The 57,671-nt window shown below is 33.9% G+C and carries 50 protein-coding genes, 1 tRNA gene, 1 pseudogene and 1 riboswitch (1 of these 53 running past the window's edge); of the genes and pseudogenes, 20 read left to right on the top strand and 32 right to left on the bottom strand.

The window, feature by feature from the left end:
* The 6 genes from ACQKCJ_RS11800 to ruvC form a co-directional block, all read right to left on the bottom strand.
* Nucleotides 1-283 carry the 5' portion of an MmcQ/YjbR family DNA-binding protein gene (locus ACQKCJ_RS11800; protein WP_271336315.1) on the bottom strand. 89 nt of this gene lie to the left of the window's left edge, so 283 of the gene's 372 nt are visible here — the first part of the coding sequence; its start codon is at nt 281-283; its stop codon lies beyond the left edge, outside the window.
* 8 nt (nt 284-291) lie between these two features.
* On the bottom strand, nt 292-642 hold the full coding sequence (locus tag ACQKCJ_RS11795) for a DUF4260 domain-containing protein (protein WP_271336362.1): 351 nt from the start codon (nt 640-642) through the stop codon (nt 292-294).
* Nucleotides 642-1,040, bottom strand: a complete 399-nt coding sequence (locus ACQKCJ_RS11790; protein ID WP_271336316.1) for a GNAT family N-acetyltransferase — start codon at nt 1,038-1,040, stop codon at nt 642-644. The genes ACQKCJ_RS11795 and ACQKCJ_RS11790 overlap by 1 nt, the downstream gene beginning before the upstream one ends.
* Nucleotides 1,041-1,140: 100 nt before the next feature.
* A complete protein-coding gene (locus tag ACQKCJ_RS11785) occupies nt 1,141-1,941 on the bottom strand; it encodes a cyclase family protein (protein ID WP_427402083.1) in 801 nt (266 codons plus the stop codon).
* 84 nt (nt 1,942-2,025) lie between these two features.
* Nucleotides 2,026-3,162, bottom strand: coding sequence for a radical SAM family heme chaperone HemW (gene hemW, locus ACQKCJ_RS11780; protein ID WP_271336318.1), 1,137 nt, complete (start codon nt 3,160-3,162; stop codon nt 2,026-2,028).
* A gap of 92 nt (nt 3,163-3,254) precedes the next feature.
* Nucleotides 3,255-3,809 carry a crossover junction endodeoxyribonuclease RuvC gene (ruvC, locus tag ACQKCJ_RS11775; protein WP_271336319.1) on the bottom strand — a complete coding sequence of 185 codons (555 nt, stop codon included), beginning with the start codon at nt 3,807-3,809 and terminating at the stop codon, nt 3,255-3,257.
* A gap of 114 nt (nt 3,810-3,923) precedes the next feature.
* On the opposite strand from ruvC, the gene ACQKCJ_RS11770 reads away from it, so the two are divergent.
* Nucleotides 3,924-4,871 (top strand): lysylphosphatidylglycerol synthase domain-containing protein, encoded by a 948-nt coding sequence (locus ACQKCJ_RS11770; RefSeq protein ID WP_271336363.1) that lies wholly within the window; start codon nt 3,924-3,926, stop codon nt 4,869-4,871.
* A gap of 14 nt (nt 4,872-4,885) precedes the next feature.
* Here ACQKCJ_RS11770 and ACQKCJ_RS11765 read toward each other — a convergent pair whose 3' ends face one another.
* Both ACQKCJ_RS11765 and ACQKCJ_RS11760 read right to left on the bottom strand, forming a co-directional pair.
* A complete protein-coding gene (locus ACQKCJ_RS11765) occupies nt 4,886-5,365 on the bottom strand; it encodes a hypothetical protein (protein WP_271336320.1) in 480 nt (159 codons plus the stop codon).
* Between the two features lie 46 nt (nt 5,366-5,411).
* Complete coding sequence (locus ACQKCJ_RS11760) at nt 5,412-5,795, bottom strand: hypothetical protein (protein ID WP_271336321.1); 384 nt, start codon at nt 5,793-5,795, stop codon at nt 5,412-5,414.
* A gap of 48 nt (nt 5,796-5,843) precedes the next feature.
* On the opposite strand from ACQKCJ_RS11760, the gene ACQKCJ_RS11755 reads away from it, so the two are divergent.
* Together ACQKCJ_RS11755 and ACQKCJ_RS11750 are read left to right on the top strand one after the other, a co-directional pair.
* Nucleotides 5,844-6,344, top strand: a complete 501-nt coding sequence (locus ACQKCJ_RS11755; protein ID WP_271336322.1) for a DUF456 domain-containing protein — start codon at nt 5,844-5,846, stop codon at nt 6,342-6,344.
* Between the two features lie 262 nt (nt 6,345-6,606).
* Nucleotides 6,607-7,203 (top strand): DUF937 domain-containing protein, encoded by a 597-nt coding sequence (locus ACQKCJ_RS11750; protein WP_271336323.1) that lies wholly within the window; start codon nt 6,607-6,609, stop codon nt 7,201-7,203.
* A 74-nt stretch (nt 7,204-7,277) separates the two neighbouring features.
* Here ACQKCJ_RS11750 and ACQKCJ_RS11745 read toward each other — a convergent pair whose 3' ends face one another.
* From ACQKCJ_RS11745 to ACQKCJ_RS11715, 7 genes are all read right to left on the bottom strand, one after another.
* Entirely contained in the window at nt 7,278-8,186 is a 909-nt protein-coding gene (locus tag ACQKCJ_RS11745; RefSeq protein WP_271336324.1) for a pseudouridine synthase, read from the bottom strand.
* 333 nt (nt 8,187-8,519) lie between these two features.
* The gene (locus tag ACQKCJ_RS11740; protein WP_271336325.1) at nt 8,520-9,476 is read right to left on the bottom strand and encodes a geranylgeranylglycerol-phosphate geranylgeranyltransferase; all 957 of its coding nucleotides are present in this window, start codon (nt 9,474-9,476) and stop codon (nt 8,520-8,522) included.
* A gap of 66 nt (nt 9,477-9,542) precedes the next feature.
* A complete protein-coding gene (locus tag ACQKCJ_RS11735) occupies nt 9,543-10,133 on the bottom strand; it encodes a DUF502 domain-containing protein (protein ID WP_271336326.1) in 591 nt (196 codons plus the stop codon).
* 75 nt (nt 10,134-10,208) lie between these two features.
* Complete coding sequence (locus ACQKCJ_RS11730; RefSeq protein ID WP_271336327.1) at nt 10,209-11,147, bottom strand: mevalonate kinase family protein; 939 nt, start codon at nt 11,145-11,147, stop codon at nt 10,209-10,211.
* Between the two features lie 2 nt (nt 11,148-11,149).
* On the bottom strand, nt 11,150-11,455 hold the full coding sequence (locus tag ACQKCJ_RS11725) for a type II toxin-antitoxin system RelE/ParE family toxin (protein ID WP_427402082.1): 306 nt from the start codon (nt 11,453-11,455) through the stop codon (nt 11,150-11,152).
* Complete coding sequence (locus tag ACQKCJ_RS11720; protein ID WP_271336328.1) at nt 11,455-11,673, bottom strand: hypothetical protein; 219 nt, start codon at nt 11,671-11,673, stop codon at nt 11,455-11,457. The genes ACQKCJ_RS11725 and ACQKCJ_RS11720 overlap by 1 nt, the downstream gene beginning before the upstream one ends.
* Nucleotides 11,674-11,703: 30 nt before the next feature.
* Nucleotides 11,704-12,792: a diphosphomevalonate/mevalonate 3,5-bisphosphate decarboxylase family protein gene (locus ACQKCJ_RS11715; protein WP_427402081.1), complete on the bottom strand. Its 1,089-nt coding sequence runs from the start codon at nt 12,790-12,792 to the stop codon at nt 11,704-11,706.
* A gap of 147 nt (nt 12,793-12,939) precedes the next feature.
* Here ACQKCJ_RS11715 and ACQKCJ_RS11710 point away from each other — a divergent pair, with 147 nt between their 5' ends.
* Together ACQKCJ_RS11710 and ACQKCJ_RS11705 are read left to right on the top strand one after the other, a co-directional pair.
* On the top strand, nt 12,940-13,416 hold the full coding sequence (locus tag ACQKCJ_RS11710; protein ID WP_271336330.1) for a TspO/MBR family protein: 477 nt from the start codon (nt 12,940-12,942) through the stop codon (nt 13,414-13,416).
* Nucleotides 13,417-13,472: 56 nt separating this feature from the next.
* On the top strand, nt 13,473-14,465 hold the full coding sequence (locus ACQKCJ_RS11705; RefSeq protein ID WP_271336331.1) for a tetratricopeptide repeat protein: 993 nt from the start codon (nt 13,473-13,475) through the stop codon (nt 14,463-14,465).
* A gap of 12 nt (nt 14,466-14,477) precedes the next feature.
* Here the strand turns inward: ACQKCJ_RS11705 and ACQKCJ_RS11700 are convergent, their stop codons facing one another.
* The 11 genes from ACQKCJ_RS11700 to ACQKCJ_RS11650 all read right to left on the bottom strand — a co-directional run bounded on the left by ACQKCJ_RS11700 (nt 14,478) and on the right by ACQKCJ_RS11650 (nt 30,364).
* Nucleotides 14,478-15,221 (bottom strand): hypothetical protein, encoded by a 744-nt coding sequence (locus ACQKCJ_RS11700; protein ID WP_271336332.1) that lies wholly within the window; start codon nt 15,219-15,221, stop codon nt 14,478-14,480.
* Nucleotides 15,222-15,368: 147 nt separating this feature from the next.
* Nucleotides 15,369-16,016: an HAD family hydrolase gene (locus tag ACQKCJ_RS11695; RefSeq protein ID WP_271336333.1), complete on the bottom strand. Its 648-nt coding sequence runs from the start codon at nt 16,014-16,016 to the stop codon at nt 15,369-15,371.
* A 4-nt stretch (nt 16,017-16,020) separates the two neighbouring features.
* Entirely contained in the window at nt 16,021-17,229 is a 1,209-nt protein-coding gene (locus ACQKCJ_RS11690; RefSeq protein ID WP_271336334.1) for an NAD(P)/FAD-dependent oxidoreductase, read from the bottom strand.
* A 141-nt stretch (nt 17,230-17,370) separates the two neighbouring features.
* Complete coding sequence (locus tag ACQKCJ_RS11685) at nt 17,371-18,048, bottom strand: glycerophosphodiester phosphodiesterase (RefSeq protein WP_271336335.1); 678 nt, start codon at nt 18,046-18,048, stop codon at nt 17,371-17,373.
* A gap of 221 nt (nt 18,049-18,269) precedes the next feature.
* Nucleotides 18,270-19,859, bottom strand: a complete 1,590-nt coding sequence (locus ACQKCJ_RS11680; protein WP_271336336.1) for an alpha-amylase family glycosyl hydrolase — start codon at nt 19,857-19,859, stop codon at nt 18,270-18,272.
* A gap of 522 nt (nt 19,860-20,381) precedes the next feature.
* Complete coding sequence (locus ACQKCJ_RS11675; protein ID WP_427402080.1) at nt 20,382-22,256, bottom strand: glycoside hydrolase family 13 protein; 1,875 nt, start codon at nt 22,254-22,256, stop codon at nt 20,382-20,384.
* 151 nt (nt 22,257-22,407) lie between these two features.
* A complete protein-coding gene (locus ACQKCJ_RS11670) occupies nt 22,408-24,522 on the bottom strand; it encodes a glycoside hydrolase family 97 protein (RefSeq protein WP_427402079.1) in 2,115 nt (704 codons plus the stop codon).
* Nucleotides 24,523-24,549: 27 nt separating this feature from the next.
* A complete protein-coding gene (locus tag ACQKCJ_RS11665) occupies nt 24,550-26,853 on the bottom strand; it encodes a glycoside hydrolase family 65 protein (protein ID WP_427402078.1) in 2,304 nt (767 codons plus the stop codon).
* 272 nt (nt 26,854-27,125) lie between these two features.
* The gene (gene pgmB, locus ACQKCJ_RS11660) at nt 27,126-27,779 is read right to left on the bottom strand and encodes a beta-phosphoglucomutase (protein WP_427402077.1); all 654 of its coding nucleotides are present in this window, start codon (nt 27,777-27,779) and stop codon (nt 27,126-27,128) included.
* A gap of 18 nt (nt 27,780-27,797) precedes the next feature.
* Nucleotides 27,798-29,153 (bottom strand): MFS transporter, encoded by a 1,356-nt coding sequence (locus ACQKCJ_RS11655; protein WP_271336341.1) that lies wholly within the window; start codon nt 29,151-29,153, stop codon nt 27,798-27,800.
* A gap of 179 nt (nt 29,154-29,332) precedes the next feature.
* A complete protein-coding gene (locus ACQKCJ_RS11650) occupies nt 29,333-30,364 on the bottom strand; it encodes a LacI family DNA-binding transcriptional regulator (protein WP_271336342.1) in 1,032 nt (343 codons plus the stop codon).
* Between the two features lie 235 nt (nt 30,365-30,599).
* On the opposite strand from ACQKCJ_RS11650, the gene ACQKCJ_RS11645 reads away from it, so the two are divergent.
* From ACQKCJ_RS11645 to ACQKCJ_RS11635, 3 genes are read left to right on the top strand one after another with little or no spacing between them, the layout of a single operon-like run.
* On the top strand, nt 30,600-33,575 hold the full coding sequence (locus ACQKCJ_RS11645; protein ID WP_271336343.1) for a SusC/RagA family TonB-linked outer membrane protein: 2,976 nt from the start codon (nt 30,600-30,602) through the stop codon (nt 33,573-33,575).
* 35 nt (nt 33,576-33,610) lie between these two features.
* Entirely contained in the window at nt 33,611-35,215 is a 1,605-nt protein-coding gene (locus tag ACQKCJ_RS11640; protein ID WP_271336344.1) for a RagB/SusD family nutrient uptake outer membrane protein, read from the top strand.
* A 20-nt stretch (nt 35,216-35,235) separates the two neighbouring features.
* Complete coding sequence (locus ACQKCJ_RS11635; RefSeq protein WP_271336345.1) at nt 35,236-36,324, top strand: SusE domain-containing protein; 1,089 nt, start codon at nt 35,236-35,238, stop codon at nt 36,322-36,324.
* Nucleotides 36,325-36,503: 179 nt separating this feature from the next.
* Here the strand turns inward: ACQKCJ_RS11635 and ACQKCJ_RS11630 are convergent, their stop codons facing one another.
* Nucleotides 36,504-36,731, bottom strand: a complete 228-nt coding sequence (locus tag ACQKCJ_RS11630) for a DUF6814 family protein (protein ID WP_072954970.1) — start codon at nt 36,729-36,731, stop codon at nt 36,504-36,506.
* 10 nt (nt 36,732-36,741) lie between these two features.
* Entirely contained in the window at nt 36,742-38,238 is a 1,497-nt protein-coding gene (locus ACQKCJ_RS11625; RefSeq protein WP_271336346.1) for an MFS transporter, read from the bottom strand.
* A gap of 244 nt (nt 38,239-38,482) precedes the next feature.
* Nucleotides 38,483-38,674, top strand: a riboswitch (cobalamin riboswitch).
* Between the two features lie 320 nt (nt 38,675-38,994).
* On the opposite strand from ACQKCJ_RS11625, the gene ACQKCJ_RS11620 reads away from it, so the two are divergent.
* Nucleotides 38,995-40,314, top strand: coding sequence for a DUF5074 domain-containing protein (locus ACQKCJ_RS11620; RefSeq protein WP_271336347.1), 1,320 nt, complete (start codon nt 38,995-38,997; stop codon nt 40,312-40,314).
* 237 nt (nt 40,315-40,551) lie between these two features.
* On the opposite strand, the gene ACQKCJ_RS11615 is transcribed toward ACQKCJ_RS11620, so the two are convergent.
* Nucleotides 40,552-40,624: transfer RNA gene (locus ACQKCJ_RS11615), tRNA-Phe, on the bottom strand.
* A gap of 99 nt (nt 40,625-40,723) precedes the next feature.
* Here ACQKCJ_RS11615 and ACQKCJ_RS11610 point away from each other — a divergent pair.
* The 6 genes from ACQKCJ_RS11610 to ACQKCJ_RS11585 all read left to right on the top strand — a co-directional run bounded on the left by ACQKCJ_RS11610 (nt 40,724) and on the right by ACQKCJ_RS11585 (nt 46,963).
* Complete coding sequence (locus ACQKCJ_RS11610) at nt 40,724-41,458, top strand: type III pantothenate kinase (RefSeq protein ID WP_271336348.1); 735 nt, start codon at nt 40,724-40,726, stop codon at nt 41,456-41,458.
* Nucleotides 41,451-42,683, top strand: a complete 1,233-nt coding sequence (locus ACQKCJ_RS11605; RefSeq protein WP_271336349.1) for a hypothetical protein — start codon at nt 41,451-41,453, stop codon at nt 42,681-42,683. The genes ACQKCJ_RS11610 and ACQKCJ_RS11605 overlap by 8 nt, the downstream gene beginning before the upstream one ends.
* A gap of 51 nt (nt 42,684-42,734) precedes the next feature.
* Entirely contained in the window at nt 42,735-43,292 is a 558-nt protein-coding gene (gene lptC / locus ACQKCJ_RS11600) for an LPS export ABC transporter periplasmic protein LptC (protein ID WP_271336350.1), read from the top strand.
* 2 nt (nt 43,293-43,294) lie between these two features.
* A complete protein-coding gene (locus ACQKCJ_RS11595; RefSeq protein WP_427402076.1) occupies nt 43,295-43,489 on the top strand; it encodes a hypothetical protein in 195 nt (64 codons plus the stop codon).
* Nucleotides 43,490-43,492: 3 nt separating this feature from the next.
* Entirely contained in the window at nt 43,493-44,755 is a 1,263-nt protein-coding gene (locus ACQKCJ_RS11590) for a hemolysin family protein (protein WP_271336352.1), read from the top strand.
* A 108-nt stretch (nt 44,756-44,863) separates the two neighbouring features.
* Nucleotides 44,864-46,963 (top strand): peptidylprolyl isomerase, encoded by a 2,100-nt coding sequence (locus ACQKCJ_RS11585; protein ID WP_271336353.1) that lies wholly within the window; start codon nt 44,864-44,866, stop codon nt 46,961-46,963.
* A 133-nt stretch (nt 46,964-47,096) separates the two neighbouring features.
* On the opposite strand, the gene ACQKCJ_RS11580 is transcribed toward ACQKCJ_RS11585, so the two are convergent.
* Nucleotides 47,097-48,014, bottom strand: a complete 918-nt coding sequence (locus ACQKCJ_RS11580) for a GYDIA family GHMP kinase (RefSeq protein ID WP_271336354.1) — start codon at nt 48,012-48,014, stop codon at nt 47,097-47,099.
* Between the two features lie 118 nt (nt 48,015-48,132).
* Complete coding sequence (locus ACQKCJ_RS11575; protein WP_271336355.1) at nt 48,133-49,446, bottom strand: hydroxymethylglutaryl-CoA reductase, degradative; 1,314 nt, start codon at nt 49,444-49,446, stop codon at nt 48,133-48,135.
* Between the two features lie 182 nt (nt 49,447-49,628).
* Between ACQKCJ_RS11575 and ACQKCJ_RS11570 the strand changes: the two genes are divergently transcribed.
* From ACQKCJ_RS11570 to ACQKCJ_RS11550, 5 genes are all read left to right on the top strand, one after another.
* A complete protein-coding gene (locus ACQKCJ_RS11570) occupies nt 49,629-51,800 on the top strand; it encodes a S9 family peptidase (protein ID WP_427402075.1) in 2,172 nt (723 codons plus the stop codon).
* 36 nt (nt 51,801-51,836) lie between these two features.
* The gene (locus tag ACQKCJ_RS11565; protein ID WP_271336357.1) at nt 51,837-53,513 is read left to right on the top strand and encodes a peptide MFS transporter; all 1,677 of its coding nucleotides are present in this window, start codon (nt 51,837-51,839) and stop codon (nt 53,511-53,513) included.
* A gap of 78 nt (nt 53,514-53,591) precedes the next feature.
* Entirely contained in the window at nt 53,592-55,250 is a 1,659-nt protein-coding gene (locus tag ACQKCJ_RS11560; RefSeq protein ID WP_271336358.1) for a peptide MFS transporter, read from the top strand.
* 14 nt (nt 55,251-55,264) lie between these two features.
* Entirely contained in the window at nt 55,265-56,749 is a 1,485-nt protein-coding gene (locus ACQKCJ_RS11555; RefSeq protein WP_427402074.1) for a peptide MFS transporter, read from the top strand.
* Between the two features lie 53 nt (nt 56,750-56,802).
* Complete coding sequence (locus ACQKCJ_RS11550; protein WP_271336360.1) at nt 56,803-57,270, top strand: thioredoxin family protein; 468 nt, start codon at nt 56,803-56,805, stop codon at nt 57,268-57,270.
* A 241-nt stretch (nt 57,271-57,511) separates the two neighbouring features.
* On the opposite strand, the pseudogene ACQKCJ_RS11545 reads toward ACQKCJ_RS11550, so the two are convergent.
* A pseudogene (locus tag ACQKCJ_RS11545) lies at nt 57,512-57,671 on the bottom strand (IS5/IS1182 family transposase); the annotation flags it as partial.

The following is a 57,671-nucleotide window of genomic DNA, read 5'->3' as shown; positions in this document are numbered from 1 at the left end:
CTAAAGTATTTGATAAATTCCCGTTTAAGGCAATCGTGTTCCAGTGTACTTTGCTCATATGAAATCCGGGTTTTATCTCGTCATATTCCGCTCTTAATTCCTGAGCGCGTTCCGGATCGCACTTTAAATTGACTGATGGTTCGCTTTTCTCCCACTGAGATAAGGAAGATAATGCAAATATTTTTCCGCCAACTTTAAAAACCAAAGTATTTTCGTCAAAAGGAAAATGCTCGCTCGCGCCTTTCTTCGAAAGACAATATTCGTAAAATGTTTCTAGATTCATATCATTTCTTATTTGCCAATTTCACCTAAATGAGTGTATTTAAAACCTTTTTCATATTTCAATCCGTAACCAAAAATCCGATCCATTGCCGAATGCGAAAATAAAATAATCCCGGCTAACTGAATCGTTTCAATACTTAAATAGTATCCTGTAGCATAAACTAAAAGTGCAATTCCTTTATGATGAAATACGTTGTAAAAAAATGCTCCGCTTTTGTTGCCGAAGAGGTAGCCAAGCATTGATAAATCCGGGGTTAAAATTAAAACTAAAAACCACCACCATTCAAAATTTAAACGATTGAATAAAAAAATCCCAAGAATAAATAAACTTAATTCTTCGAGTTTAATAACTGTTTTCATCATAGTTTTTTCTCCATTAATTTTTCAGGATGTTCCAGAGCAGTAAAACCAAATTTACGATATAAAAAATGAGCATCAGTTGTGGCTAATCTCCAAATTTGAATATTTTTAAGAACTGGTTCGTTCATCATATTTTCGATCAAAATAGATGAATATCCTTTTCCGCGATGTTCTTTGGTAATAAAAACATCCATTACATATCCAAAAACGACATAGTCTGTAATGACTCTGGCAAAGCCAATTTGTTTACCATTTAAGTAAATTCCAAAACAAACTGAAGCATCAATAGTAGTTTGAACTTCTTCAATAGTTCTTCCTGCGGCCCAATAAATATTCTTCAAAAAGTTTTGAATGAACGGAACGTCAAGTTTAGTTTTATCTTTAGATACTGTAATCATAGTTGTTTTTTTTGCCACGAATTTCACTAATTTTCATGAATCATTTTTTTTTGCAAGCATGTAAAAAATTAGTACAAATTAGTGAAATTCGTGGCAAACTTTAAATCTTATATAAAATAGGTTTTGACGGGCTTGCGTCATTTTCAAACGATGCGATTTGAAGATTTAGAATATAATCTCCATCTTCGATTTCATCAGAAACATAAATCATTTCGGTAATTGTCGCATTTAATCTGGCATCAGCGTTTAAGTTTAAAGTGTCTTTTACATTCCAGAATGCTTTGTGTGCCAGTAATTTTCCTTCGTCATGTTCTTTGTCTACACTTGGCAAATCGATTAATAAATGCTGAATTTCGCTTTCGCGGATAAAAATCGCTGCTTCTTCAGATAAATAAGGAGGATTTGTATTCGAATATTTTCTTGACTTTTTGTCTTTTTGATTGGGAAGCGTTCTGATAATAATAGCTTCAGGTTTTGCCAGACTGAGCGAAGTCGAAGCATTTGTCACACTGAGCGGAGTCGAAGTATGCATTTCTTTTTCAACTTGACTTTTAGTAATCACCAAATCATCTCCAATCTTTTCCGGTTCAACCGTAATCAATTTTGCAAAAAAGAAAAATTGTATCAACGTTTGATTAATACTATAGAAATCAGTCGTAATATGCCCTAAACATTCCGTGTGCGTTCCATGCCCGTGCGGATTAAAGAAAATATTATTGAAATTCGTCGATGATTTTCCTTCAGAAATTTTACCAATCCAATCTCCAAAAACTACGGGTTCAATAACTGGTTTTTCAATATACCAGGCAATCGGGTTTTCGTCTGTATTCGTTAACGGAATCGAAATATCAATGGGTTTTGATAAGTCTATTTGATATTTGTTGTCAATAAGTGCTAGCATAATGAAACGCGGATTTTACGGATATTCTAACGCGGATTTTTACAATCAGCGTTGCTTGCATCCGTTTTATCAGCGTCCTATTTTTTAGTATTCCAAATTTAAGTAAAACAGATCACTTGCAATTCCATCCGTTAAAAATTTTCCTTTTGCGGTTGGTTTTAAGATGTTATTTTCGATAAAAAGCAATTCGTCATCTAAGAATTTCTGACTTTGTTTTTTTAGATAATTCAGATAATCCAAACCAAATTCGGTTTCGATTCTATCTAAAGAAACGCCCCAAATTGTTCTTAAACCCGTCATAATATATTCGTTATAACGATCAGAAATGGTTAGTATTTCAGATTCTATAGGAAGTTCATCGTTCTGAATTGATTTTATATAAAGAGAATTATTGGCAATATTCCAACCTCTTTTCTCACCATCATAACTATGTGCTGAAGGACCAATTCCTATATATTTTTTGCCCAGCCAATATGCGGAATTGTTTTTAGAGAAATATCCCTCTTTCCCGAAATTCGATAATTCGTAGTGAATAAAGCCATTTTTCTCAAGCGTTTCAACCAGAATCATAAAGTGATTCGATGCCACTTCGTCTTGAGGTTCGGCAATTTTTCCAGTATCGATTAGTTTTCTTAAAGCTGTTTTGGGTTCAACTGTCAAAGCATAACTTGAAATATGTGGAATACCAAAACTTAAAGCAGTCTCAATATTTTTTCTCCACATTTCATCTGTCAATCCGGGGATTCCGTAAATTAAATCGAGCGAAATATTATCGAAATATTTAGTTGCTTCGGTTAAACAATTTATGGCTTCCGCCGAGTTATGGGCGCGATTCATCATCTTTAAATCTTCTTCATAAAAAGACTGAATTCCTATACTTAAACGGTTTATATGGCTTTTTGATAATTCGAAAATTCGTTCTGTAGATAAATCATCCGGATTAGCTTCAAGTGTGATTTCCGGATTTTCGACAACATTATAATTTTTGTAAACTTCAGAAATTAGAAAGTTAATTTCGTCATTACTCAGAACAGAAGGTGTTCCTCCTCCAAAATAGATTGTTTCTATAATTTCACCTTTAAATTCATTTTTGCGCAGGACAATTTCTTTGGCTAAAGCCAAAACCATGTCATCTTTCTTCTTCATAGAAGTCGAAAAATGAAAATCGCAATAATGACAAGCCTGCTTGCAAAAAGGAATATGAATGTAGATTCCGCTCATTTTTTTTAATTAGATAATTAGAAAATGAGTCAATTAGAAAATTAAATATCCACAATACAAGAATTATCTAATTTTCTAATTGACACATTTTCTCATTTCCTCACTTTATCTTCGTTTTGTTTTACAAAAGCATCCCAGCCCGTATAACTTTTGCCGGCAACGATTTTGCCTGAATTAAAGAAATGACAAACCGCCGCTGCCAAACCATCAGTTGAATCCAGGTTTTTGGGTAATTCTTTTAAGCCTAGAAGCTGTTGCAGCATTTTGGCTACTTGTTCTTTACTGGCATTTCCGTTTCCGGTAATCGCCATCTTTATCTTTTTAGGTTCGTATTCTGTAATCGGAATATCTCTCGAAAGTCCCGCTGCCATTGCAACACCTTGCGCGCGACCTAACTTTAGCATCGATTGTACGTTTTTACCAAAGAAAGGGGCTTCAATTGCGATTTCGTCAGGATTGTGCGTTTCGATTAACTCGATAGTACGCTCAAAAATAATCTTTAGTTTTTGGTAATGATTGTCGTATTTGGAAAGTTGCAATTCGTTCAATTGCAAAAATTCCATTTTTTTATTAATGACTTTTATCAATCCAAAACCCATAATAGTGGTTCCGGGGTCAATACCTAATATGATGCGTTCTTTTATCAAGGGGTTTTTTGTTTCAAGTTTAAGGTTTCAAGTTTGAAAGTTGTTGAAAAAATGAGTGAAATTCATTTTCTCATTTTCAAATTGCCACATTTCCAAATTGATTACTTTTGCAGCATGATCTCAATTCCTCACAAAGCTAAACAATTCCTAGTTCTTCTGGTCAAACTTTTAATTGTAGGTGGCGCATTTTATTTTATTTATAATCAGTTGGCGAATAACGATAAACTCGATTGGCAAAAGTTTATCACGTTATTTCGTAAAAATCAATCTGTTTTAGGAATTGGGTTTATATTGCTTCTGAGTGTTTTGAATCGCTATTTTGAGATTTTGAAATGGCAGAATTTAGCCAAAGTCATTCAGGAAATTTCATTGGCAGAAGCCACAAAGCAAGTTTTGGCGGCACTTACAGCAGGAATTTTTACTCCAAACGGAGTAGGGGAATATGCCGGAAAAGCATTGTATTACCCGAAAACTGAAACGAAACAAGTAGTTTTTCTGAACTTGATTTGCAACGGAATTCAGATGGTTCTGACTGTTGTTTTTGGAATTTTCGGATTGCTATATTTCAATGCAAAATATGAGGTCATTACCACTCAGACGGTTGCCATTTTATTTGGAGGTTTTGTGTTGGTTTTTGTGATTTTGTTTTCGTTGAAGAAAATAAAAATCAAAGGATATTCCATTGAGAAGTTATTACATAAGATCAATGAAATTCCAAAACCAATTCATCGTAAAAATATTCTTTTTGGAATTTTGCGTTATTTAGTTTTCTCTCATCAATACTATTTTTTGTTTTTAGCTTTTGATGTTGATCTGCCTTATTTTACACTGATTGCCACAATTGCAGTAGTTTACTTTTTAGCCTCATCATTGCCTACTTTTCAGTTTTTGGATTTTGCTGTAAAAGGAAGTGTTGCCATATACTACTTTGGAATTTTAGGCGTAAACGAATGGATTGTCGTTTTTATTAGTACTTTGATGTGGTTTCTTAATGTAGTTTTGCCTGTGTTTATAGGAACATATTACGTCTTGAATTTTAAAACAAAAGCAGCAGAATTATAAAATAGTATTTATTTCTAGTCTTTAGCTTTAAGAATAACGGGTAAAATAAATTGAGTTTTTACCGGAAGTCCACGTTTTAATGCCGGATTTATTTTTGGAAAATCAACAAGACGGGCATGTAAAATGCTGTCTATTTTGATTGTGTCATAAGCTACTGAATCTTTAGGAAATTGTGGTTCGAATTTCATGGTAGAGTTCGGGAAAACGGTAACTTTTACTTCTATCGTGTCAAGTTGGGGATATAGGATTGAAAGTGTATCAATGTCTAATTTTTGCTGAATGAGTTGCGCCATAACTTCAAAAAAACATTGTTGACGTTGTTTCTTATCAGTGATTTTGTCGCAATTAGTGACTGATGGATATTCGTCGACTTCTTTCCAGTTGATTGATTTTAATTCTTTTTGAAGTAACTCTTTTTCAGACGGAACCTTCTTCTCAAAATATTGACAAGAATTGATAGATAAGAGAACTAAAAAAAGGAAAAACTGCTTCAAGATTTTGATGTTGAATTGAATGAACTAATTAGGTGCAAAAATACGATTATTTTTTTTGAGATGCTTTGTATTGAAGATAATCTTCGTAGCTTTCTGAAAGCCATTGTTCTTTGTTTTGCGCTGCAACTTCTTTTTGTTCAGGATATAAGGATGATAAGCGATCTGAGAAAGCAGCAATTTGAACAGTATAGTTGTAAAAATCTTTTTTAGTTAAAACAACATCCGGATCATTTTTGCGACTAAAGTATTCAAAGAAAAGTTTGTCAAAATCTTTCATAGAAAAATTTAAAACTTTTTTCTTATTACTTTTATAAATACTATCCTGAATTAATTGATCTTCGACAGAAAGCTTTTTGTTTTGTGCATATGTAGTATTATTGATCAAAATAATCAATAAAGTAAATAATGCTATTTGCAAAAGTTTACGCATTGGCTGGCTTTACTAAGGATCTTTAGATACAAAATTACAAAAAAATATATGGATTTACTATTGTTGTTACTCGGTTTTATATGTATGATTGTTGGTGTTTTTGGTAGTTTCTTACCTGTTCTTCCGGGTTTATCCAGTTGTTGGGTAGGTTTATTATTGTTGTATATGACAAAAGCGGTTGAAAATAATTATTGGGTTTTAGGGATTACACTTTTGATTACGATAGTCATTACGATTCTGGATTATGTAATTCCTGCAAAAGGAACCAGGAAATTTGGAGGAAGTTCTTATGGAATTTGGGGAACTAATATCGGTTTGATCGTTGGTATTTTGGCCCCTATACCTTTTGGAGTTATTATTGGTCCGTTTGTTGGCGCCTTTGTTGGAGAATTAATTTATGATTCTAAAAATCATCAGCGTGCACTAAAAGCTGCAACAGGATCACTACTAGGGTTTCTTGCCTCCAGCTTTATCAACTTTATGTTTTGTATTATTTTTCTAGGTATATTTCTGCACACGACATGGGAATATCGAACATTATTGTTTTAATTATGTAATACAGATTAAGCTTTTTTCTTATTTTTTTATTTTTGTATAAAATATTTTTTTACTTTGGTTTGATAACGAAAGCGTTATGTTTATTGGCTGAGAACGTTTTTTTTGTTAAATAATTGTTTGCAGAAGCCTTTACTTTTTAACTTATTTTTTGGAAATGTTAAAATATTTTATATTTTTATCCTGATAAACGATAAAAAGCCTCACTTTATCGGTTATTTTTAATGGATTTAAATAATTTTTAAACACTTTAAGTATGACCCCAAACCTACAAATTGAACTTAGACGTTTTATTTCTTCTAATGTTGTTTCAAAATTGAACAAGTTTTATTTTGAAAATGATGCACTTTTAATCAAGGGAATTGATGTTTCGATAGGTACAGTTTTAATGGGTTTGTACAATAGGGCCGAGGAATCGGGTTTTTGCAAAGAAGTTGTTTCGCAAATACAGGAAGGCTCTACATTTTATCAGGAAGTTGATTTTACATCCGGTCGGATTTTATCGGTAGATGATTGTTATCGGATAGAAGGAAACGCTTTACTGAAAGAAATCTTTACCAATAAAAAGGGTAGGATTTCTGAAATGATCTCTAACGAAGTCGGGATCAAAAGCGAGACCGCCAGAGAGATTCTAAACTTTTCAGCGTTATTAGTTGCTTCTTACCTTAAAAATAATGTCCAAATTTTAGATAGTTTAAAATTGCTACTGGACGATCAAAAAAGAGATATTTTAAATAGCATTCCTCCCGGAATCAAAATTATCCTTGGATTTTCATGTTACGAATCAGTTGAAGAAAAAAACCAATCTATCGGCAGATCTATTTTTACACTTTTTGGTCATAACTTTTTTTAACTTCTGAAAAATAAAAAATCCCGTCTTACAAATGTAAAACAGGATTTATATTTAGATCGATTTTGATTCGTTTATTAAACGTTTTTCAAATTGATAACTTCTTGGTCAGTCAAAAAACGCCAGTTACCTCTAGGTAAATTCTTTTTTGTTAAACCTGCAAATGATACACGGTCAATACGTAAAACATCATAATCAAAGTGTTCGAAAATTGCACGAACTACTTTTACATTCGATGAGCGTAATTTAAGGCCTACTTCGCTTTTTGCTTCTTTCTCTATGTAGCTTACTTCTTCAACAAACACACGGTGTCCTTCAAGAACTAAACCTTTGCTGATTTTTTCTAAATCCTCAAATTTCAAGTTTTTATCTAACGAAACCTGATAGATTTTTGATGATTTCTGACTCGGTAAAGTAAATTTACGAATCATATCCGTATCATTAGTAAACAACAACAAACCAGTAGTGTTCTTGTCCATTCTACCAATCGGAGCAATTTTTGAAGTTGTAGAACCACGAACAAGTTCTAATACATTACGAAATTCCTGACCTTCGTCAAGAGCTGTCGTAAAGTTTTTAGGTTTGTTCAATAAGATGTATTCTTTCTTTTCAGGAGTCAAAACAACACCATCAAAATTAATAACATCATTCAATTTTACTAAATAACCCATTTCAGTTACCGGAATACCGTTTACTTTAACGTTTCCAGACTGAATGTATATATCAGCATCACGACGTGAACAAACTCCAGAATTAGAGATGTATTTGTTCAAACGAATTTCGTCTGCAGCTTTTTGTCTTTTTGGAGCCTGATTCTGTTTTTTGATTTTTTCAGCCTTTTCTTCTTCGGCAGCCTTAACAGCAGGTTTCACTTTTTTTGGCCCTTGCGCGCGCTTCGCCATAGGAGGTTTTGGCTTGTTAGAGCTTGGTCTAGAACTATTTGGCCTAGAACCACCTCTTTTATTATTGCCTTCCTTATTGTTCATAAATTCTGTAATTTGTGCAAAGATAGTTTATTCTTGCTAAATAATCCTAAGTTCATTGTCCTTAGATTAATAGCCTTTTATTTTTGGTGTTACTGGAGCCGTACAATTGGCTTTTTTCAGGCAGGTTTCCCGCTTTCGGCTTTATCTTGTTTCATCCCGAAGTTTCAGGACTACAATGATATCGCCTCTATTGGGGCTAGGTTCAAACAATTGGCTTCTTTTATACATTTTGAAAAGAAGTTTTAGCCCAAAGTTTTGCAAAGTTAATGCAGAGATCACAAAACATTAAAATAAAGAAATCTGTGTAATATGCCTAATATGTGGGCTGTTTTCTTAAGACTTTAAAAGCAGATTCTTCCCGTGCCACAAAATACTCGGATTGATCAAAACGATACAGCAAACTCCCGAGACAATTAAAAATTTAAGTACATTATGAAGTAATAAATATTGTTCTTTAGAGTTCGATTTCCATAAATAAATCAGGAAAAATAGTAAAACAGCAAAACAGACATAAAAGTAGATGTCCATATAACCTACATCATAAATGTTGATTAAAACATAAACAGGAACCACTGTTAGTATTGTCAAAGTGGTAATAATTTGCTTAGAAACTGTTTCGTTATAAATGATGGGAATTGTTCTGTAATTATTAGCTAAGTCACCTTTTAGATTCTCTAAATCTTTGATCATCTCCCGAATGAGCAATAGCAAAAACAAGAAAACGGCATGTGCTGAAATTACCATAAAATGGCTCATATGGTCTTCGATTTCTTCGAACGAAACCTTATTGTAGAAATACAGCAAAATTGCGAAAAAAGGTAAAACGGCCAGGAAAGCTGCGGTAAGATTTCCAATAATCGGGTATTTTTTTATTTTGTGAGAGTAAAACCAAATCAGGAAAATATAAGCCGAAAAGAACAAGAATGCACGCCAGGAAACAATCAAAGCCATTAAAGCGGCAATAAAATTTAGCGTAAAATAAACCAAAAGTTTTGTTTTCTGACTTACCAATCTGTCCAACATCGATTTGTTGGGTCTGTTGATTAAGTCTTTTTGGCTGTCATAAAAATTATTAATAATATATCCTGATGCAATAGTAATTGCAGAAGCAAAAACGATTAAAAATAAGTTGAAATCAAGTAAAATGTCAAGGGCTCTTTTCTCTGGAGCTAATATAAAAATAGCAGATAAATATTGTGCCAAAACAATAATAGGAATGTTGTAACCTCTCACTACTGAGAACAAGCTAACAATTTTCATTACTAAAAGTTTATGCTGTCTGCTTAACATTTTTTAAAGTTCGTTTGGGATTTTAATTTAAGGGCTTGTTTTAAAACTTGAATTTGGCTGCGAATGCTAAAGTTTGTTTTTTAGTAACGCGGCTGAACCAAAACCTAATTTCCGAATGCAAGCTAAGGCTTCTTTTTGAGAAATGTCAACTTCTTTGATGTCTTTTTTTTCTACAAAACAAACAGAGCCACTCCATGGGTTTGGTGCAGCCGGAACAAAGACTGAAAAGTTGTTTTCGTTTATTTGCTCTATCAAAAAAGCAAATTGTAATCCTGCATCTGTTGGAACAAGAACGACTTTTAAATTTTCGTTAGATTCTAAACCCATAATATTTTCATTCGTTTTCTTGATGAAAGAATAGCCGGGAACGAAGCTTAATATTCCGTTTTCTAATCTTTGAACGAGTTTTTTTGCATAATCTGTTCTGGCAATTAAACCAGCAGTAATACAAATAATAAATATGATTATTATGGCTGTAATTTCCTCAATAGCCAATCCTAAAATTTTTACTTTAGGGAAATGACTTATGATTGGTAATGTGATTTTCTGGATAATATGATATCCTTTTTCCAGAATGACCAGTAATAAAACCAAGGGGGCTAAAAACAGAATTCCACCTAAAAAAGTTGTTTTGATAATCTTTAAAATACTCTTCATATTAAATAACTTTTAGGGTGATAAATTCTACGAAAGCGTATTCAATAGGCTGGAATTATTTAAAGAAGTTTAAATTTAGAATTGGTAAACAACTTCTAATTTATAATCTTTTAAAGATACTTTAGCACGTTCTAAATCCTCAGTAAATCCAAGAATGTAACCACCTCCGCCAGAACCACAAAGTTTTAAATAATAATCATTTGTATCGATTCCGTTTTGCCAGATTCCGTGAAATTGTTCCGGGATCATTGGCTTAAAGTTGTTTAAAACGACTTTTGATAGTTTTTTAGTATTCGTAAACAATGATTTCATGTCGCCATGTAAAAAGTTTTCTACGCAAGCATCAGTATATTTTACGAATTGATTTTTAAGCATCGCACGGAAACCTTTATCTTTTAGGTTTTCCATAAAAATGTTCACCATTGGAGCAGTTTCACCTACGATTCCTGAATCTAATAAAAAGACAGCACCTTTTCCGTCAAAACTTTGAGTCGGAATACCGGTTGCTTCAATATTGTCTTTAGAGTTAATTAAAATCGGGATACTCAAATAACTGTTTAGAGGATCTAAACCAGAACTTTTTCCATGGAAAAAACTTTCCATTTGAGAAAAAATATTTTTTAGCTGTAACAGTTTTTCACGAGTTAAATTCTCTAAAACCGTTATTTTGTGTGTAGCATATTTGTCATAAATAGCAGCAACAAGGGCACCACTACTACCCACTCCGTATCCTTGTGGGATACTAGAATCGAAATACATTCCGGTTTCGACATCATTTTTTAAACTTGCCAAATCAAAAGTCACCAATTCAGGTTGTTCTGTTTGTAAAGTTTCAAGGTAAGATGCAAAACGTTGTAAACTTGCATTTGATGCAATTGCTTCTGCCGAAGGATCTTCGGTTCTTTTCAATGCACCATTGTAAAAATTATAAGGAATAGAAAGTCCTTTAGAGTCGCGGATGATTCCGTATTCTCCAAAGAGTAATATTTTTGAGTAAAATAATGGTCCTTTCATGTTTATTGTATGTCTTTCTTTATTTTATTTGGGTCTTGTCGTGTGTCAAAAATGGTATGAATTTTAATTTCATTAGAACCAAAACTATACAAGAGACTTGATTGCTTTGTTACAACACATTTTTGATATTTTTTACTTACTGATGATTTAGGGAAAATTTCAGGATTCATACTTATTATTGAAATTGCTTTTTGAAATTTCACTAAAAATATTTCTTTCGATTTCTTAGACCATCTTGCTTCAATAAAATTTAAAACATCATCTAAATTTCTCTCAGCTGTTTTTGAAATATTTACTTTAAGATTCACTACCTGTATTTTTTCATCACATCTTCAAAGCTTTTAAATTCTCCTCTTTCAAATTCTAATTCACTTTGAGCAACATCTTCTTTTTGAATATCAGTCAAATCATCCCACCAATCTTTTTTCTCTTTTCGTAGCAATTTTGCAACAGCCATAATGATTGAAGGATCATTAGTCTCTTTCAACATATTTATCGCTTCGAGTTTTTCTAATTGAATGTCCATAATCAAAATTTTAACTAAAGATACGCAAAATTATAATGCAATTGCACCATCTCCAATTTGGTCGCAAATGTACTGACGATTCTGACAAAATACAACTAATTCGTCCTGAATAAATTGAAGTACTTTATCACTAACATTTTTAGGGTATAAAACGTGAACATTTGCTCCGGCATCAAGCGTAAAACAAACCGGAATTTGTGTCTCATTTCTGAATTTCCAGATTGCATTTATAATCTGCAAAGTATTTGGTTTCATCAAGATAAAATAGGGCATTGAAGTCATCATCATAGCATGCAAAGTCAAAGCTTCGCTTTCGACCACTTTGATAAATTCATCTAAATTTCCATTTTCAAAAATAGCAATCAATTGATCCAGATTTTCATGCGCCTGAGCAAAACGTCTTTCGGCATACGGATGATTGTGCATTAAATCATGTCCAACAGTACTTGAAACTTGTTTTTCGCCTTTGTCAACCAATAAAATAGTATCCTGATAATTCTTGAAATTCTCATGAATAGTATACGGGAATTCAACTCCATATAAATCTGAACTTCCTTCTATGTTTTTTTGATCTCCCCAAGCCACTACACTTCCTTTTACACTTCGGCAAGCGCTTCCAGAACCTAAACGGGCTAAAAACGAAGCTTTTTGATAGAAATAATCCTCTGCCATTTCTGGATTTAGTACTTTTTCTAAACTCATAAAATTCATTGCCAAAGCTGCCATTCCGGATGCGGAAGAAGCAATTCCGGAACTGTGTGGAAACGTATTTTGGGTATCAATCGTAAAATGATAGTCTTTCAAAAAAGGCAAATAGATTTCGATTCTTTCTAGAAACTTCTGAATTTTTGGCTTGAAATCTTCTTTTGGCTTTCCTTCAAAAAGTAAATCAAAAGAAAAATTATTATTTGCCGAAACATCTTTTTTCTCAAAACGCAATTTCGTGATCGTTTTACAATTGTTAAGCGTAAAACTAACCGATGGATTTGCCGGAATTTGATTGTCTTTTTTCCCCCAATATTTTACTAACGCAATATTGCTGGGTGCGCTCCATTCAAAGTTTCCGTTTTCGATAGTCGAAGTATATTTTTTAGGAATAAAATCAGTTGCTGTAAACATGAATTATAAAATTTTGGCAAAGATAGTTTTTAAATATTTTTACCATATAAGTTATATAAGAAAATGTAAGCAAATCTAAAATGAACTTATATTACTTATATGGTTTAACCTTTCTTTTTAACTATTTTTGGATAAAAATTGAATAGAATGAACAAGATAGTCAAAATCGTCATAGCACTTTTTATTTGTTTAATGGTAGGGTATTCTGCGAGTACTGTAACGAGACCAAGCGTAGAATCTTGGTATCCAACGCTTATAAAACCAATTTTTAACCCGCCTAACTGGATTTTTATGCCGGTTTGGACAATGCTTTATATTTTAATGGCAGTGGCGGCAGGATTGGTTTGGGATAAAATAAAGGAACAAAACCAGGAAGTAAAAGTGGCATTAGGATTCTTTTTAATTCAATTGACATTGAATGCTATTTGGTCGTATATCTTTTTCGGCTTAAAAAACCCGATGTTGGCTTTGATCGAGATTGCACTTTTATGGTTAATGATTTATGAAACGTATTTAAAGTTTACCAAAATCAACAAAACCGCAGGTTATTTATTAATTCCTTATATGGCTTGGGTTGCTTTTGCAGGTATTTTGAATGCCAGTATTTGGTGGTTGAATAAATAGAGTTTTAGGTTTTTTTTGGTTTCAGGTTTCAAGTTTAATCGATACGTTATTATTTTATGAATAAATTCAAGGCTTTCGTTATTGTATTGATTTTAGTATCATTTAAGACTTTTGCTTGTTTGAATGGTGATACTAAAGAACTAAAAAATGGAGTTATAGTTTATGCAGATTATGAAGGACTTGTTCCTCACGGGCACAGTTTTTTTATAGAGAATTTCACAAAATTAATTTCGGAACTTGATCGTTTGTATGAAAAAACGAATAATATAGATTATTTGTCTGATAAAGGATATGTTTTAATCGTTCAAAAAAAGTACGAAGAGGCATTAAAATTATATTTGACTATTGAGCAAATTAAACCCAATCGATATTCTACCGCATCGAATATTGGTACTCTTTATGAGTTAATTGGAGAAAATGAAAAGGCTTATAAATGGATCAAAAAATCAATTCAGATTAATTCGGAATCTCATAGTGGCTCAGAATGGTTGCACTTGAGGATATTAGAAGCGAAGATTAAAAAAATAAAAAATGTTTCAGGAGAGTTTTTAATCAACACCAATTTTGGGGACAGCGTTGTTCCTCAGACAAAATTATCAAAAAAAGAGTTAGCGACATTGAGCAAAGCCGTTTATTATCAGGTAAACGAGCGTATGTCATTTATAAAACCAAAAGACGAAATTATCTCGGTTTTGCTTTTTGAATTGGGAAATATGGTAAGGATTATAGGTGAAAAAGAAAATGCTGTACGAATATATAATCTGTCAAAACAATACGGATTTCAAGATGAGTTAATCAATAGTAGATTAATTTTTTATCATCAAAATGTATTTAAATTCTATGAGAAGGAAAATATTAAATTGTATAATTTGATTGATAAGATAAAAAAAAGTAAACAGGGGGTTGATATTGAACAAGTCAATCAAATGAATACTGCTTTAATAATTTTGTCTATAACTGTTGCAGTCTTATTGATATCCTTGATATTTCTTTATTTTAAATGCAAGAAGTTAAAGGACTATATCATTTTACATGATTTTACTAAATAGATTTTTAACTTTTTATTTTTCTGTTTTTACCTTTTTGAACGCTTCATTTTTAGTATATAAAAAGTCCATTGTAGTTAACACGTTATTGTTTTCCATAAGGTTTTTAGATCTTGGATCGGCGTCGCAGAAATCTAGAAAAAGTTCAACTTCTTCAGGAGGTAATTTTAATTCTTTGGTAAAAAAAGTAGAAGGAATTGATGCTGCGACAAGTTTTCTGAAAACCGTTTCGGATGTTTTCTTTTCCAGTTCTTCTTTTTTATTATTTTTAAATAGATTAAAAACTCCTTTTCCCATTCGGCCAAAATCCATACCATTTGGAATTGTTCCGTCATAAACACCAGTATATTTCTGCAAAGATTGGTTGTCTTTTGCAAACTTTGTTGCGTCCATATCTTGTTGAGAAACTTTAAAAGGGGTGAGTTTCATATTGGTTATTACAACTTCTTTTAATTCTTCGGCTTTGATAACCATATTGATGGTAATATTGCTTTTGTCAATATTTTCCCTGGATATTTTTAATCTTGAAAAATAGTAATCTTGAGCAAAAAACAACAAGCTATCTTTTTCTCTAACCAAAATAGAAAAGTCTCCCATATAATCTGTTGTTGTGCTGGTTTTCGCTGTTTTATTGATAACCTCTACTTTTTTAAGTGGGTAGTTGTTAGATAATACTTTTCCGTGAAGTAATTTTTCTGTTTGGGAAATTGAAAACTGGTAGGTTAACAAAGAAATTGTGGTAAGCAGTTGTATTTTCATTTAATGGTATTTAGCTGAGCGTAAAATTATTAGAATTGTCTTAACGAAAACTTAGCGAATGTGTAAATTCTTGTTAATTCGAATTTTTGTAGTTTCAGTCACAGTCGCAGTTTCAGACTGTGACTTAAACTGCGACTGATTACTTTTTTACAATATTTCGATTAAATCCAAAGGTGTGTTCAATACCACTTTGGCGCCAGTTGCTATCAACTCGTCTTTTGTTCTATATCCCCAGGAAACACCCACAGCAAACATATTGGCATTAATTGCGGTTTGCATATCAATATCAGAATCTCCTACAAAGAGTATTTCTTCTGTTTTCAGGTTCCATTTTTTACTGATTTCTAAAGCTTCAAACGGATTTGGTTTTTTAAGTGCTTCTGTACTTAAACCAATGGCAGCGTCAAAATAATCAGGGAATATTTCTGCCGCTATTTTTTTGGTAAGTTCATCGGCTTTGTTGGAAAAGACAGCTAGTTTGATGTTTCTTGAGACTAACTGATCTAATAATTCGACAATGCCTTCGTACGGTTTTGTTTTTAAGGTGCAAATTTCACGATATTTTGTAATCATGCAATCAAAGCATGTTTCAATTTGTTCCTCAGAATTTTTTGATGTCGGTAAAGCTTTACTGACCAAATTCCGTAAACCACTGCCTATAAAATATTGATAAGTGTCGTAAGTATGAGTAGGGTAGTTTAGACTTGTAAGTACGGTATTCATAGCATCTGAAATGTCTTCTAATGAATTGACTAACGTTCCGTCTAAATCAAAAATAATTCCTTTAAATTTCATTGTATTAAATATTGTTTGCCAAAATAAACCCGCTTGTCCAGGCATTCTGAAAATTAAAACCTCCTGTTATGGCATCGATATTGACGATTTCACCAGCAAAATAAAGGTTCTGATGCAATTTGCTTTCCATGGTTTTGAAGTTGATTTCTTTTAAATCGATTCCGCCGGCGGTTACAAATTCTTCTTTAAAAGTACTTTTTCCGTTGACCTGAAATGTTGCTTTTGTAAGTTGAGCAGCTAAGTTTTGCAATTGAGTTTTAGATAAATCTGCCCATTTCGTTTCGGCTTCAATTCCGGATGCCAGAACTAAACTTTCCCATAAACGATTCGGGAAATCGAAAGGAGATTTTTTAGAAACGGCTTTTTTAGCGTGTTCCTGTTTTAAGTCTTTCAGGATTTTTTCAGCATCTTCGGTATCGACATCGTTTAGCCAATTGACATAAATGGTAAACTGATAATTTTTATCAAATAAAGTTCTTGCGCCCCAAGCTGAAAGTTTTAAAATAGCAGGGCCGCTCATTCCCCAATGTGTTATTAATAGAGGTCCTGTTGATTCGAGTTTGGTATCTTTTACGTTTACGGTAACTTGTGCCGCAACGCCGGGTAATTCTTTTATACGGGAATCTTTTATGTTGAAAGTAAATAGGGAAGGAACAGGACTTACAATTGCGTGTCCTTGTGTTTGCAGCATTTCCCAAATTTTAGGATTACTTCCTGTAGCCAGAACTAATTTTTCGGTAGCATAGTTTTCATCCTGAGTATCAATTTTCCAATGATTATCAGCCTTAAAAATCGATTGTACGCTTTGTCCCGTCAATACTTTTATGCCTAATTTTCCGGTTGCTTCAAGGAAACAATCAATAATGGTTTGTGAGGAGTTAGAGACCGGAAACATTCTTCCGTCATCTTCAATTTTCAATTCAACACCATGTTTTTCGAACCATTCGATCGTATCTCCTGAACAAAATTGGTGGAAAGGCCCGCGAAGCTCTTTTTCGCCACGCGGATAAAATTTGACCAATTCATTTGGTTCAAAACACGCGTGTGTTACGTTGCATCTTCCGCCACCGGAAACACGAACTTTAGAAAGAACTTCTTTTCCTCTTTCTAAAATGGCAATTTTCAGTTTCGGATTTTTCTCTGCAATATTAATCGCTGTAAAAAAACCTGCAGCGCCTCCGCCAACAATGATTATATCGAAATTTTTGATCATATTTATTTAGGTTGCCACGAATTACACGAATTGGCACGAATTTTAAATTTTGGTTTGTATTTTTTTGCCACAGATTACACAGATTAAAAGGATTTTTAAAATCTGTGTAAATCCTTTAATCTGTGGCTAAAATTTTAAACTTTATAGTTTATCCGGAAAATCACTGATAATTCCGTCTACGTTGTAACTTTTTATTTTTTTAATGTCCTTTTCGTCGTCTACTGTCCAGGGGAAAACGAGAAACCCTTTTTCTTGTATCAGTTTTACTTTTTCAGAACTCAATAACTGAAAATCGGGATTAATGGCGAATGCTTTTATCAATTCGGCGAAAGCCAGAGCTTTGTCCAGATCTTCTTCTGTTAAAACTCCAATGAGAATATTTGAATTTAGATTTGATGTTTCTTGCAGTAAATCCCACTCGAAACTTGAAACGATGAAATCTTTATAATTCCAGTTTTTCTCTGCAATATATTCTTCAATTAATGCAACAACTTTACCCGCAGTTCCTAAACCTTTTAGTTCGATATTAATGAGGCATTTTTTGTCTACCAAATCAAAAACTTCTTTTAAAGTTGGTATTTGATATTTGCCATCAATCAAAAACGTCTTTAATTCAGCTAAAGAAAAAGCATTTACAAAACCTTTGCCGTTGGTCGTTCTGTCGATTGTTTCGTCGTGAATGACTATAATATGTCCATCAGAACTAAGGTGAACATCTAGTTCGATTCCGTCAGCATTTAAGTCTAATGCTTTTTGAAAAGACTTTAGCGTATTCTCAGGTTCGTATCCTTTTGCACCGCGATGCGCTATTTTTAGCATGTATGGAGAGTTTAACCGCAAAGGTCGCAAAGTTTTACGCAAAGTGCGTTAAGGATTGGATAAAAAGTTAGCCACAGATTATAGGATTAAAAATGATTTTGTTTCACGCAGATTTTAAAATGATTTTAGCAAATCCGAGCTGATAATCTTTATAATTTAAATCTGCTTAAATCTTTTAAAATCTGCGTGAAACAATTTTGGGACTTTGTAACTGCTTTATATTATCTGAGTTCCAATAAAACAAGTCCAAATTCAGAATGTACAAAAGCTTTTCCGTCCTGAACTTCTATTTCTTGTCCTGAAAAAGAATCTTTTAGTTTGGTTCCATCCTTAAAAATAGAATCAACAGGAAGTTCTTTAACACCAATTCCTAAATCTAAACCTATTACAACTTGGTCCGTATAATTACCATTAGTATAGCTTCTAGAAAATATATACGGTTTTGCCGAAATCATATTATGTATTCCTGCGCCAATTGCTGGATGATTTCTACGAAATTGCCCAAGTTTTTGCCAATGCCAAAGTATTTTTTGTGTTTCTTCGTTCGACTGAATATCTTCCCAATTCATTAAAGATCGTAACGTAGCATCGCCTTCTGTACCTTCGATAACTAGGGAACGACCTGATTCATCACCATAATATACCTGAGAGATTCCGGGAGAAAGCAATAATTTAGTTCCTGATTCATATGTTCGGTTGCGATGTGCATCAAAAGGATCAGGATCATCGTGCGAGGATACGTAATTAAGAACACTGTAACCTTTTAATTCATTATGAAGTTTCTCAGAATATTTAGAGAATATAACTTCATAATCGTTTTGTGTATCTCGTTTAAATTCAAAATTGATCATACAATTAAAACCATGTTGGAAATAATTTACTTTTCGATCTCCAAAATCATAGTCCTGTCCATTGCTTATCTCATAACCGTATACTTCGGCAATGGTATAGAAAGGGTTTTGGTCTAATATTTCTGAGGGATGGTTTTTTTTCCAGGTTTCAAAAGCATAGTCACATTGTTTTCTAAAATCGATCCAGACAATTTCTTCTGTATGTTTTACAGTATCTGCCCTGTAACCGTCAATCCCGAATTCGAGAATATAATCGGTTAACCATTTTATGATGTAATATTTTGGACTTCTGGGATAATTGGTCCTTTTGAAAAACTCCTCTAATGAAGCAATTTCTTTATCATAACGACCTTCGTTTTTCCATTTTTCGAGTAGAAAAGTTGGCAATTCCACATTCTGAGTGCTTTCGGTTCGTACATCCGGCAGATTATCTACCAAAGTGCACATTGTAGTATTTGCGAATGATTTATAGTCACAAACGACTCCTGTTCTTACCCAGTCTTCTGGCCAGATAGGATCTTCAGGAGTTACGGGACCGGTATGATTGATAACGCCGTCAAGCATAATTCTGATACCTTTTGCATGCGCTTTTTTGACCAGATTAGCTAAATCTTCTCTGGTCCCAAAATTTGGATCTAATGCTGTCCAGTCTCTTGCCCAATAGCCATGATAACCATAACTAAGTCCGGTTCCTTCGTCGACACCACCGTGAATTTGTTCTACAATCGGTGTAAGCCAGATGACATTTATGCCTAATTTATCGAAATAACCTTCGTCAATTTTTTTAATAATTCCGATGATATCTCCGCCTTCAAAGCCACGTAATTTTCCCGGAGTTTGGGTTCGGTTGAAGTTTAAATCGTTAGAAGTATCTCCGTTATAAAAGCGATCGGTAAGTAAAAAATAAATAGTTGCTCCTTCCCAAACGAAAGGTGTTTTTGAAGTATTGTCGTTATTCATTGAAATTGATTTTGAACATTATTGTAGAGACGCACAATAGTGTATTTCTAAATAAAGAATATTAAAGATAAATAAAGGAAAATGGAGTTCCTTGTTTATTTTAAATTTAACAGAGATTTATAAAAAAAAATCCGCTAGGAATTCACGAATTTCTATTCTTCATAAGAGATTAAATATAATTCGTGAATTCGTAGCGGAAACTTTGTCTTAAATTTTAAACACATAGAGACATAGATTTTATTCCTTTTGAAGAGGTGAAAATAAATGATAAATCATTTACACATACCTATGGCATAAAAAAAATCCGCCACGTATTTACGAATTATTGTTTAATAAAATTCGTGAATTCGTAGCGGAAACTTTGTCTTAAATTTCAAACACATAGAGACATAGATTTTATTCCTTATAAAAAGATTAAAAATAAATGACTAGTCATTTACACATAGCTATGTTTGTTAATGCAAGTGAAACGCCTTTTACTGCACTAAGAAAAGCTATGTTTCTATGTGTTTTATAAAAAAATTATTCCAATTCTAAAACAATTGCCGATTTTGGCTCTAAAGTAATTTCAGAAGCCAGATCGAATGTTTTACCGGTTAGGATATCTTTTCCTGATTTAAAGTTTTTGATGTTTTCTTTAAAACGATTTGTTTTGATGGTTTGTGCTGTAGCATTGTTATTAAAAACCACCATTACCGTTTTAGCATCGGTATATCTGAAATAAACATAAGTGTTGTTTTCCGGAATGTAATGTGTCATTTTTCCAAAATGAACTGCTTCATTCGATTTTCTCCAGTTGAATAATTTTGATGTAAAATCGAAGTATTTAGCTTGTTCCGGAGTTCTTCCTGCTGCAGTTAGAGCGTTGTTTTTATCGCCAGCCCATCCGCCAGGAAAATCTTGTCTTATATCAGCGTCGCCTTTGCTTTTGTCTCCGCCCATTCCAATTTCTGAACCATAATACAATTGTGGGATTCCACGAACGGTTGCCAATAAAGTCATTGCCAGTTTGTATTTTGGAAAATCGTATTTAAACTTATCATTCATACGATCTGTGTCGTGATTTTCGGCAAAAACCAAAATATTATTCGTGTTTGGATACAAATAATCCATTGCAAAATTATTGTAGAATTTAATCAGTCCATTGTCCCAGCTTGGTTCGTCTTCGTTGAAAGCAGAGGTAACCTGACTTTGAAGCGTAAAATCCATTACACTTGGTAAATTCGAATTATAGTTTTCGATTGCACCAATTTTACTGTCTTTTTGCCAATAGGCTAAATTCGCCTGATTGTGCATCCAGATTTCTCCAACAATATTGAAGTTTGGATATTCATTAGTAATTGCTTTTGCCCAATTTGCCATTGCAGCAGGATCAGAATAATTATAAGTATCTACCCTGAATCCATCAAGATCTGCATATTCAATCCACCAGATGGCATTTTGAGTTAAGTATTTTGCTACTAGAGGATTTCTTAAGTTAAGATCCGGCATAGAAGGAACAAACCATCCATCGATACAAATTTCCTGATCTATTTTTGAAGCATGAATATCTGTAATTACTTCACGACGGTGATGTGTTTGTGTAAAGGTTTCAAACTGATTAAACCATGTTTTTGTTGGCATGTCTTTGATCATCCAGTGTGTGATTCCCCAGTGGTTGGTCACATAATCCATAACCAGTTTCATGTCTTTTTTATGCATTTCGGCAGCAAGACGCACGTAGTCTTCATTGGTTCCGTAACGAGGATCTATTTTGTAAACATCAGATTGGCCGTAAGTATGATACGAATGTTGTTTGTCATTGTCTTCTAATAAAGGCGTGTTCCAAATTGTGGTTGCACCCAATGAAGAAATATAATCTAAGTTTTTGATAATTCCTTCGATATCTCCACCGTGACGACCGCTTGGGTCCTGACGATTTCCTTTTTCTGTTAAAGCTGCATTGCTGTCATTTTTAGGATTTCCGTTAGCAAAACGATCCGGCATGATCAGGTACATCATATCTGATGCATCGTAACTTTTTCTGTTTGCTGAATTTGCTCTTCTTTCTTTAAGCGAATATTTTTGAGTAAAAGCAACTTTGTTTTTGGTTTTGAAAGAGAAAAGCAATTCAGATGCTTTTAGGTTTTGCGTATCTATTGTAACGAACAGATAGTTTGGATTTTCTGTTTTTTCTACATTTTTAATCACCACATTGTTCGAAACCGTAGTTTCGTATTGTGCAATGTTTTTTCCGTAGAACATAATTTGTAGTTCCGGATTTTGCATTCCTGCGTACCAAAATGGTGGTTCTGTTTTCTGGATTTGCGCTTTCGCGGAAGCAGAAAATAACAAGACCATTAAGATTATTTTATAGAGGAAATGGGTTGTTTGAATTCTTGTTTTTTGGATCTTCATAATCTAATGTGTATTAAATACCTAACAGGTTTGAAAAATCTGTTAGGATATTGTGAGGTTTCCTAACAGGTCTCCAAGACCTGTCAGGTATTATTTAAATCTTAAAAAAAAGACAAGTAATCTTGGGGAAAATCACTTGTCTTTGAAAAAATTATTTGGTTTCGATTATGCTAATAGCATAACCTCCGCCCGGAGCAGACAACTGCGATAATTTTGATTTGTTTGTTACAGCAATTTTCTTGATGGTATAAGCCTGCGGATTTGTTTTGTAATGCGCATCTTTTGCATCAGCATAAATTGTTGCCGTATATTTTTTACCTTTTTCAAGGAAACTGAAATCAATATTTGATGTACGTGGAGTTTCTCCGTTTACATTTCCTACGAACCAATTGTTTGTTCCTTTTGCTTTACGTGCAACAGTAACATAATCTCCAGGTTCAGCTTCGATATATTTACTTTCAGACCAATCGATAGCCACATCTTTAATGAATTGGAAAGCATCCGGGAAACGGTTGTAGTTCTCAGGAGTATCAGCTGCCATTTGCAATGGGCTGTACATGGTAACGTATAATGCCAATTGATTTGCAATGGTACTGTTTACATGCGATTTGTTATCAGGATTCATTTTGCTGATATCCATTTCGAAGATTCCAGGTGTGTAATCCATTGGACCTCCAATTAAACGTGTAAAAGGTAAAACCGTTACGTGATTTGGTTTAGAACCTCCAAAAGCCTGGTATTCTGTTCCTCTTGCAGATTCATTTCCAATTAGGTTAGGATATGTTCTTGCAATTCCTGTTGGACGAACTGCTTCGTGAGCATTCACCATAATTTTATAATCAGCTGCTTTTTCGATTGCATATTGATAGTGGTTTACAATCCATTGATCGTAATGGTTTTCACCGCGAGGCAAAATATCACCAACATATCCGCTTTTTACAGCATCGTATCCGTTGTCTTTCATGAATTGGTAAGCTTTGTCCATGTGACGCTCGTAATTACGAACAGAACCTGAAGTTTCATGGTGCATCATGATTTTTACACCTTTTGATTTAGCATATTCGTGTAAACCTTTTACATCAAAATCAGGATAAGGAGTTACGAAATCAAAAACATAATCTTTTGAATGACCAAACCAGTCTTCCCAACCTTCGTTCCAACCTTCAACTAAAACAGCGTCGAAACCATTTGCAGCAGCAAAATCAATGTATTTTTTTACGTTAGCATTATTTGCTCCGTGAGTTCCGCTTGGTTTTGCTTTTGCGTAATCAGAAACACCCAATTGTACCGTTGGGAAATCGTTTGTGTATGACCAAGAGCTTTTTCCTGTAATCATTTCCCACCAAACACCAATGTATTTTACTGGTTTAATCCAAGACGTATTATCGATTTTCGATGGATCGTTTAAGTTATAAGTCATTTTAGAAGCTAAGATTTCTCTTGCATCATCGCTCACCATAATAGTTCTCCAAGGCGAGTGACTTGGTGCTTGCATATAACCTTTATCTCCTTTTGCATCCGGTGTTAACCAAGATTCGAAAATCATGTTTTTGTCATCAAGATTTAGGTGCATACAAGAGTAATTGATCAAAGCTGCTTCGTGCAAGTTGATGTACAAACCATCGTTTGTTTTCATCATAAGTGCAGTCTGAACTCCTGTTGGAGAAAAGTTTTTTTGCGAAACATTAGCTGTATATGCTTTTTCAGATAAACCTCTGATTTCAGATAATTTAGATTTTGTATAATCGTATTCCTGAGTGTCATAATCTCCCGGAATCCAAAATGCTGTGTGGTCGCCCGCCATTGCAAATTGAGATCTCTCTTCTTTGATTACGAAATAGGTAAGGTTTTTTTGAGTTGGAAATTCATATCTAAATCCTAGTCCGTCATCAAATAAACGGAAACGAATTATGATTTGTCTTTCAGTTCCTTTTTGATTAAGAGTAACTGCCAATTCATTATAATGATTTCTAATTTTATCTACTTCTCCCCAAACCGGTTTCCAGGTTTCATCAAAAGTCGAAGTTTTAGTATCGACAACCGTAAAGTCATTCAATAAAGATTTTTTATCATCTTTAAGTTCAAGACCTAATTTACTGGTTTTGATAACCTCTTTATTTTTATATTTCAGATTATAAGTTGGAGTTCCGTCGTTTTGAAGCGAAAATTCCATTACGAACTTGCCTTCGGGTGATTTTAATTGTTGTGCTTCAGCAATCGAGCTAAAAGCAAACAAGATTAAACTTGCGAAAAATAAGTTTTTCATGTTTTTTAGTTTTTAGAGTATTGTAATTTAATTAATTTGTACAAATTTACTTGCAATTACCGGATTTCCGTTCACTACAATTGTTAAATCCTGATCACCATCTACCGTAAAAGTAGTTTCATCGTGATTTACAGATACTTTTAGAATTTGATTTCTAAAGTTTATTTTAAAAGAGTAACCTTTCCATTCTTTCGGAATTTTTGGAGAAAAATGCAATTGATCATTTTTAACTCTCATTCCGCCAAAACCTTCAACAATACTCATCCATGTTCCTGCCATTGAGGTAATATGACAACCTTCTTCAACTTCTTTGTTGTAATCATCAAGATCAAGACGAGAAGTTCTTAAATAAAAGGTGTAAGCCATATCCATTTTGTCTAAATGTGCTGCCTGAATAGAGTGTACGCAAGGCGAAAGTGAACTTTCATGAACCGTAAAGGATTCATAGAATTCGAAATTGCGTTTCAATTCTTCTTTAGAAAAATGATCTTCGAAGAAATAAAAACACTGTAAGACATCGGCTTGTTTGATGTAAGGCGAACGTAAAACACGATCCCAAGACCATTTCTGGTTGATCGGGCGTTGAGATTTATCTAAATCTTTTACCGGAACTAAATCTTTGTCTAAGAAACCATCTTGTTGTAAATAAACCCCCAATTCTTCTGATTTTGGGAAGTACATATTGTCAGCTACTTTTTTCCATGCCTGAATTTCAGCTGCTGCAAGATTTACTTTTTCTAAGATACGTTTGTGATCTGCAGGATATTCTGCCGCTACTTTTTTAATTTGTTCTTCAGTATAATCAATACACCATTTTGCAATATAATTGGTGTAGAAATTATTATTGATATTATTCTCGTATTCATTAGGACCTGTAACTCCAAGAATAACATATTGATTTTTGTCTTTAGAGAAAGAAGCTCTTTGGTGCCAGAAACGCGCAATACCAATTAAAACTTCCAGTCCTTTTTCAGGAATATAAGAGTAATCTCCGGTGAAACGATTGTAGTTGAAAATAGCAAAAGCAATCGCACCATTTCTGTGAATTTCTTCATGGGTGATTTCCCATTCGTTATGGCATTCTTCACCATTCATCGTAACCATTGGGTACAATGCTGCTCCGTCTTTGAAACCTAAATTGTTTTGGGCATTTTCGATCGCTTTATCCAATTGATTAAAACGATAAGTCAATAAGTTTCTCGCAACTTGCTGATCTTTGGTTGCCATGTAAAAAGGAATACAATATGCCTCAGTATCCCAATAAGTAGATCCGCCGTATTTTTCTCCGGTGAAACCTTTTGGCCCGATGTTCAAACGTGAATCTTTTCCTAAATAGGTTTGGTTCAATTGAAAAATATTAAAGCGAATTCCCTGTTGTGCTTTTACATCTCCATCAATTGTAATGTCTGACATTTCCCAAATTTTAGCCCAAGCATCAATTTGGTTTTGAAGTAAAGTATTGTATCCTAAATTAAGGGCCGTTTTAATGCATTTTTCGGCTGCAGCCAAAGTATTATCGTGGTTTAGAGAAACCGTATATCCACCAATTTTCTGGATAGATGAGGTTTGCCCTTTTGCGATAATAGTGCCGTAAGTAAACTGAACTTTATCAGCTGTTGAATCGATTGTAGAAGGAGAAATATTTACATTTTCGCCATTTGCCAGAATCGTATTGTGCATAAAAGTAGTTACTTTAAAATGCGTTTTAAAAGTCTGTGCAGTAACAAAAGCTTCGTTTGTTCCTTTTTTTACTTCAAGAGGTTCCCAGAATTTTTCTTCCCAGTTGGCATCTTCATTGGTAACTCCGGCATCAACATAAGGTCTGTAAACAATTTTTGCATCTTTGTTTAAAGGTGTAATTTCATATTTGATAATTCCCACTTCATCCAGATCCAAAGAAAGAAAACGACGAATGTTTACGGCAATTTCAGTTCCGTTTTTTAGCGTTGCTTCAAAAGAACGATTGTACCATCCTTCTTTCATGTTCAACTCTCTGCGGAAGTTTCTAACTTCAGTACACGTATTTAAATCAAGATTTTCTTCATTGATTTCAACGTCGATTCCAATCCAGTTTGGAGCGTTTAATACTTTTGCAAAATATTTTGGATATCCGTTTTTCCACCATCCCACTTTGGTTTTATCCGGATAATAAATTCCGGCAATATAACTTCCCTGAAAAGTTTCGCCAGAATATGTTTCTTCAAAATTGGCGCGTTGTCCCATAGCACCGTTCCCGATACTAAAAAGACTTTCAGACGACTTTACGCTGCTGGCATCAAATCCTTCTTCAATGATGGACCAGTTGTCTGGTTTTATATAATCTTGATTCATTTTTTTCTTTAATTAGATAGTTGGGCGATTAGAGAATTAGAAAATGTGTCAATTAGATAATTATTTGATTGACGTTTCTAATTTGATCTTTAATTGCTGATTGTTTTACTGTTTTGATTGATGATTTGTAATGATTTATTCATTTGTTTCAATTTGATAATCATTTATTTTCTAATGATCTGATTTGCACATTTTAAATTAGGGAATAGAGAATTAGTCAATTAGATAATTCAGGATTAGGGAATTATCTCATTTTCTAATTGTCACATTTTCTAATTAATTAACTTGTCGATAAAGCTTTCGTCTATTAAAGTGAAATCTTTAAAAATGTAATCGGCTTCATGTAAAATTGTTTCCTCTCCAATTCCCACACTCACCATTCCGCCAATGTTTGCTGCCTGAATTCCTGCGACAGAATCTTCGAATACAATTGAATTTTTTGGATCAATGTTTAATAATTGAGCCGCTTTCAGGAAAACTTCCGGATCTGGTTTGGCATTGGTAACGTCGTTTCCGTCAACAATAACATCGAAATACGAAACGATTCCGGTTTTCTCAAGGATTGGTCTGGCATTTTTACTCGCAGATCCCAAAGCAATTCCCTGATTTTTTTCTTTTAATAGTTGCAACGTTTTAGAAACTCCCGGAAGAATCTCACTTTCATCCATGTCAACTAAATAAGATAGGTAATCTTCATTTTTCTGAATTAGCCATTGGTCTTTGTCTTCCTGAGAAGCCTGAACATTTCCTAATTCAAGAATGATGTCCAACGAACGTACACGACTTACACCTTTAAGTAGTTCGTTATTTTCGTGTGTAAAATTTATATTTAATGCCTGAGCGATTTTCTGCCAGGCTAAAAAATGATATTTGGCGGTATCAACGATTACGCCATCAAGGTCGAATATGAATGCTTTTTTGTTCATTATAAGGGGGATTCTTATTTATGATTTTTGAATAGTGTCGTCTACATCTTTTACTTTGTAGACTAAAAGAGCCGCGATTAAAAAGCTGACTCCGCTTGTGATTAAGGCGTAAATTGCGTCGCCGTTGTAAAGGTATTTTACAATTGGACCTCCAATAAGGGCATTTATAATTTGCGGAATAACAACAAAGAAGTTGAAAATTCCCATGTAAACTCCCATTTTCTTAGGCGCAATTGATCCGGCAAGAATTGCATAAGGCATTGCCAGAATACTTGCCCAGGCAACTCCAATTAAAATCATTGGTAATACAACCCAGTTTTCATTTGGCATGAAATAAATCGAGATTAATCCGATTCCTCCAATGATTAATGAAACTGCGTGAGTTGATTTTCGTCCGATTTTTTTAGCGATGTAAGGCAGGAAAAACAATGCGATTATAGCAGAAACTAAATTGTAAACTCCAAATAGAATTCCAACCCAATCCCCGGCATCCTGATATTGCTGGCTTGAAGTATCGCTTAATGGCAGTCCGTAAATGTGATGTGCAATAGCCGGAGTTGTAAAAACCCACATACCGAATAATCCGAACCAGGAGAAAAATTGTACCCAACTTAGCTGACGCATTGTTGTTGGCATTTTTGCAAAGTCCGTAAAAATGTCAGTAAGTTTTGATTTTTCTTCAGAAGGAGCGTCTTTTTCACTTTGAGGATCTTCAAAATTGGCTAATTCTTCGGGAGAGTATTCTTTTGTTGTAAAAAGTGTTACCAGAATAGAACCTATTAAAACTGCCGCTCCAATAATAAAAGAAAGCGTTAAGTTCAAAGGTACACTTCCCGGAACAGTGCTGTTTGAAACATGAAAATACTTGGTTAAAACATACGGTAAAGCAGAACCAATTACGGCTCCAAAACCAATTAATGAAGTTTGAATACTGAAACCCGCTGTACGCTGATCTGTTCTTAAATTATCACCAACCAAAGCACGAAAAGGCTCCATGGCAATGTTGAAAGAAGCATCCATAATCATCAGCATTCCGGCTCCAACCCATAATGCAGGTAATACTGAAATGAAAATATTAGCTTGCGGCATTAAAATTAATCCAACGGAAGCTAAGATTGCACCAACAAGAAAAAATGGTTTTCGTCTGCCGAATCTTCCCCAGGTTTTGTCGCTGTAATGACCAATAACAGGCTGCACTATTAATCCCATAAGAGGAGCAATAATCCAGAACCATGATAATTCATGTACGTCGGCACCAAAAATTTGAAGAATTCTGCTGGCATTTGCATTCTGAAGTGCAAATCCCATTTGTATTCCCAAGAAACCAAAACTCATGTTCCAAATTTCCCAGAAACTTAATTTACGCTTTTCCATTATCGTAATTAAAGAATTAATTAGACGATAAGCGCTTTGCTTATCAAAACTTACTTATGGTTCGAAGTAAAAGTAAAAGCTTTGAGCAGGTGTAAAAGTATTAATTATTTTTTTAATTCAAATCATAAAAAAACCATAAATAATATTTATGGTTTTAGAATGTGTTGATTTTAAGAAAATTAGTCAGTAGATTCTCTTTCTATTAAGTGGGTTTCAATAACCTCAGTAGTATAATTTTCGTTTTCCTCATCATCGTCATCGTGGTCAGCTTCGAGTCTTTCGATGAGCATTTTAGCTGCTTTATTGCCCATTTTTTCACCACTTTGGCTTACAGTTGTAATACTTGGAGTAGAATATTTAGAGATAATTCCGTCAGTAAAAGCAATTACAGCCAGATCTTCAGGAACTTTAAGTCCCATTTTGTTCGCTGTTTTGATAATGGTTACGGCAAAAAGTTCATTAACAGCAAAAACAGCATCAAAAGCTCTGTCGTGCAAAAGTTGGCTGATGGTTATTTCGCAAGTATCTACATCTTCAATTTTTATAATTAAATCTTCGTTAAACGGTAATCCGTTATCCAGAAGGGCTTTTTCGTAACCATCGGTTCTTAATTTTCCAACACTTACATAATCAACAGTAGTTACAAGAGCTATTTTTTTTCGGCCACTATCAATTAAACTCTGTACAGCTTCATAAGCAGCAGCTTTATCGTCAATAATTACTTTATCACATAAAATATCGTTAGTTACACGGTCAAACATTACCACCGGCATTCCCTGATTGATTACTTCGGTAATGTGGTGAAAATCACCTTTGTATTGCGTTTCCTTAGAGAGAGACATGATAAAACCATCGATACTTCCGTTCGCCAGCATTTCCATATTCAGGACTTCTTTATCAAAAGAATCATCAGACAAACAAATGACAACACTATAGCCATTTTCGTTCGCAACCTGTTCGATTCCGTTGATTACAGTAGAGAAAAAATAATGTACAATTTCCGGAATGATAATCCCAATACTTTTGGTTTTTCGGTTTTTTAGACTAAGGGCAATGTTGTTTGGTTTATAGTTGTAAAACTTTGCGAAAGCCTGCACTTTTAAACGTGTTTCTTCGCCTATTTCTAAACTGTTCCTTAGTGATTTTGAGACAGTTGAAATAGATACGTCAAGTTCCTTTGCAATCTGTTTTAGGGTTATTTTGCGTCTCATAGTAATTGTTGAAAAAAATCTAATTATTAATAAAGGTATCTTTTATTTTCTAAATTGATATTTTTTGACTGAAAAGATTACAAAATATAGAAAGTTTTCAACACTATCACGTTTTCGTAATGTAATATAAATTGTAACTGGTTGGTCATGTTAATAAATTCCTAATTTTGAAATTCGAAGTAAAATTAAAAACTTAAATAACAATCACAAACTCAAACTAATTTAAACAAAAAGTATGAAAACAATTTACAATAAGTTGTTATTTTTATTCCTACTGTTACCATTTACTGTACTCGCTCAAAGTACTGTAACCGGAACAGTTGCCGATCTGGCAACGGGGCAACCAATCCCGGGAGTAAATGTAAATGTACAGGGTGCCCCAGGCGGAGCATCAACAGATTTTGACGGTAAATTTCAGTTATCTAATGTAAAAAATGGAGACAAAATTTTGGTTTCATTTATTGGGTATAAAACGTCAACGATAGTTTTTAATGGTCAAAAAACTTTATCAGTTTCTTTAGAGGAAGATACCAATCAGCTTCAAGAAGTTGTGGTACAGGTAGGTTACGGTACTGTTAAGAAAAAAGATGCTACAGGTTCTGTATCCCAAATTTCTGCAAAAGAATTTAACAAAGGAATCAACGTTACTCCGGAAAGTTTAATCAGCGGTCGTATCGCTGGTGTAAATGTTGTTGGAGGAGGTGCTCCGGGAGCAAAAGCTGATATTAGAATACGTGGAGGATCTTCATTAACAGCTTCTAATGAACCTTTGATTGTATTAGACGGACTTCCGTTAAGTAATGCAGTACCAAGTGGATCAACTAGTATTTTGTCTACAATTGACCCTAATGATATTGAATCTTTTACAGTGCTTAAAGATGCTTCTGCAGCAGCGATCTACGGATCCAGAGCAGCAAATGGTGTAATTGTAATTACGACTAAAAAAGGAAGTAAAGGCGGTGTAAAAGTTAATTTTAGCTCACAAGTTGGTATTAATACAGTGGCTAATACGGTTGATGTGTTAAGTGCTGACCAATTTCGTAATTTAGTAAATACTAAAGGTACTCCTGCTCAACAAGCATTAATGGGGACTGCAAATACAAACTGGCAGGATGAAATTTTTCATACAGCCCTGACAACGAACAATAATATCTCTGTAAGTGGTTCATTATTTAATAAATTACCGGTGCGTTTATCTGTTGGTAATGTTGATAATCCTGGAATCTTAAGAAACACTTCTTTTGAAAGAACTACGACATCGATATCGTTAAATCCGGTATTATTTGATAATCACCTGAAAATTGATATTAGCGGAAATATATCGTTTAATAAAAATCAATTTCAGGATGAAGGAGCTGTTATTGGCGGAGCTATAGGATTTGATCCTACACAATCTGTTTATCAGTCAGGATCTCGTTACGGAGGGTATTTTGAATGGTTAGAACCTAACGGAAATTTACCTTTATTGCCTTCAAGAAACCCGGTTGCCAGATTAAATGAGGAAGACAAAAGATCAACTTCTACCAGAAAATGGGGTAATATTAGAGTAGATTATAAGTTTCATTTCTTCGAAGACTTAAGAATCATCGCTGAAGCCGGTATTGACAGGTTTGATAGCAGCGGATATAACAGACAAAGTACACAAAGTCCTTTAGGATATCAGCCAAATGCTTTTAGTTCGGGAAATTGGGTAAATTTAGGAAACTACAATAGTTACACTAATGATCTTCAAAATAAGAACTTAAACACCTATTTTAATTATACGAAAGACTTAGGTAAATTTAAGATTGATGCAACTGCAGGATATAACTATCAGATGTTTCAAAAACAAAAATACGAATCAGGAGAGACTACACAGCCAACTCGTAATGAATTAACAACAATTGATCCGGACGTTAATTTGCAATCTTTTTTTGGTCGTTTGACATTAAACTATGACAGCCGTTACCTTTTGACACTGAACTACAGAAGAGACGGAACTTCACGTTTTTCTAAAGAAAACAGATGGGGTAATTTTGGGGGAGCAGCTTTTGCATGGAATATTGCCGAAGAATCTTTCTTAAAAGATAATAATACACTTTCTAGTTTAAAATTAAGGGTAGGTTATGGTACAACCGGACAACAGGATATTTTAGCTCAGTACGATTATTTGAGAAGAGTTACACTTGGTACTATTAATTCTCAGTATATTTTTGGGAATACCATTTATAAAACAGCAAGACCTGAAGGATATAATGAAAATATCAAGTGGGAAGAATTAGGAGAGATGAACCTTGGGGTTGATTTTGGATTCCTGAATGACAGAATTACGGGTACAGTAAATTATTTTGATAAAAAATCAACTGATTTATTAGCAGATGTTGTGGTTCCGGATGGAGCAAATATTAGAAATACTGGAACTTATAATGTTGGTAGTGTAAGAACTAAAGGGTTTGAGTTTAATATTCAGTCAGACATCATTAAAGGGGATAAATTGAACTGGAATGTTGCTTTTAATGCTACCTATATTGATCGAAAAATTACAGATTTAGGAGTTACTGTTCCAGGTTTTGACGGATACTTAACCGGAGATAATATTGCCGGAGGTGGTGGAAATAAAATTCAGGTTAATTCTGTAGGATACTCACCAGAATCATTTTTAGTATACGAGCAATTATACGATGCTAATAAAAAACCAATTGCCGGCGCTTATGTAGACAGAAACGGAGATGGTAAAATTGATGATGGAGATCGTTACAGATTTCATAAACCAGCAGCAGATTACTCGTTTGGATTATTTTCTACTTTAAACTATAAAAAGTTTGATTTTACAATGAACTGGAGAGCGAGTTTAGGAAATTATATTTTTGATAATGTGAGTTCTAACCTTGGATATTCTGACGCAGGTTTAAGAAGACAAACAGATTTATCGAATGTGGGTTCTGATTATCTTAATACTGGATTTACGTATGAAGACAATGGTACATCTCGTTACTTATCTGATTATTACATAAAAGATGCTTCTTTTATCAAGTTAGATAATGTTACTCTTGGGTATACTTTTGATAAAACGTTATTAAAATCAGCTAGTTTAAGATTTACTGCCGGTGTTCAGAATGTTTTTGTACTTACAAAATATGGTGGTTTAGATCCTGAGAAATTCAACGGAATAGACAATAATGTTTACCCAAGAGCCAGAACATACTTGTTTGGGGTAAATGCAAGTTTCTAATCGCGCACTGAAAAATAAATTTAAAAAGAAATAAAATGAAAATATCATTTAAACATATATCTTATTTTTTCCTATTGATTTTAGGATTAAATATGACGCTTACTTCGTGTACTGGCGACTTAGATGTGACGCCTCGTGATAAAAACGAATTTTTATCTGAGACCTTTTTTGAGGACCCGGCTTCATACAAACAAGTATTAGCAAAATTATACGCAGGTTTATATGTAGGAGGTAATGACGGAGATGGTAAACCGGATATTGCAGGACTTGGAGGAGACTTTAGTAGTTATTTAAGATTGCTTTTTGTGGTGCAGGAACTTCCTACTGATGAAGCAATTATTGGATGGGCTGATGGTACTTTACCCACTTTAAATACACAAAATTGGGCTCCTGCAAATGAATTTTTGGCAGGAACATACTCAAGAGCATTCTATGAAATTAGTGTTGCGAATGAGTTTTTAAGACAAACTACAGAGGAAAAATTGAAAGCCAGAGGAGTGGATGATAATCTAAAAGCGCAAATTGTGACTTTTAGAGCAGAAGCTCGTTTTTTAAGAGCATTCTCTTACTATAATCTAATGGATTTGTTTGGAGGTGTGCCTATTACAACTGAAGCTGATCCTGTTGGATTATTTTATCCCGTGCAAAAAACAAGAGCAGAAGTTTTTGCTTTTGTTGAAGGGGAGTTAAAAGATATGGATAAAGATTTAGCTGCTTCTGGAGCAAATGAATATGGTAGAATAGATAAAGTTGCTGCTAAATTTTTATTGGCACAAATTTATTTAAATGCTAAGGTATACATAGGAGTAGAAAAAAATAGCGAAGTAGCTTCTTTATGTGGTGAAATTATTAATTCAACATATAAATTTGCAGATGTACCATATCGTTATTTATTCTCTGCAGACAATAATAGAAACGGAGCTCAAAGCGAATTTATTTTTCCAATCATTAGTGATGGTAATGCTATTAGAGCAGTAGGTGGAGGAATGAGTTTTATCATTCACGCTTCTATTGGTGGTAGTATGGATTCTGCAGATCAGGGTATGGATGGTGGATGGCAGGGAACCAGAGCTCGTAAAGAGTTTGTGGCTCTTTTTCCTGATGCTACTGCAACCGGAGATAAAAGAGGGACATTTTATACAGATGGTCAGTCTTTAGATATTAATAACGTATCAACTTTTACAGATGGTTATGCTGTAACAAAATTCATCAATGTAAACTCTGACGGATCAAAAGCGCAAAGACCAGATGTTCCGGATACTGATTTTCCAATGTTCAGATTATCTGATGCTTATTTGATGTATGCTGAAGCTACGGTAAGAGGAGCCAGTACAGGTAATATAGGTACTGCTGTAGGATATATTAACCAAATTAGAAAAAGAGCTGAAGCTAGATCAATAACTAATGGAGATTTGACTCTTGACTTTATTTTGGCAGAAAGAGGACGTGAATTATTTTGGGAATGCCACAGAAGAACAGATTTGATTCGTTTTGGGAAATTTACCGGAGGATCTAAAATCTGGCAATGGAAAGGTGGGGTTATGACTGGTACGTCGACTGAATCATTCAGAGATTTAATGCCTATTCCTGCCAGAACTATTCAGGCAAATCCAACATTGAAGCAAAATCCAGGATACTAACACCTTTATAAAATAGTAAAATGAAAAATATATATAAAATTTTAATCGCATTTATTGGTGTATTGGCGGTATCATGTAATGCTGATGCTGTAGATAACAGGCCAATTGTTGATGCTGTTACAGCGCCTGAAATAACTGCGCCAGTAACAGGAAAAGAATTTGTATTAGATGCAGATCATGCAGGAGATGTAGCTGACAAATTTACATGGTCAAAAGCAGTATATTCTGCTCCTGTAGTGCTAAAATATAAGTTGATAATTGATAAAAAAGGTGGCGATTTTACAAAAGCGATAACCCTTGAAACAACGAGTAATATTGCTGAAGTTTCTGTACTGGTTAAAGATTTAAATCAGGCAGCAATTGATTTAGGAGCAGCAACAGATGTAGTATCTCAGTTTGACGTAAAAGTTTCTTCGGATATTTCAGGAGAAGTTCCTCAGATGTCTAAAGCTATCACAATCAGTGTAACACCTTACTCGGGAAGAGTAGCATATGATTTTACGGATTGGTATTTAGTAGGAGCTGCTGTAGAAGGTGGTTGGGATAACAACCTTGACACGAAGCATCAACCGATGTATAGAGATGGAAAAAATGCAGATCTATATAAATTTACAGGTTTCTTTAAAGCAGGTAATTTTAAGTTGATTTCTGAAAAAGGAAGCTGGGCGACTCAATTAGGGAAAGCCGGAAGTGATGCTATTGAAATAAATAGTAATGCAGGCGAATTTACAATTCCGGCAGATGGATATTATACTTTTCAATTTAACACAAAAGCTTTAACGTATACATTAGTAACTTATAATGATGCTGCTGCAAAAACGAACGCAACGGTTGGAATTATTGGAGACAGTACACCAAAAGGTTGGGATGCTTCTACCCCTATGGTAAACTCTACTTTTAATAAACACGCATGGAGCCTTGGCGTGACTGCCTTAAATGATGGTGGACTTAAGTTTAGAGCAAATGATGGTTGGGATGTTGCCTGGGGTGGAGATACTGCTTTTTCAGGAGGCGGTAATGGAGAAAACATACCAGTAGAAAAATCTAAATATGTTATTTATTTCAATGATTTAGACGGAAGCTATTTAATGATTCCGAATCAAGGATAACTTCCCTGAAATTAATAAGGGCTATCTCTGTAGGTAGCCTTTTTTTAATCGAAGCTATATTTATGGAAGTTGGTAATGAATAAAAACACACTTACAAAGTAAAAATTTTGGTTTGGTTAGTAATGCAAAAGGGCTGTTCTACATAACGTAGACAGCCCTTTTCTCGTGTAATTTATTTTCTATTTCTTCTTATCGTTGTATTCCCCAATTACGGCAAAATAACCAAAAGTTCCCAATCCCAGAACAATTAAAGGAGTAAGAATAAAAAGGATAATGATTCCAAATACTAAATCGTCCTGTTGGTCAGAAAGAAGTTTGGGCAAGCCAAATTCAAAGACACAAAAGTAAGCTGCTGCAGCTGCAAGAATAATCCATAAAACACCTAAAATTTGTTTGATCGTATTCATAATTATAGTATTAAAGGTGATTAGTTTTGTTTTTATTATCAATGTAAATCATTCCAATTACAAAGCAAACAGATGCTATAATAATAGGATACCAGAGTCCGTCAAGATAAAAATCCGGTTTTCCGGCTTGCTTGGCATGTGTTACGAAATAGGTAGAAATGGCAGGCAGTAAACCTCCAAAAATACCATTCCCAACGTGATAAGGCAGAGACATTGATGTGTATCTGATTTTTGTTGGAAACATTTCGACCAAAAATGCGGCAATTGGGCCATAGACCATGGTAACAAACAAAACCTGGATAAAAACCAAGAGAATTAAAGTCCATTCATCGCTTGAATTTATATTGATCGATATATGAGTTTGAGCCTCTTTTTTATCTGCAAAATCTGTTTTCTTTTCGATATACGAAGTTCCGTCAGTATAGGTTTTTGAGATTGACGTTATTTTGTCATTATTTTTGTTTGTGTCAATAGATTGATTTCTTTTATCTGTGATTTCAGTTTTATAACTCACATCTGTGGTCGTATACATCATTTTATAAATAGGTCTGTAAAACAAAATGGCGAGTAACATTCCGCTCATCATGATGTATTTTCGTCCTACTTTATCACTCAGCCATCCAAAAAAGATAAAAAACGGAGTTCCCATTAATAATGCAATTCCAAGTAAAGTGTCAACCTGTGATGAGTCTACATTCATTACAGTTTTCATAAAACTCATGGCGTAAAATTGTCCGGTATACCATACAACACCTTGTCCCATTGTAGCGCCAAATAATGCCAGCAAAACAAATTTTAGATTATATCTGTTTCCAAAACTTTCCTTTAATGGATTTTTACTCGTAGTACCTTCTTTTTTAGCTTTGGCAAATACAGGAGATTCATCCATGTTTTTACGGATTAAATAAGAAACTCCTACCATTACAATAGAAACCCAAAACGGAACGCGCCATCCCCAGGAATCAAAGTCTTCAGGAGAAAGTGCATTTTTTGTCGCTAAGATCACCATTAAAGAAATGAATAAACCAACCGTTGCCGTGGTTTGAATCCAGGAAGTCCAGTATCCTTTCTGTCCCACAGGAGCATGTTCAGCAACATAAGTGGCAGCACCGCCATATTCTCCGCCAAGAGCAAGTCCTTGTAGTAAACGTAAAATCAAAACTAATAACGGAGCCATAAAACCAATCGTTTCATAACTCGGGATACAGCCTATTAAAAAAGTAGAACCGCCCATTAGCAGTAAAGTAGCCATAAAAGTGTATTTACGACCAATGATATCTCCAAGTCTTCCAAAGAATAATGCACCAAAAGGACGCACCACAAATCCTGCTGCAAAAGTGGCTAAAGTGGATAAAAATGCTGCGGTGGGATTGTCGCTTGGAAAGAATTTAGTTGAAATTACAACGGCTAAACTTCCAAAAATATAGAAATCATACCATTCGATCATTGTACCCATTGACGAGGCCGAAATTACTTTCCAAATGCCTTTTGTAGAAGTTTTGCTCATAAGTTGACTTTGTGTACTTGATAATAAATAAAACTATAAAATATTTTTTTACGAATATAAAAGATATTTTTTTATTTATTTGATACTTTTTTAACAAAAGTTATTTAATTGTTAACTCAACATTTATTCGGTAAATCACAGCCTGATAATTCCGTATAAATTATATGTTGAAGAAATGCTGAAACCCTTTAAAGTAAAGAATCTATTGTTTTTTTAAGAAAGAAAACACTAGTTTTGCACCTCAAATTTTGAATCAGGAAATGGTTGTCATATTGAAGAAATATAGACATTAAAAGGGAATTTGGTGTAAATCCAAAACTGTCCCGCAGCTGTAAGCTCATTAACCGAAACCCTTTAATACGTCACTTTTCATTTCGAAAGGGAAGGCTGGGGGTAGGGAGCAAGTCAGAAGACCTGCCATTTTTATAGTAATAAATAGCTTTCGGGGATTGAAGCTTGAATTAAGAACAATACTTTTTCACTTTACGTGATCATGGTATGGTTTGGTTATTCTATTCTCGTAAGCCAAAAATGGAATTTATGAGATTTTTTTTCTGCAAATATAACATCGCAAAAGCAATTTCCTTCTGGAGGTTTTTCATTCCGATATTTTCTTTTTCTTCACAAAAAAAATCATTACAACCTTTCGCTGTATAATATGCTGTGCTTTTACAAAAGTTTGTTTATAGAACTTTTGTTAGAGTAAGCTGTATTTCGATTTAAAGATTTAAGTACTAAAATTTTAAATATTTAATAATGAAAAACCAATTTTTTTCCAGGCAATTAATTGCAATTGCTTCTTTGATGATGCTTACAGTTTCGTGTAATAATGATGATGATTTTACAGCGCCTCCTGTAATAAAAGGCGAGCAGCAATTGAAAGATACTTTGACCATTGGAAAAACACTACAGTTAAACTCGAAATTAGCAGATAGAAAAAATGTGTCCTTTGAATGGGCAGTAAATGGAAGTGTTGTAGGGTCTGATTCTACTTATGTTTTTAAACCGGAAACCAGAGGTGATTTTAAAATTACAATGACAGCCAAAAATGAAGGTGGAAAAGTAGCTCTTACCTATGATATCCATGCATACGGAGCATATGAGAATGGTTTTTATGTAATCAACGAAGGATGGTTTGGTCACGGAACAGGAACGGTAGGGTTTTATAGATACGATACAAAAGCCATAGAAGATAGTGTTTTTGTAAAAGTAAATCCGGACAAAGATTTAAAACCGGCATCCTCTACATTAGAATTTGGAACTATCATTAATAAAAAACTATTTTTAGTTTCTAAAGTTGGCGGACCGGTAGTAGTAGCAGATGCTTATTCTCTAAAAGAAGAGAAAAGAATCCCTGCAAAAGGCGGAAACGACTGGCGTGCGGTAGTAGGTATTGATGAAAATCAAGCTTTGTTAACAGCCAGTAAAGGGATATTTAAGCTTAATCTTAATACGATGGAGGTTAGTGGGCAAATCGAAGGCGTTACAGGTCAGGTAGGAGATGTTGTTAAGGCAAACGGTTATATTTTTGCATTGTCAGCTACAAAAGGTGTTATTGTTATTAATGCTTCAACATTGACAGTCGAAAAAACGATTCCGGGAATAGTTTTAGGATTTGCTGTTACCGATGATAAAAAAGTTTGGGCTGCAGGAGGTAAAAATCTTATCAGTATAGACTCAAATACGCTTGAAGTAAAAGAAATTGCATTAGGTTTTCAGGCTTACGGAAGTTGGGGAGCATGGCATCCGGGATCTATAACGGCTGCTAAAAATGATATTTTTATTGCTAAAAATGGTAGTTTTAGCGGTGGTAAACAAGTGTATAAGTACAGTGGTACTCCAGAGTCTCTTAGTGCGCCTTTTATTACATTAACAAATTCAAATATCTTATATGGGGCAGGAATTGGATATGATCGAAAGAAAAACACTTTGGTGGTAAATACAGTAAATGAAGGTTTTGGTGTGAATTTCGCAATCAATAATCTTTATCTGTTCAATGCTGACTCAGGAGCTAAAACAGAATCCGTAAATTATTCAGGATATTATTTCCCTGCAGTTTCGGTGTTTCATCAATAGTTTTTTTTGGAACCGGATTTTAGAAAAAAAAATTAACTGCAAAGATAGCAAAGTAAAAAACGCAAAGTTCGCAAAGCTTTATCATAAAGCTTTGCGAACTTTGCGTTTTTAAACGTAGTCCTAAATAAAAAATCTTTGCGCTCTTTGCGGTAAAAAAACGGTCAATTTTCGGATTCTTGGCGGTTGAAAAACTATTAAAAACAAAAAACCCGAATATTTCTATTCGGGTTTTAACGGTGGTGCCTCCAGGGATCGAACCAGGGACACATGGATTTTCAGTCCATTGCTCTACCATCTGAGCTAAGGCACCGTGCTGATTGCGGGTGCAAAGATAGAATCATTTTTCATTTATCCAAAACATTTTTTTAAAAAAATCAATTCGTATCTTCGCACTGATAAAAAAGTAAAGATGATTTTAACGGTTGATGTTGGAAATACTCGAATTAAAGCAGCTGTCTTTGAGGGAAATACTGTTCTTGAAAATTTTGTTTTTGAGAAAAATGAGCTTGAAAAAAAAATTGAAAAAATTTTAGAAAAATTTCCAAACTGCTCTGATTTGGTTGTTGCATCAGTTGGAAACATCGATAAGCAATCTTTTTTGACGTTCGAAAACGAATTAAAAATTCATTTTTTAACGAATGAAGATGTTTATCCTTTTGTAAATAAATATGCGACCCCAAAAACGTTAGGGATCGACAGAATGGTTTTGGCTTCGGGAGCAACACTGCAGTTTCCTAAACAAAACAGATTAGTCATCGATGTAGGAACCTGCATTACCTACGATTTTATCGACGAAAATGATAATTATTTGGGAGGAGCCATATCTCCGGGATTACGATTACGTTACGAAGCATTGCATAATTACACCGCTAAACTGCCTTTGCTGGCTTTTGAGGCGCCTGAGTTGTATATAGGAAACTCAACAACACAAGCCATTCATTCCGGCGTTGTAAATGGGTTCGTCTATGAGATTGACGGTTTTATCGATGAATATCGAGCAAACTTTTCAAATTTTATAATAATTTTAACGGGAGGAGATGCAGTTTTTTTGGCTAAACGATTAAAAAATACCATATTTGCCAATTCAAATTTCCTTTTAGAAAGTTTGAACCAAACATTTCAATATAAAATCGACAATGATTAAAAAAATTATAGTAAGCGCTTGTTTGCTTATCTCGTTCGTTTCATTTGCTCAACAGGGTACAGCTTCTCCTTATTCTTTCTTCGGAATTGGAGATGTCAGATTTAGAGGAACTCTTGAAAATAGGTCTATGGCAGGGGTTTCGGTAGAGCAGGATAGTATCCATTTGAATATTGAAAATCCATCCAGTTATGCCAGTTTAAGACAAACTGTTTTTACAGTTGGAGGAACATTTGGTTCATCTACTTTAAAAACTACAGATGAATCTGCAAAAGCACAAAGATCTACTTTTGATTATTTAGCGTTGGGAATCCCAATGGGAAAATTTGGAGCAGCGTTTGGTTTAGTACCTGTAACTTCAGTTGGATATAAAATTCTAAATGACCAGACAGCGATAGTAGACGGAACAAGTTCACAACTTCAGGGAAAAGGTGGAGTTAATAAAGTATTTGCAGGTTTAGGATATAAAATTACACCTAAGTGGAATATTGGAGCTGATGCACAATATAATTTTGGTAAAATTACAACTACAAGTGTTGAGCTTGCTACAGGAGTTCAAAACGGTACTCAGGAAACAAATACTTCTGAGTTGTCCGGGGTTAGTTTTAATATTGGTACTATGTATCAAACAAAAATTGATAAAAAATTAAGTTTGTTTACGAGTTTGAGCTATACTTTTGCAAGTACATTAAACTCAAACAGTACAAGGTTTATTACGGTAGATGGTGATCCGGATCCTTATGAAGGAGCTGCACAGGAAACTAATTTAAAACTGCCAAACAAAATAACATTTGGTGCAGGTATAGGACAGGCAAGAAAATGGTTAGTAGGTACTACACTTGCTTTTCAAGGTAACGGACAACTTGCGAATTATTATAATGCAGCAGATAATGTGCGTTATGAAAAGTATCAGAAATATGCAATTGGTGGATATTATATCCCTAATTACGCTTCATTTACCAGTCATTTAAGCAGGATCACGTACAGAGCCGGATTAAAATACGAGAAACTGGGTCTTGTTGTTAATAACGAATCAATCAATGATGTGGGAATGAGTTTAGGTGCCGGGATTCCTCTTGGTAACGGATCTTTCTCAAATGTAAACGTTGGTGTGGAATTTGGTAAAAGAGGAACAACTTCTGCAGATTTGATTCAGGAGAACTATTTCAACTTTAGTTTGAGTTTTTCTTTCAATGACAGATGGTTCGTGAAAAGTAAATTCAACTAAAGATACACTTTTGCGTTTTTTTAAGCTCGTACAATTTACTACATTTGGCAAATGAATTTACCAAAGAGATATATTATAGCGGTTGTCACAGTTTTTACTGTGACACTGTTTTTTGGATGCGAAAGTAATTTTAAGGAAGTTCAGAAAATTAATTTCTCAGAGTTTGTTCCCGGAAGTGATGCAGATACTGTTAATATCAAATACACTGATTCCGGATTAATTACAGGAGTTCTTAAAAGTCCAAAAATGTTAGATTATTCCAATTTGGATTTCCCTTTTACGGAGTTTCCAAAAGGAATCGATGTTACATTATACGATAAAAAACAAAAGCGTACTTTTATAGTGTCAAATTATGCGGTTTCGTATAAGCCAACCGGCATAATAGATTTACAGGGAAAGGTCAAAATTACATCAGAAACAGGGCAGATACTCGAAACGGAACAATTGTTTTTCGATCAGAAAAATGAATGGTTTTATACTGAAAGAAAGTTTAAGCTTACAGATGCAAAAGGAATTTCTTACGGTCAGGGAATAGATTTTAGTAAAGATTTTAAAGTGATTAATTCGCAACGAGTAAGTGGCGAAATAGAATCAGACGAAAAAATATAATTATGAATTATTTAAAATATACACAGTACGTTTACTTGGCATTTGCCGTTTACTTTATTTATGACGGAGTTATAAAAATAAACGAAGGTAATAATGGTGCTACCCTGAGTTTTATAATTGCGGGTATGGCAGTTTTTATGTTCTTCTTCAGGAGAAAATTTGCCAGGAAATTTGATGATCGTAACAAAAAACAGTAAAAAATGGAAATTGGTATTATAATACTATGTTTAATACTATCAGCATTTTTTTCAGGAATGGAAATAGCTTTTGTTTCCTCGAATAAAATTTATCTTGAAATAGAAAAAAAACAAGATAATTTTTTATCACAAATCTTAACGAAACTTACCGAAAATCCCTCGAAGTTTATCGCTGCAATGCTTATTGGTAACAATGTCGCATTGGTTGTTTATGGTTTTTATATGGGAGATTTGATTCTGGAATGCATTGTCAATTTAGGATTTCATTTCTCTGATTTAACAAGTTTATTGGTTCAAACCATACTTTCGACTTTTATCGTTTTAATAACAGCAGAGTTTTTTCCTAAAGTTTTTTTTCAGATCTATGCCAATTCATTAATTAAGTTTTTTGCAATTCCGGCATATCTGTTTTATAGGCTGTTTTATTACATTTCCACTTTTTTTATCTGGATATCAGATTTTGTATTGCAAAAATTTTTCAAGACAGAGGGCGATCAGGTTCAATTGTATTTTAGTAAAATAGAACTGGGAAATTATATTACAGAGCAAATGAATTCTGTTGAAGATGATGATGAAGTAGATTCCGAAATTCAGATTTTTCAAAATGCTTTAGAATTCTCAGGAGTAAAAGCACGCGATATAATGACACCTCGTACAGAGATAGTCGATATTGATTTGTTTGACAGTATTGCAGAGCTTAAGGAGTTGTTTATAGAAACAGGTTATTCTAAGATAATAGTCAGTCAAAACTCAGTAGATGATATTGTGGGTTATGTGCATTCATTTGATCTGTTTAAAAAGCCCAAAACAATAAAATCAGTTTTAATGACTGTTGAATTTGTTCCTCAGACTATTTTGATAAAAGATGCGCTGAATTTATTGATTAAGAAAAGAAAGAACGTAGCGGTTGTTTTAGATGAATACGGAGGGACCTCAGGGATCATTACAATAGAAGATATAGTTGAAGAGCTTTTTGGAGAGATTGAAGATGAGCACGATTCAGATGAAGAAGAGTTGATCGAACAGGAATTAGGCGAAGGCAGGTATTTATTTTCTGCCAGATTAGATGTTGAGTACTTAAACGAAACTTATAAGTTATCTATTCCTGAAGAAGATTCTTATGGAACATTAGGCGGTTTTATTGTTAATTCTACCAAGGAAATTCCTCAAAAAGGTGACGAAATAGTGATAGACAGCTATCATTTTGTGATTGAGGAAGCTTCAAATAAGAAAATCGAATTGGTGAAATTGACGATAAAAGAGTGATTTTTTAAATTAATGAAAAAAATTGTGTAAAATAAAACCCTAGTTGTATTGTTATTAACTAGATAATTGTATTTTCGCAAACTGAATATAAAATTAACGATAATAAAAATGGCAGTTTTAGCAAAAATTAGACAACGTTCGGCTTTATTGATAGGTGTTATTGCACTTGCATTATTTGCATTTATAATAGAAGGTATCTTTACCTCTAAAGGTGGAGGATCTAGTGCAAAGGATGTAGGAAGCATCGACGGAAAAGATATTTCATTTGAAGACTTTAGAGTTAAAGTTAGTAATGCTGAAAAAAGTGGTCAAGGAATTACTTCCACTGAAGCTGCAAACAGAGTTTGGGATCAAGAGGTTTCGATCGCATTATTATCATCTCAGTTTGATAAATTAGGATTAAGAGTTGGTGAGAAACACTTACTTGAAGTTTTAAAATCAGATCCGAATATTGGTAAAAACCCAATGTTTTTAAATGCAGCCGGAGCTTTTGATGTAGCTAAATTTAAAGAATACTTTAAAGCTAATCCTGAGGCAGCACAATATATCTCTGAAAAAGAAAAAGATGCTGAATTAAATGCAAAATTCCAAATCTACAGCACATTAGTAAAAGCAGGTCTTTATACTACAGCTAGTGAAGGAAAGTTGAAATATGAAATGGAAGCTAACAAAGTAAACTTTGCTTATGCTGCTGCATTATATTCTTCTATAAAAGATAGCGATGTAAAAATTTCTGATTCAGAAATTGTAGATTATATGAAGAAAAACGAGAAGAAATTCAAAGCGGATGCAACTCGTGAAATTCAATATGTTTTAGTAGAAGACAAAGCTTCAAAAGAAGACGAAGCTGAAATTAAAGCAAAAATCACTGCTTTATTAAACGGAAGAGTAGAGTACAACGCAAAAACAGGTAAAAATGATACTTTGCCAGGTTTTAGAAATGCAACTAACATTGCTGAATTTGTAAACTCAAACTCTGATGTTCCTTACGATTCAACTTATGTGCCTAAAAATGCTTTACCTGCTATCGATGCTGATAAATTATTCAGTTTACCTGCCGGAGCAATATACGGACCATACGTTTTTGGAAGATACTATGCTATTTCTAAATCTTTAGGATTTAAAGCAGGTGTTAATGCAAAAGCAAGTCATATCTTAATTGGTTATGAAGGATCTCAAACTCCAAACCAAAAAGAAAAAAGAACAAAAGAAGAAGCTAAAGCTAAAGCAGAAGAAATTCTTGCTCAGGTTCAGGCAAATCCGGATAGTTTCATGATGTTGGCTTTTACAAGCTCTGATGATTCATCTGCACAACAAGGTGGTGATTTAGGATATTTTGGTCCAAACCAAATGGTAAAACCATTCAATGATTTTGTATTCAATAACCCAATAGGAAAAGTTGGTTTAGTAGAAACTCCTTTTGGATTTCACATTATCAAAATTACTGATAAACAAGACGGAATTCGTTTAGCTACAATTGCTCAGAAAATTGAGCCATCTGAAGCTACTTCTGATAAAGTATTTACATTAGCAACTAAATTTGAAATGGATGCTGCAAAGAAAGATTTCAATGCAACAGCAAAAGAATTAGGTTTAAAAGTTGCTCCTCCTGTAACTGCAAAAGCTATGGATGAAGCATTTGGTCCTCTAGGAAACCAACGTAACATCGTGAGATGGGCTTATGATAAAGAAACTAGTGTTGGAGACGTAAAACGTTTTGAGATCGCTAATATTGGACACGTAATTGCTCAATACAAAAGTGAGAACAAATCTGGTTTAGTTTCTGTAACAGTAGCAAGACCATATGTTGAGTCAATCTTGAAAAATAAGAAAAAAGCTGAAATGCTAAAAGCTAAAATGACAGGTGCTACAATAGAAGCTATTGCTAAAAGCGCTGGTGTAGCAGTTCAACAAGCGGCTGATGTTACTATGGAGAATCCTGTTTTATCTGGTGGAGTTGGACAAGAGCCTAGAGTTGTTGGTAATGCATTTGCATTAACTCCAAATAAAATCTCTGCTCCAATTGAAGGAAATACAGGAGTTTATGTGGTAAAAAATATTAGTACTGTAAAAGCACCTGCTCTTACAAACCATGCTGAGTATGTTGCTAAAGTAAAAGCTCAAAGCGCAAATGATGCAAGTAGAATTTTACCGGCTTTAAAAAGCAATGCTAAGATTGAAGATAACAGATTACAATTTAATTACTAGTTTTTAGTAAATAAAGGTTAAATATAAAACCCGAAACGTTCTAATGAATGTTTCGGGTTTTTTTATGAGTTGTATTTTTTGTTAACGCTCTTGAATGTTTTGAAAATTTGAAGAGACAGATAGTTTTTACTGTCTAATTCAATATCATTTCATTATAGGTAAGAATGGTTTCGTATCCTTTTGAAGCAAAATATGTCGTTGGGTTTTCTTTTGAAATTACCATGACAAAATCTCCTCCCCAGGCTCCAAGGCTTTTTATGACGCCATCAAAATCAGGAAAAGCAGCTTCTTTAATCGTTTTCACTTTTAGAATAGTACTCAAATGGATTTCATGTTTTTCCAAAGCATTCGCAAATTCCTTTAGTGTTTTTGCATTTAAAACCGCCTCAGTAATTTTATTGTTGTCAATGATATTGTGCGCTAAATTTTGATTTTTATTGTTGTAATAACCATTTATCGCTGTTTTGCTATTTTGCTTTTTATTAAGGTAAACGAAATAAATGTCTTGGGTAAAATCCGGATTAAAGCTTACAGATTCCACTAGAGGTAAGTTCTCTTCTAAGCGGTATATAATAGGAGTGTCGTTTTGTGCACAGGCAATGTCGTAACCACTGCCTCCAAAACTATTTTTTAAGAGTGTAAACGCATCGATGTTCGTCCATTGAGCAATGTTGTTCAATAAAGTAGAAGACGTTCCTAATCCCCAGTTTTTTGGGAATGTAAGTTGTGTGCTGATTTTATATCCGTCAGACTTGCTTATAAAATCGGGATTTAGAAGATAGGCTTCATGTAGAATTTGTACCAAAGTTGTCTTTACAGTTTCGGCTTTTGTATCTGTATTATTGATGATCTCAGTAAAAGAAATAGTGTCTTCGTACCAAAGGTGTTCATCAAAATCATAGCTTTTCCACTGAATTTCCTCATTTGAGGCATTCTCTACAATTAAATTTTGTCCAAATTTAGTAGGTAATGCAAAAGCTTTGGCGCCATCTAAGACTAAATATTCGCCTGTAATTAAAAGTTTTCCGTTACTGTAAAAGGTTGTTTTCATGCATGTATGTTTCACATAAATTCCAATCCCAAAGCTTCGGGATAAAATTCCAAATTCCACTTATTGTTGGAATTTAGAATTTATTTAAAGATTTAATAATTGGAATTTATAAATTGTGTTATTTTCTTAGATTCTCAATAAATTCAACTACAGCGCTATGAGATACGGCATTTTTCTTAAAATAAGATTTAATTAAACGACGTTCTTCTTCATTGGCTTCAAATTGGTTAATGATATTGTTTAAGTGCATTTTCATGTGACCTTCCTGAATTCCGGTTGTTGTTAGCGAACGCAAAGCGGCAAAATTTTGTGCCAGACCTGCAACAGCTACAATCTCCATTAATTCTTTTGCTGAAGGTTTTTCGAGTATTTCAAAACAAAGTTTTACTAAAGGATGTAAAGAGGTTAATCCTCCAACAGTTCCTAATGCTAAAGGTATTTCAAGCCAGAAAGTAAAAATTCCGTTTTCGATTTTAGCATGAGATAAACTGGCGTATTGACCATTTTTTGAAGCATACGCATGAACTCCGGCTTCAACTGCTCTAAAATCATTTCCGGTTGCCAGAATTACGGCGTCAACTCCGTTCATGATTCCTTTATTATGAGTTACGGCTCTAAAAGGTTCCACTTCGGCAATCTGAACGGCTTGTAGAAATCGTTCTGCAAATTCTTGTGGATTTGGAATGTGTTTCTCTGTTAAATCTTCAATAGGGCAGGAAACTTCAGCTCTTACAATACAATTTGGGACATAATTTGATAAAATGCTCATGACAATTTTTAAGGTTTCGTCTTCTGAAAATAAATCAGAATTTTGAAATTCATCTTTCAAAGTTGTTGCAAATTGCTCCAGGCAGGAATTTATGAAATTTGCACCCATACTGTCTTTAGTTTCGAAAGTAGCATGGAGCTGAAAGTAATTTTCAAGCAGGCTTCTTTTGTCTTTAAGTTTGATGTCTAAAATGCCACCGCCACGTTGTTGCATGTTTTTGGTAATGCTTTGTGTGTCAGAGAAAAATTTTGGTTTTATTTGCTCAAAGAAAGACTGCAGTTTTTCTGCGTCTCCATTAAAAGTAAAATGCACCTGACCAATTTTTTCAGTGTCAATTACGGTTGCTTTAAAACCTCCTCGTGTAGACCAGTATTTTGCTGCTTTTGATGCTGCAGCAACCACAGAACTCTCCTCAATAGCCATTGGGATAGTTTTATATTTTCCGTTAATTAGGAAATTAGGGGCAACCCCAAGTGGAATATATAAATTTGAAATCGTGTTCTCTATGAATTCATCATGCAATTGTTGTAGCTTCTCGTCTGAATTCCAGTAATTTCTTATAATATTTAGTGCTTCTTCAGGCTTTGAAAAATAAGTATTGGCGATCCAGTTTGTTTTTTCTTTTTTGGATAATTTAGAAAATCCGGCAACAGCGTTGTTCATTCTCAGTATTTTAAATAATAAAGTTGCGGCAAAGATACCATTTTAAGAGTTTTGTTTGCAATGTATTTGAAATTTGGAAAATACGCAAACGTTATTTTTTTTAACATTTAACACTTAAAATGTGTATTATGTTCATTTTTTTTACTAAAATTGGGCTCTTTTTTATATTTAAAATAATTCTAATGAAATCAGGTAAAATTACTGTAATACTTTTGTTTTTAGTTGCTACCGTTTTTGGTCAACAGAAAATTACTGTCGAAAATATTTATAGTGGTGTATTTAGGGCGAAAGGAATGGATGAATTGCAATCGCTAAAAAATACAGATCAATATACGGTTTTAAATGTAGATCAGGCAAGTAGAAGTATGCAGATTGATTTATATGATTTTGCAACCCTCAAAAAAGTGTCTAATTTAATCGATACTAAGAATCATAAGGCGCTTGCTGAAGGAATTGACAGCTATACTTTTGATGCTTCTGAAAAAAAGATCCTGATTGCATGTAATACAAATAAAATCTTTCGTCACTCTTTTACGGCAGATTATTTTTTATACGATATAACGACTAAGTCACTAACGAAACTTTTTGATTTTCAGGTTCAGGAGCCAACGTTCTCTCCTGATGGAACCAAAATTGCATATGCAAGAGAAAATAATTTATATGTTTATGATGTAGCTTCTAAAAAATCGACCGCTGTTACAACTGACGGAAAGAAAAATGCCATCATTAATGGTATCACGGATTGGGTTTATGAAGAAGAATTTGCATTTGTCCGGGCTTTTGACTGGAGTAAAGACAGTAAAAAACTAGCTTATATTCGTTTTGACGAAAGTCAGGTTCCTGAATTTTCGATGTCAATGTTTCATAAAGATTTATATCCAACAATCGAAACCTTTAAATATCCGAAAGCGGGAGAAAAAAATTCAGAAGTTTCATTACATATATATGATGTAGCAGGTAGTGCGGCTAAAAAAGTTAATTTAGGAAATTACAATGACTTTTATATTGCAAGATTACAATGGACAAATGATAATAATGTATTATCAGCTCAGGTTTTAAACCGTCATCAGGATAATCTTGATTTATTATTTGTAGATGGAACTACGGCAACTGCAAAAGTGGTTCTCAATGAAAAAGATAAAGCATATGTCGATGTTACAGACAATTTGACTTTCTTAAAAGATAATAGCTTTATCTGGACAAGCGAAAAAGACGGTTTTAATCATATTTATGTATATGACAAAACCGGAAAACTTAAAAATCAGGTTACAAAAGGAAACTGGGAAGTAGTATCTTACTACGGTTTCGACGAAAAAACAAAAACTATTTTCTATCAATCTACAGAAAATGGTTCGATCAACAGAGATATCTACAGAATTGCTTTAGACGGAAAAAATAAAGTACGTTTAACTTCTAAAACAGGAACTAGTGCTGCGACTTTCAGTCCTAATTTCCAATTTTTTATTACTACTTTCTCAAGTGCATCTCAGCCTACGACTTATACTTTAAATGAGTCAAAAACAGGAAAAGAAATTCAGGTAATCGAAAACAATCAGGCACTTTCAGCTAAATTAGTGGCTTATAATTTACCAACAAAAGAATTTTTCGTTTTAAAAACGGCAAAAGGAAACGAGCTTAATGCGTGGATTTTGAAACCGAAAGACTTTGACCCTTCTAAAAAATATCCTGTTTTCATGTACCAATATTCTGGTCCGGGATCTCAACAAGTAAACAATGATTGGAATAATAGTGATGATTACTGGTTTGCTTCATTAACACAACAAGGTTATATTGTAGCTTGTGTAGATGGTAGAGGAACTGGTTTCAAAGGTGCTGATTTCAAAAAAGTAACTCAAAAAGAATTAGGGAAATACGAAGTAGAAGATCAGATCGATGCTGCAAAAGTAATTGGTGCTTATCCTTATGTTGATGCTTCAAGAATTGGAATCTTCGGATGGAGCTATGGTGGTTTTATGGCTTCAAACTGTATTTTTCAGGGAAATGATGTGTTTAAAATGGCTATTGCTGTTGCTCCGGTAACCAACTGGCGTTTTTATGACAGTGTTTATACAGAAAGATACATGACGACTCCACAGGAAAATGCAAGCGGATACGATCAAAATTCTCCAATAAATCACGTTGATAAATTAAAAGGTAAGTTTTTATTGATTCACGGATCAGGCGATGACAACGTTCATGTACAGAACTCTATGCAAATGATGGAAGCGTTGATTCAGGCGAGCAAACAATTTGATTCTCAGATATATCCGGATAAAAATCATGGTATTTACGGGGGGGCAACCAGAATTCAGCTTTACAATAAAATGACTAACTTTATCAAGGAAAATTTATAATCTAAAACTTTAAACCAAAAACAAATAATGAATAAAATGGGAGAAACTCAAGTAAAAACTGCGCATCCAAAAGGGCTTTGGGTATTGTTTGGAACGGAGATGTGGGAGCGATTCAATTTCTATGGAATGCGGGCTTTATTAACTTTATTTCTTGTGAATTCATTATTGATGAAGGAAGAAGAAGCATCTTTGATTTATGGTGGTTTCCTTGGGTTGTGTTATCTAACGCCAATGTTAGGTGGTTTTGTAGCCGATCGTTTTTTAGGTAACAGAAACTGTATTTTATTAGGCGGATTGATGATGGCAGTTGGGCAATTGTTATTGTTTACAAGTGGTAGTCTTTTTGATTCAAATCTTGGTTTGGCAAAAATCATCATGTATTCTGCGTTAGGGGTTATTGTTTTTGGTAACGGATTCTTCAAGCCAAATATTTCCAGTATGGTGGGGAGTTTATATCCTAAACAGGAAAAAACAAAATTAGATAGTGCCTTCACTATTTTCTATATGGGTATTAACATTGGGGCTTTTTTAGGTCAGTCTATTTGTCCTTTGTTAGGTGATGTTAAAGATGTAGGAGGAATTAGAGATATCCATGCTTTTAGATGGGGATTTATGGCGGCTTCTGTTGCGATGTTTTTAGGAACGATCCTTTTTTACTTTTTAAAAAATAAATATGTGGTTACTCCGGAAGGAAAACCATTAGGAGGTTTACCTTCTAAAAACGATGCTTCTGATTTTGAAGAAGGAGAAGCGCAAAAAGCTAATTTTTCTAATAAAGCTTTGGTCATTGCAGGAATTGCATTTATCGCTTTAGGATTCTTTTTTCATTATGTTGTAGGTCAGAATTTAATCTATACACTGATTTACTCAAGTGGTTTATCATTGGCCGGATTAATTATCTCAGATACTTCTTTAACTAAAATCGAAAGAGACAGAATTATAGTTATCTATATCGTTTCATTCTTTATTATCTTCTTCTGGGCAGCTTTTGAACAAGCAGGTTCGTCATTAACTTTTATTGCGGATAATCAAACAGACAGAAATTTCTTTGGCTGGTTGATGCCACCTTCAATGGTTCAGATTTTTAATGGATTGTTCGTAGTTATGTTAGCAGTTCCTTTCAGTATACTTTGGGATACTTTAAGAGCTAAAGGTAAAGAACCTATTTCTCCGGTAAAATTAGCCGTTGGTTTAGTTGTAATTTCTATTAGTTTCTTTATGATCGCTACACAGGTTTCGTATATCGGAACTTCAGGATTATTATTGGTAAAATGGTTGATCTTATTGTATTTCTTAAATACATGTGCTGAGTTGTGTTTATCACCAATTGGTTTATCATTAGTAGGTAAATTATCTCCAAAACGTTTTTCTTCTTTATTATATGGCGTATTCTTCTTGTCGAATGCATCAGGTTATGCTTTAGGAGGAACTTTAGGTTCTATCTTGCCTGCAACTGGTGATAAATTTGCAAAAGCAAAAGAATTAGGAATTGATCTTCAGGGAGTTTTAGATAATAAAATTGTACCAACTGCAGAGCAGTTAGCTTTATTAGATCAGCATCAGATTAGCGCTCACAATCACTTTTTTGCAGGATTTGAAATCCATAATTTATATGAGTTTTTTATGGTATTTGTTGTCCTTACAGGTATCGCGGCAATTGTATTATTTGCTTTAACTCCATTCCTGAAAAAAATGATGCACGGTGTGCGATAAATGATAATAATGATATGTAAAAAATTACCTATAGGTTTAGACTTATAGGTAATTTTAATTTTAAAAGAGTTTATAGTTATGTGGAAAAAACACCCAAAAGCACTGCCTTTTTTGTTTTTATCTGAAATGTGGGAGCGTTTTGGTTACTATTTAATGATCGGAATCTTTACTTTATATCTCAAGGACGTAAAGGATGGTTTTGCCATGACCGAGAAAGAAGCTTCTGATTTATATGGAACTTTTATAGCATTGGTTTTTTTAACTCCTTTTATTGGCGGTCTTGTTGCTGACAGGTATTTAGGTTATAGAAAGTCTATTGTTTTTGGTGGGATTTTAATGGGTATTGGTTACTTCTTAATGGGAGTACATGATATAACGGTGCTTTATATTGCCATGACTTTGGTAATTATAGGAAATGGTTTTTTTAAACCCAATATTTCAACCTTATTAGGAAGTTTTTATTCTAAAGAAGAGTATAAAGATAAAAAAGACGAAGGCTACAATATTTTCTATATGGGAATTAATGTTGGCGCTTTTATTTGTAATTTCTTTGGTGCTGCATTGCAGATCCTTTTAGGGTGGCATTGGGCTTTTATGGCTGCTGGTGTTGGTATGTTCATAGGTGTTATTGTATTTTTATTAGGTACAAAACATTATGTAGGCTACGATCAGAAAAAAGGAGTTCAGGAAGGAGATATGCCGTTTTATAAAATTATCCTGTTTATTTTATTGCCTTCTGTTGTTTTTGGAGTAATAGGCTGGTTGATAAAAGGTGTTGCTTCAGAAACTAATTTAGACAGTTATATCTTTGGTTCAGATAGTACAGATGCTTTTATTTTTGCCTGTATTCCGATTGTTTTCTTTTATGGTTCACTTTATTTTAAAGCCAAAGTAGAAGATAAGAGGCCAATTGGTGCTCTGCTGGCTATTTTTGGCGTAGTGATTTTATTTTGGGCTGTATTTAAGCTCAATGGTTCGGCACTTACTACCTGGGCAGATCGTTATACTGACAGAGAAGTAACCGGGACAGCCGGTCAGGTAGTTGGTAAACTAAAATTAGCAAAAGAAGTCGAATATAAAAAAGAGTCCACAGAGCTTTATGATCATCAGTTTCGTTTACAAAAAGTAAATGGAGTCGTAGAGACAGAGGTAAATTATCCATTATATTTTAGAAATGTTGCTCCGGAGAAATTACCTGAAGAAGGGGCTAAAGTGCATCTTTGGGCAACTAATTTGAGTCAGTCAATCAATCCGGCCTGGGTAATTATATTAACACCTTTGATTGTTGCGTTTTTCTCATTTTTGCGATCCAGAAAAAAAGAACCCTCGACACCTACGAAAATTGCTTTTGGTTTGTTAATTTCGGCGTTGTCTGTTTTGGTCATGGTAGCAGCTGTAGAAATTGGTCATGATGGAGCAGAAAAGGTGAGTGCCTGGTGGCTGGTGGCAAATTATGGAATCATAACAATCGGGGAACTATTCCTGAGTCCAATGGGATTATCAGTAGTCTCAAAGTTAAGCCCTGTTAATATCACTTCCTTAATGATGGGAGGTTGGTTTTTGTCGACTTCGATAGGGAATAAGTTGAGTGGAGTTTTGGCCAGTATGTGGGATACGTACGATAATAAAGCCAACTTCTTCTGGGTAAATTTTGCACTGTTAATGTTTGCAACTGTACTAATGTTTGGTTTGGTGAAACAGCTTAACAAGGTGATGAAAGAAAAAGGAATTAATTAATTATTTATAAATAAATGGAGCAGAAGATCACTTTAGAGGAGATTCAAAATTTTAAAGGCAATTACCCGAAACAATTGTGGTATTTGTTTTTTGTTGAAATGTGGGAGCGTTTTTGTTTTTATGGAATGCGTGGTGTTCTTGTTATTTTTATGGTAGATCAGCTTTTTTTGAAAGAAGATCATGCCAGTGAGCAATATGGAGCTATTCAGGCTTTTGTATATGCTTTTACTTTTATTGGTGGTATTTTTGCTGATAAAGTTCTGGGGTTTAAAAAGTCATTATTTTTTGGTGGAATCGTTATGATTTTAGGGAATCTTTTGATTGCTATTGCCCCTCATGATTTCTTTTATTACGGAATTGCTTTTTCGATTATAGGAACTGGTTTTTTTAAGCCAAATGTTTCTTCGATGGTTGGAGAATTGTATCATGAAAACGACGGTCGTAGAGATGCCGGTTACGGAATGTTCTATGCCGGAATAAATGTAGGCGGACTTTTTGGTGGTGCTTTATGTGTTTATTTAGGGAAATTCTATTCGTGGCAATTGTGCTTTTTATCAGCTGCAATTGTAATGTTTTTAGGTTTGATTACCTTTTTGTTTACTAAAAAGCATTTAGGGCCAATTGGTGATTCTCCATTATTACACTTAGATGTCAATAAGAGAAGAATTCGTGAAATAGCAGTGTATGCTGCGTCGATTTTGAGTTTGCCTTTTATTTTTATAATGGTTAAGAATACTAAGTATACAGATTATTTCATGTATACTATTGGTACAATTGCCGTTTCATATTTCGCATATGAATTGTTTAAATTGGGAGATGCTAAATTACAAAAGAAGCTTTTTGCAGCATTTCTGTTTGTGTTTTTCTATTTCTTGTTTAATTCTATTTACGAACAAAGTGGCGGATCATTGTCGCTTTTTGCAAAAGACAATCTAAATGATCAGTTATTGTTTTTTACAATTGATCCCAATGTTGTCAATAACAGCTCAAATACTTTTTTTGTAGTAGTTTTGAGTCCGCTTATTGGTTTGTTATGGATCTGGTTAGGCAAGCGAAAAATTGAACCTAATACTTTGATTAAATTCGGAATTGGATTTTTGTTCCTCGCGGCTTCTTTCTATATCTTCTATCTTACTAAATTCTTTGCAGACGTAAAAGGTATTACTTCATTGAATGTATTTACGTTTGCCTATTTGATAACTACTATTGGTGAGCTTTGTTTGGGGCCAATCGGAATGTCGATTATTACCAAACTTTCTCCAAAAAGACTCTTTGGGATGATGATGGGATTATGGTTCCTGGCAAGTGCTTTTGGGCAATTGGCTGCAGGTAAACTTGGGGCAGAAATTTCCAGATCAAATACAGGAGATACTTTAGTTTCTAAGCTGCAATCGTATACAGAAGGGTATTATCAACTGGCAATTTATTCGCTTATTGCGGGATTGGTTTTGTTGGCAATTTCGCCATTTATTAGAAAATTAATGCAAGAAGTAAAATAGACGACATTTTACAATTCTTTTTTTGTTTAAATTTGTCAAAAATTAAAAGGATCATGAAAAAGATATACTTAATAACATTGTTTTTAGTTGGAGCTTTTGCAACACAAGCGCAAGAGTTAAAATGGTACACTGATGTAAGAGAGGCGATTACTGTAAGTAATAAAGAGCAAAAGCCAATGTTAATGTTTTTTACCGGAAGTGATTGGTGCGGATGGTGCATTCGTTTGCAGAATGAAGTGTTGAAAACACCGGAATTTACTAAATGGGCCAAAGAAAATGTTATTTTAGTTGAGCTGGATTATCCTAGAAGAACACCGCAAACGCCTGAGATTAAAAATCAAAATAACGAATTGCAGCAAGCTTTCGGAATTCAGGGATTTCCAACCGTTTATTTTACCAGCGCTGAAGCAAAAGATGGTAAAGTCAATTTTAAAGGGCTTGGGCAAACAGGTTATGTTGCGGGAGGTCCATCTGCTTGGTTAACAGTTGCTGAAGGAATTGTTCATCCAAAGAAATCTTAAGAAGTATATTATACAACAATATTTTTGCAAAAGCTCCCTGTGTTCTCAGAGGGCACTGAAAAACATCCCTTATTTTTGATCAGGTTTATTTTTTAGACAATAAAAAACGCTTATAACAGGATTTAAAAATATCCGTTATAAGCGTTTTTCGTTTTATAACTGTTTTTTATTTGCGGTTACATAAGTCTGTTTTTGACTTATAGAGAGGTGTTTTGAGTAATCATGTTTGGGTTGTAATTTCTTATATCAATTTCAGTATTCTTTTTAAATTGACCGTAAAAATAGCCATTGCACCTTGCATACTATCTATCCCATAAGATGTTGCTCTGTCATACCCATGTACATTTTTTAGTTCACTGTTTTTGGCTTCTATTTTGTATCGGTGTTTTGCTTTGTCTTTG

Source organism: Flavobacterium sp. NPDC079362 (assembly GCF_050267765.1).
Lineage (GTDB): Bacteria > Bacteroidota > Bacteroidia > Flavobacteriales > Flavobacteriaceae > Flavobacterium > Flavobacterium azizsancarii.
The sequence above is the reverse complement of the archived record's forward strand: the minus strand, read 5'-3'. Positions and strand labels throughout refer to the sequence as shown.

Coding starts and splice junctions, on each gene's coding strand:
- ACQKCJ_RS11750 (WP_271336323.1), top strand. CDS start 6,607: ATGACCCCAAACCTACAAATTGAACTTAGACGTTTTATTTCTTCTAAT.
- ACQKCJ_RS11590 (WP_271336352.1), top strand. CDS start 43,493: ATGGAAATTGGTATTATAATACTATGTTTAATACTATCAGCATTTTTT.
- ACQKCJ_RS11580 (WP_271336354.1), bottom strand. CDS start 48,014: ATGAAAACAACCTTTTACAGTAACGGAAAACTTTTAATTACAGGCGAA.
- ACQKCJ_RS11625 (WP_271336346.1), bottom strand. CDS start 38,238: ATGAGCAAAACTTCTACAAAAGGCATTTGGAAAGTAATTTCGGCCTCG.
- ACQKCJ_RS11790 (WP_271336316.1), bottom strand. CDS start 1,040: ATGATTACAGTATCTAAAGATAAAACTAAACTTGACGTTCCGTTCATT.
- ACQKCJ_RS11785 (WP_427402083.1), bottom strand. CDS start 1,941: ATGCTAGCACTTATTGACAACAAATATCAAATAGACTTATCAAAACCC.
- ACQKCJ_RS11710 (WP_271336330.1), top strand. CDS start 12,940: ATGAACAAGATAGTCAAAATCGTCATAGCACTTTTTATTTGTTTAATG.
- ACQKCJ_RS11645 (WP_271336343.1), top strand. CDS start 30,600: ATGAAAACAATTTACAATAAGTTGTTATTTTTATTCCTACTGTTACCA.
- ACQKCJ_RS11555 (WP_427402074.1), top strand. CDS start 55,265: ATGGAGCAGAAGATCACTTTAGAGGAGATTCAAAATTTTAAAGGCAAT.
- ACQKCJ_RS11700 (WP_271336332.1), bottom strand. CDS start 15,221: ATGAAAATACAACTGCTTACCACAATTTCTTTGTTAACCTACCAGTTT.
- ACQKCJ_RS11745 (WP_271336324.1), bottom strand. CDS start 8,186: ATGAACAATAAGGAAGGCAATAATAAAAGAGGTGGTTCTAGGCCAAAT.
- ACQKCJ_RS11680 (WP_271336336.1), bottom strand. CDS start 19,859: ATGAATAACGACAATACTTCAAAAACACCTTTCGTTTGGGAAGGAGCA.
- ACQKCJ_RS11690 (WP_271336334.1), bottom strand. CDS start 17,229: ATGATCAAAAATTTCGATATAATCATTGTTGGCGGAGGCGCTGCAGGT.
- ACQKCJ_RS11695 (WP_271336333.1), bottom strand. CDS start 16,016: ATGAAATTTAAAGGAATTATTTTTGATTTAGACGGAACGTTAGTCAAT.
- ACQKCJ_RS11570 (WP_427402075.1), top strand. CDS start 49,629: ATGAAATCAGGTAAAATTACTGTAATACTTTTGTTTTTAGTTGCTACC.
- ACQKCJ_RS11640 (WP_271336344.1), top strand. CDS start 33,611: ATGAAAATATCATTTAAACATATATCTTATTTTTTCCTATTGATTTTA.
- ACQKCJ_RS11630 (WP_072954970.1), bottom strand. CDS start 36,731: ATGAATACGATCAAACAAATTTTAGGTGTTTTATGGATTATTCTTGCA.
- ACQKCJ_RS11550 (WP_271336360.1), top strand. CDS start 56,803: ATGAAAAAGATATACTTAATAACATTGTTTTTAGTTGGAGCTTTTGCA.
- ACQKCJ_RS11675 (WP_427402080.1), bottom strand. CDS start 22,256: ATGAAGATCCAAAAAACAAGAATTCAAACAACCCATTTCCTCTATAAA.
- ACQKCJ_RS11735 (WP_271336326.1), bottom strand. CDS start 10,133: ATGAAGAGTATTTTAAAGATTATCAAAACAACTTTTTTAGGTGGAATT.
- ACQKCJ_RS11755 (WP_271336322.1), top strand. CDS start 5,844: ATGGATTTACTATTGTTGTTACTCGGTTTTATATGTATGATTGTTGGT.
- ACQKCJ_RS11705 (WP_271336331.1), top strand. CDS start 13,473: ATGAATAAATTCAAGGCTTTCGTTATTGTATTGATTTTAGTATCATTT.
- pgmB (WP_427402077.1), bottom strand. CDS start 27,779: ATGAACAAAAAAGCATTCATATTCGACCTTGATGGCGTAATCGTTGAT.
- ACQKCJ_RS11655 (WP_271336341.1), bottom strand. CDS start 29,153: ATGGAAAAGCGTAAATTAAGTTTCTGGGAAATTTGGAACATGAGTTTT.
- ACQKCJ_RS11605 (WP_271336349.1), top strand. CDS start 41,451: ATGATTAAAAAAATTATAGTAAGCGCTTGTTTGCTTATCTCGTTCGTT.
- ACQKCJ_RS11740 (WP_271336325.1), bottom strand. CDS start 9,476: ATGTTAAGCAGACAGCATAAACTTTTAGTAATGAAAATTGTTAGCTTG.
- ACQKCJ_RS11715 (WP_427402081.1), bottom strand. CDS start 12,792: ATGTTTACAGCAACTGATTTTATTCCTAAAAAATATACTTCGACTATC.
- ACQKCJ_RS11730 (WP_271336327.1), bottom strand. CDS start 11,147: ATGAAAGGACCATTATTTTACTCAAAAATATTACTCTTTGGAGAATAC.
- ACQKCJ_RS11635 (WP_271336345.1), top strand. CDS start 35,236: ATGAAAAATATATATAAAATTTTAATCGCATTTATTGGTGTATTGGCG.
- ACQKCJ_RS11795 (WP_271336362.1), bottom strand. CDS start 642: ATGAAAACAGTTATTAAACTCGAAGAATTAAGTTTATTTATTCTTGGG.
- lptC (WP_271336350.1), top strand. CDS start 42,735: ATGAATTTACCAAAGAGATATATTATAGCGGTTGTCACAGTTTTTACT.
- ACQKCJ_RS11565 (WP_271336357.1), top strand. CDS start 51,837: ATGGGAGAAACTCAAGTAAAAACTGCGCATCCAAAAGGGCTTTGGGTA.
- ACQKCJ_RS11665 (WP_427402078.1), bottom strand. CDS start 26,853: ATGAATCAAGATTATATAAAACCAGACAACTGGTCCATCATTGAAGAA.
- ACQKCJ_RS11560 (WP_271336358.1), top strand. CDS start 53,592: ATGTGGAAAAAACACCCAAAAGCACTGCCTTTTTTGTTTTTATCTGAA.
- hemW (WP_271336318.1), bottom strand. CDS start 3,162: ATGAGCGGAATCTACATTCATATTCCTTTTTGCAAGCAGGCTTGTCAT.
- ACQKCJ_RS11685 (WP_271336335.1), bottom strand. CDS start 18,048: ATGCTAAAAATAGCGCATCGCGGTGCAAAAGGATACGAACCTGAGAAT.
- ACQKCJ_RS11720 (WP_271336328.1), bottom strand. CDS start 11,673: ATGGACATTCAATTAGAAAAACTCGAAGCGATAAATATGTTGAAAGAG.
- ACQKCJ_RS11595 (WP_427402076.1), top strand. CDS start 43,295: ATGAATTATTTAAAATATACACAGTACGTTTACTTGGCATTTGCCGTT.
- ACQKCJ_RS11610 (WP_271336348.1), top strand. CDS start 40,724: ATGATTTTAACGGTTGATGTTGGAAATACTCGAATTAAAGCAGCTGTC.
- ACQKCJ_RS11620 (WP_271336347.1), top strand. CDS start 38,995: ATGAAAAACCAATTTTTTTCCAGGCAATTAATTGCAATTGCTTCTTTG.
- ACQKCJ_RS11760 (WP_271336321.1), bottom strand. CDS start 5,795: ATGCGTAAACTTTTGCAAATAGCATTATTTACTTTATTGATTATTTTG.
- ACQKCJ_RS11575 (WP_271336355.1), bottom strand. CDS start 49,446: ATGAACAACGCTGTTGCCGGATTTTCTAAATTATCCAAAAAAGAAAAA.
- ACQKCJ_RS11585 (WP_271336353.1), top strand. CDS start 44,864: ATGGCAGTTTTAGCAAAAATTAGACAACGTTCGGCTTTATTGATAGGT.
- ACQKCJ_RS11650 (WP_271336342.1), bottom strand. CDS start 30,364: ATGAGACGCAAAATAACCCTAAAACAGATTGCAAAGGAACTTGACGTA.
- ACQKCJ_RS11670 (WP_427402079.1), bottom strand. CDS start 24,522: ATGAAAAACTTATTTTTCGCAAGTTTAATCTTGTTTGCTTTTAGCTCG.
- ACQKCJ_RS11770 (WP_271336363.1), top strand. CDS start 3,924: ATGATCTCAATTCCTCACAAAGCTAAACAATTCCTAGTTCTTCTGGTC.